The 56,127-nt window shown below is 74.4% G+C and carries 56 protein-coding genes (1 of these 56 running past the window's edge); 13 read left to right on the top strand and 43 right to left on the bottom strand.

Annotated features, from left to right (window positions below):
• Positions 1-50 precede the first annotated feature (50 nt).
• Positions 51-440, bottom strand: coding sequence for a MerR family transcriptional regulator (locus VKK44_RS06780; RefSeq protein WP_343445984.1), 390 nt, complete (start codon positions 438-440; stop codon positions 51-53).
• Positions 441-547: 107 nt separating this feature from the next.
• On the opposite strand from VKK44_RS06780, the gene VKK44_RS06775 reads away from it, so the two are divergent.
• Genes VKK44_RS06775 through VKK44_RS06765 form a run of 3 tightly spaced genes read left to right on the top strand, consistent with a single transcriptional unit; the run spans position 548 to position 2,642 of the window.
• Positions 548-1,273 carry an ABC transporter ATP-binding protein gene (locus VKK44_RS06775; protein ID WP_343445983.1) on the top strand — a complete coding sequence of 242 codons (726 nt, stop codon included), beginning with the start codon at positions 548-550 and terminating at the stop codon, positions 1,271-1,273.
• Positions 1,270-2,025: an ABC transporter permease gene (locus VKK44_RS06770; protein ID WP_343445982.1), complete on the top strand. Its 756-nt coding sequence runs from the start codon at positions 1,270-1,272 to the stop codon at positions 2,023-2,025. Before VKK44_RS06775 ends, VKK44_RS06770 begins: the two co-directional genes overlap by 4 nt.
• Positions 2,022-2,642 (top strand): TetR/AcrR family transcriptional regulator, encoded by a 621-nt coding sequence (locus VKK44_RS06765; RefSeq protein WP_343445981.1) that lies wholly within the window; start codon positions 2,022-2,024, stop codon positions 2,640-2,642. Before VKK44_RS06770 ends, VKK44_RS06765 begins: the two co-directional genes overlap by 4 nt.
• Here the strand turns inward: VKK44_RS06765 and VKK44_RS06760 are convergent.
• Both VKK44_RS06760 and VKK44_RS06755 read right to left on the bottom strand, forming a co-directional pair.
• On the bottom strand, positions 2,639-4,414 hold the full coding sequence (locus VKK44_RS06760) for an ABC transporter ATP-binding protein (protein ID WP_343445980.1): 1,776 nt from the start codon (positions 4,412-4,414) through the stop codon (positions 2,639-2,641). The genes VKK44_RS06765 and VKK44_RS06760 overlap by 4 nt on opposite strands.
• Positions 4,411-6,285: an ABC transporter ATP-binding protein gene (locus VKK44_RS06755; protein ID WP_343445979.1), complete on the bottom strand. Its 1,875-nt coding sequence runs from the start codon at positions 6,283-6,285 to the stop codon at positions 4,411-4,413. Before VKK44_RS06755 ends, VKK44_RS06760 begins: the two co-directional genes overlap by 4 nt.
• A gap of 195 nt (positions 6,286-6,480) precedes the next feature.
• On the opposite strand from VKK44_RS06755, the gene VKK44_RS06750 reads away from it, so the two are divergent.
• From VKK44_RS06750 to VKK44_RS06740, 3 genes are all read left to right on the top strand, one after another.
• Positions 6,481-7,110 (top strand): TIGR03085 family metal-binding protein, encoded by a 630-nt coding sequence (locus tag VKK44_RS06750; RefSeq protein WP_343445978.1) that lies wholly within the window; start codon positions 6,481-6,483, stop codon positions 7,108-7,110.
• 126 nt (positions 7,111-7,236) lie between these two features.
• The gene (locus VKK44_RS06745) at positions 7,237-8,184 is read left to right on the top strand and encodes a terpene synthase family protein (RefSeq protein ID WP_343445977.1); all 948 of its coding nucleotides are present in this window, start codon (positions 7,237-7,239) and stop codon (positions 8,182-8,184) included.
• Between the two features lie 117 nt (positions 8,185-8,301).
• The gene (locus tag VKK44_RS06740; protein ID WP_343445976.1) at positions 8,302-10,128 is read left to right on the top strand and encodes an AMP-dependent synthetase/ligase; all 1,827 of its coding nucleotides are present in this window, start codon (positions 8,302-8,304) and stop codon (positions 10,126-10,128) included.
• Between the two features lie 82 nt (positions 10,129-10,210).
• Here the strand turns inward: VKK44_RS06740 and VKK44_RS06735 are convergent, their stop codons facing one another.
• Positions 10,211-11,518: a low temperature requirement protein A gene (locus VKK44_RS06735; RefSeq protein WP_343445975.1), complete on the bottom strand. Its 1,308-nt coding sequence runs from the start codon at positions 11,516-11,518 to the stop codon at positions 10,211-10,213.
• 73 nt (positions 11,519-11,591) lie between these two features.
• Entirely contained in the window at positions 11,592-13,043 is a 1,452-nt protein-coding gene (gene yczR, locus VKK44_RS06730; RefSeq protein ID WP_343445974.1) for a MocR-like transcription factor YczR, read from the bottom strand.
• Between the two features lie 59 nt (positions 13,044-13,102).
• On the opposite strand from yczR, the gene yczE reads away from it, so the two are divergent.
• Both yczE and VKK44_RS06720 read left to right on the top strand, forming a co-directional pair.
• On the top strand, positions 13,103-13,735 hold the full coding sequence (yczE, locus tag VKK44_RS06725; RefSeq protein WP_343445973.1) for a membrane protein YczE: 633 nt from the start codon (positions 13,103-13,105) through the stop codon (positions 13,733-13,735).
• 116 nt (positions 13,736-13,851) lie between these two features.
• The gene (locus VKK44_RS06720; RefSeq protein WP_343445972.1) at positions 13,852-14,313 is read left to right on the top strand and encodes a hypothetical protein; all 462 of its coding nucleotides are present in this window, start codon (positions 13,852-13,854) and stop codon (positions 14,311-14,313) included.
• Positions 14,314-14,346: 33 nt separating this feature from the next.
• Here VKK44_RS06720 and hisF read toward each other — a convergent pair whose 3' ends face one another.
• From hisF to hisD, 12 genes are all read right to left on the bottom strand, one after another.
• Positions 14,347-15,114 (bottom strand): imidazole glycerol phosphate synthase subunit HisF, encoded by a 768-nt coding sequence (gene hisF, locus VKK44_RS06715; RefSeq protein WP_343445971.1) that lies wholly within the window; start codon positions 15,112-15,114, stop codon positions 14,347-14,349.
• A 74-nt stretch (positions 15,115-15,188) separates the two neighbouring features.
• Positions 15,189-16,190 (bottom strand): NADP-dependent oxidoreductase, encoded by a 1,002-nt coding sequence (locus VKK44_RS06710; protein ID WP_343445970.1) that lies wholly within the window; start codon positions 16,188-16,190, stop codon positions 15,189-15,191.
• On the bottom strand, positions 16,187-16,612 hold the full coding sequence (locus VKK44_RS06705) for an organic hydroperoxide resistance protein (RefSeq protein ID WP_343445969.1): 426 nt from the start codon (positions 16,610-16,612) through the stop codon (positions 16,187-16,189). Before VKK44_RS06705 ends, VKK44_RS06710 begins: the two co-directional genes overlap by 4 nt.
• Position 16,613: 1 nt before the next feature.
• A complete protein-coding gene (locus VKK44_RS06700; protein WP_343445968.1) occupies positions 16,614-17,060 on the bottom strand; it encodes a MarR family winged helix-turn-helix transcriptional regulator in 447 nt (148 codons plus the stop codon).
• A gap of 154 nt (positions 17,061-17,214) precedes the next feature.
• Positions 17,215-17,664: a RidA family protein gene (locus tag VKK44_RS06695; protein ID WP_343445967.1), complete on the bottom strand. Its 450-nt coding sequence runs from the start codon at positions 17,662-17,664 to the stop codon at positions 17,215-17,217.
• Positions 17,661-18,389: a bifunctional 1-(5-phosphoribosyl)-5-((5-phosphoribosylamino)methylideneamino)imidazole-4-carboxamide isomerase/phosphoribosylanthranilate isomerase PriA gene (gene priA, locus VKK44_RS06690; protein ID WP_343445966.1), complete on the bottom strand. Its 729-nt coding sequence runs from the start codon at positions 18,387-18,389 to the stop codon at positions 17,661-17,663. The genes VKK44_RS06695 and priA overlap by 4 nt, the downstream gene beginning before the upstream one ends.
• A gap of 19 nt (positions 18,390-18,408) precedes the next feature.
• On the bottom strand, positions 18,409-18,717 hold the full coding sequence (locus VKK44_RS06685) for a hypothetical protein (RefSeq protein WP_343445965.1): 309 nt from the start codon (positions 18,715-18,717) through the stop codon (positions 18,409-18,411).
• The gene (gene hisH / locus VKK44_RS06680; protein WP_343445964.1) at positions 18,710-19,336 is read right to left on the bottom strand and encodes an imidazole glycerol phosphate synthase subunit HisH; all 627 of its coding nucleotides are present in this window, start codon (positions 19,334-19,336) and stop codon (positions 18,710-18,712) included. The genes VKK44_RS06685 and hisH overlap by 8 nt, the downstream gene beginning before the upstream one ends.
• Positions 19,336-19,503 carry a hypothetical protein gene (locus VKK44_RS06675; RefSeq protein ID WP_343445963.1) on the bottom strand — a complete coding sequence of 56 codons (168 nt, stop codon included), beginning with the start codon at positions 19,501-19,503 and terminating at the stop codon, positions 19,336-19,338. Before VKK44_RS06675 ends, hisH begins: the two co-directional genes overlap by 1 nt.
• Positions 19,500-20,114 (bottom strand): imidazoleglycerol-phosphate dehydratase HisB, encoded by a 615-nt coding sequence (hisB, locus tag VKK44_RS06670; protein ID WP_343445962.1) that lies wholly within the window; start codon positions 20,112-20,114, stop codon positions 19,500-19,502. Before hisB ends, VKK44_RS06675 begins: the two co-directional genes overlap by 4 nt.
• Entirely contained in the window at positions 20,111-21,184 is a 1,074-nt protein-coding gene (locus VKK44_RS06665) for a histidinol-phosphate transaminase (protein ID WP_343445961.1), read from the bottom strand. Before VKK44_RS06665 ends, hisB begins: the two co-directional genes overlap by 4 nt.
• Entirely contained in the window at positions 21,181-22,503 is a 1,323-nt protein-coding gene (gene hisD / locus VKK44_RS06660) for a histidinol dehydrogenase (protein ID WP_343445960.1), read from the bottom strand. Before hisD ends, VKK44_RS06665 begins: the two co-directional genes overlap by 4 nt.
• A 107-nt stretch (positions 22,504-22,610) precedes the next feature.
• Between hisD and VKK44_RS06655 the strand changes: the two genes are divergently transcribed.
• Complete coding sequence (locus VKK44_RS06655; RefSeq protein ID WP_343445959.1) at positions 22,611-23,315, top strand: LON peptidase substrate-binding domain-containing protein; 705 nt, start codon at positions 22,611-22,613, stop codon at positions 23,313-23,315.
• Here VKK44_RS06655 and VKK44_RS06650 read toward each other — a convergent pair.
• The 25 genes from VKK44_RS06650 to mraZ all read right to left on the bottom strand — a co-directional run bounded on the left by VKK44_RS06650 (position 23,281) and on the right by mraZ (position 49,921).
• Positions 23,281-24,303, bottom strand: a complete 1,023-nt coding sequence (locus VKK44_RS06650) for a DUF2567 domain-containing protein (RefSeq protein WP_458351611.1) — start codon at positions 24,301-24,303, stop codon at positions 23,281-23,283. The genes VKK44_RS06655 and VKK44_RS06650 overlap by 35 nt on opposite strands.
• A gap of 48 nt (positions 24,304-24,351) precedes the next feature.
• The gene (locus VKK44_RS06645) at positions 24,352-25,992 is read right to left on the bottom strand and encodes an ATPase (protein WP_343445958.1); all 1,641 of its coding nucleotides are present in this window, start codon (positions 25,990-25,992) and stop codon (positions 24,352-24,354) included.
• A 141-nt stretch (positions 25,993-26,133) separates the two neighbouring features.
• Positions 26,134-26,991 (bottom strand): hypothetical protein, encoded by an 858-nt coding sequence (locus tag VKK44_RS06640; RefSeq protein ID WP_343445957.1) that lies wholly within the window; start codon positions 26,989-26,991, stop codon positions 26,134-26,136.
• A gap of 2 nt (positions 26,992-26,993) precedes the next feature.
• Positions 26,994-27,938 carry an RluA family pseudouridine synthase gene (locus tag VKK44_RS06635; RefSeq protein WP_343445956.1) on the bottom strand — a complete coding sequence of 315 codons (945 nt, stop codon included), beginning with the start codon at positions 27,936-27,938 and terminating at the stop codon, positions 26,994-26,996.
• Positions 27,935-28,546, bottom strand: coding sequence for a signal peptidase II (gene lspA / locus VKK44_RS06630; protein ID WP_343445955.1), 612 nt, complete (start codon positions 28,544-28,546; stop codon positions 27,935-27,937). The genes VKK44_RS06635 and lspA overlap by 4 nt, the downstream gene beginning before the upstream one ends.
• A 67-nt stretch (positions 28,547-28,613) precedes the next feature.
• Positions 28,614-29,033, bottom strand: a complete 420-nt coding sequence (locus VKK44_RS06625) for a TraR/DksA family transcriptional regulator (protein ID WP_107157596.1) — start codon at positions 29,031-29,033, stop codon at positions 28,614-28,616.
• A 221-nt stretch (positions 29,034-29,254) separates the two neighbouring features.
• On the bottom strand, positions 29,255-30,760 hold the full coding sequence (locus tag VKK44_RS06620) for a potassium/proton antiporter (protein ID WP_343445954.1): 1,506 nt from the start codon (positions 30,758-30,760) through the stop codon (positions 29,255-29,257).
• A 22-nt stretch (positions 30,761-30,782) separates the two neighbouring features.
• Positions 30,783-31,091, bottom strand: coding sequence for a DUF167 domain-containing protein (locus VKK44_RS06615; RefSeq protein WP_343445953.1), 309 nt, complete (start codon positions 31,089-31,091; stop codon positions 30,783-30,785).
• Positions 31,092-31,093: 2 nt separating this feature from the next.
• Positions 31,094-31,927 carry a hypothetical protein gene (locus VKK44_RS06610; RefSeq protein ID WP_343445952.1) on the bottom strand — a complete coding sequence of 278 codons (834 nt, stop codon included), beginning with the start codon at positions 31,925-31,927 and terminating at the stop codon, positions 31,094-31,096.
• A 73-nt stretch (positions 31,928-32,000) separates the two neighbouring features.
• Positions 32,001-32,807 (bottom strand): DivIVA domain-containing protein, encoded by an 807-nt coding sequence (locus VKK44_RS06605; protein WP_343445951.1) that lies wholly within the window; start codon positions 32,805-32,807, stop codon positions 32,001-32,003.
• 41 nt (positions 32,808-32,848) lie between these two features.
• Positions 32,849-33,154 carry a YggT family protein gene (locus VKK44_RS06600; protein ID WP_091059628.1) on the bottom strand — a complete coding sequence of 102 codons (306 nt, stop codon included), beginning with the start codon at positions 33,152-33,154 and terminating at the stop codon, positions 32,849-32,851.
• Positions 33,155-33,182: 28 nt separating this feature from the next.
• On the bottom strand, positions 33,183-33,890 hold the full coding sequence (locus VKK44_RS06595) for a cell division protein SepF (RefSeq protein ID WP_343445950.1): 708 nt from the start codon (positions 33,888-33,890) through the stop codon (positions 33,183-33,185).
• A gap of 194 nt (positions 33,891-34,084) precedes the next feature.
• Positions 34,085-34,831: a YggS family pyridoxal phosphate-dependent enzyme gene (locus tag VKK44_RS06590; protein WP_343445949.1), complete on the bottom strand. Its 747-nt coding sequence runs from the start codon at positions 34,829-34,831 to the stop codon at positions 34,085-34,087.
• Between the two features lie 9 nt (positions 34,832-34,840).
• Positions 34,841-35,956 carry a cell division protein FtsZ gene (gene ftsZ, locus VKK44_RS06585; RefSeq protein WP_343445948.1) on the bottom strand — a complete coding sequence of 372 codons (1,116 nt, stop codon included), beginning with the start codon at positions 35,954-35,956 and terminating at the stop codon, positions 34,841-34,843.
• 248 nt (positions 35,957-36,204) lie between these two features.
• On the bottom strand, positions 36,205-37,023 hold the full coding sequence (locus VKK44_RS06580; RefSeq protein ID WP_343445947.1) for a cell division protein FtsQ/DivIB: 819 nt from the start codon (positions 37,021-37,023) through the stop codon (positions 36,205-36,207).
• Entirely contained in the window at positions 37,020-38,501 is a 1,482-nt protein-coding gene (murC, locus tag VKK44_RS06575) for a UDP-N-acetylmuramate--L-alanine ligase (RefSeq protein WP_343445946.1), read from the bottom strand. Before murC ends, VKK44_RS06580 begins: the two co-directional genes overlap by 4 nt.
• A gap of 31 nt (positions 38,502-38,532) precedes the next feature.
• The gene (gene murG / locus VKK44_RS06570; protein ID WP_343445944.1) at positions 38,533-39,639 is read right to left on the bottom strand and encodes an undecaprenyldiphospho-muramoylpentapeptide beta-N-acetylglucosaminyltransferase; all 1,107 of its coding nucleotides are present in this window, start codon (positions 39,637-39,639) and stop codon (positions 38,533-38,535) included.
• On the bottom strand, positions 39,639-41,168 hold the full coding sequence (locus tag VKK44_RS06565; protein ID WP_458351610.1) for an FtsW/RodA/SpoVE family cell cycle protein: 1,530 nt from the start codon (positions 41,166-41,168) through the stop codon (positions 39,639-39,641). Before VKK44_RS06565 ends, murG begins: the two co-directional genes overlap by 1 nt.
• 121 nt (positions 41,169-41,289) lie before the next feature.
• Positions 41,290-42,417, bottom strand: coding sequence for a phospho-N-acetylmuramoyl-pentapeptide-transferase (gene mraY, locus VKK44_RS06560; RefSeq protein WP_343445943.1), 1,128 nt, complete (start codon positions 42,415-42,417; stop codon positions 41,290-41,292).
• The gene (locus VKK44_RS06555) at positions 42,414-43,823 is read right to left on the bottom strand and encodes a UDP-N-acetylmuramoyl-tripeptide--D-alanyl-D-alanine ligase (RefSeq protein ID WP_343445942.1); all 1,410 of its coding nucleotides are present in this window, start codon (positions 43,821-43,823) and stop codon (positions 42,414-42,416) included. The genes mraY and VKK44_RS06555 overlap by 4 nt, the downstream gene beginning before the upstream one ends.
• Positions 43,820-45,382, bottom strand: a complete 1,563-nt coding sequence (locus VKK44_RS06550; protein ID WP_343445941.1) for a UDP-N-acetylmuramoyl-L-alanyl-D-glutamate--2,6-diaminopimelate ligase — start codon at positions 45,380-45,382, stop codon at positions 43,820-43,822. The genes VKK44_RS06555 and VKK44_RS06550 overlap by 4 nt, the downstream gene beginning before the upstream one ends.
• A gap of 52 nt (positions 45,383-45,434) precedes the next feature.
• The gene (locus VKK44_RS06545; RefSeq protein WP_343445940.1) at positions 45,435-47,642 is read right to left on the bottom strand and encodes a peptidoglycan D,D-transpeptidase FtsI family protein; all 2,208 of its coding nucleotides are present in this window, start codon (positions 47,640-47,642) and stop codon (positions 45,435-45,437) included.
• A 4-nt stretch (positions 47,643-47,646) separates the two neighbouring features.
• A complete protein-coding gene (locus VKK44_RS06540; protein ID WP_343445939.1) occupies positions 47,647-48,231 on the bottom strand; it encodes a hypothetical protein in 585 nt (194 codons plus the stop codon).
• Positions 48,228-49,286: a 16S rRNA (cytosine(1402)-N(4))-methyltransferase RsmH gene (gene rsmH / locus VKK44_RS06535; RefSeq protein WP_343445938.1), complete on the bottom strand. Its 1,059-nt coding sequence runs from the start codon at positions 49,284-49,286 to the stop codon at positions 48,228-48,230. Before rsmH ends, VKK44_RS06540 begins: the two co-directional genes overlap by 4 nt.
• A gap of 203 nt (positions 49,287-49,489) precedes the next feature.
• Positions 49,490-49,921, bottom strand: coding sequence for a division/cell wall cluster transcriptional repressor MraZ (gene mraZ / locus VKK44_RS06530; protein ID WP_091060154.1), 432 nt, complete (start codon positions 49,919-49,921; stop codon positions 49,490-49,492).
• Positions 49,922-50,277: 356 nt separating this feature from the next.
• Between mraZ and VKK44_RS06525 the strand changes: the two genes are divergently transcribed.
• From VKK44_RS06525 to VKK44_RS06510, 4 genes are read left to right on the top strand one after another with little or no spacing between them, the layout of a single operon-like run.
• Complete coding sequence (locus tag VKK44_RS06525) at positions 50,278-51,525, top strand: MurT ligase domain-containing protein (protein WP_343447696.1); 1,248 nt, start codon at positions 50,278-50,280, stop codon at positions 51,523-51,525.
• Entirely contained in the window at positions 51,515-52,237 is a 723-nt protein-coding gene (locus tag VKK44_RS06520; protein ID WP_107162608.1) for a type 1 glutamine amidotransferase, read from the top strand. The genes VKK44_RS06525 and VKK44_RS06520 overlap by 11 nt, the downstream gene beginning before the upstream one ends.
• A complete protein-coding gene (locus VKK44_RS06515) occupies positions 52,234-52,950 on the top strand; it encodes a TVP38/TMEM64 family protein (protein ID WP_343445937.1) in 717 nt (238 codons plus the stop codon). Before VKK44_RS06520 ends, VKK44_RS06515 begins: the two co-directional genes overlap by 4 nt.
• Position 52,951: 1 nt before the next feature.
• Positions 52,952-53,713, top strand: a complete 762-nt coding sequence (locus tag VKK44_RS06510; RefSeq protein ID WP_343445935.1) for a phosphotransferase — start codon at positions 52,952-52,954, stop codon at positions 53,711-53,713.
• Positions 53,714-53,946: 233 nt separating this feature from the next.
• Here VKK44_RS06510 and leuS read toward each other — a convergent pair whose 3' ends face one another.
• Positions 53,947-56,127, bottom strand: the 3' portion of a protein-coding gene (gene leuS / locus VKK44_RS06505) for a leucine--tRNA ligase (protein ID WP_343445934.1). Its footprint extends 660 nt past the window's final position; the window shows 2,181 of its 2,841 coding nt (coding positions 661-2,841); its start codon lies beyond the right edge, outside the window — the gene reads right to left on this strand; it ends in the stop codon at positions 53,947-53,949.

Here is a 56,127-nt window from a genome sequence, read left to right as displayed (position 1 = left end):
ATCTTCGGCGCAATGACCGATGGCGGACCGCGTGTCCGCTGCGGGTGGGCTTAGCCCAGTTCCTCTTCGGCCTGCCGGTACAGGTCGATCTTGCGGTCGAGGGCCTTGAGATCCTCGGTCAGCTCGGCCATCCGGGCCAGCACCCGGGCCCGGTGCGCCTCGAACAGCGCCCGCCGCGCGCCGAGCGTACGGTCGCCCTGCCGGGCCAGCTCGGCGTAGCGGCGCATGTCGCGCACCGGCATCCCGGTCCGCCGCAGCCGCAGGAGCAGGAACAGCCAGTTGACGTCCGCCTCGGTGTAGCGCCGGCGACCGGCGGAGTCCCGCCCGACCGGCGCGACCAGCCCCTCCTGTTCGTACCAGCGCAGCGTGTAGGTGGTCAGGCCGACCCGCTGCGCCGCCTCGCCGACGCTGAGGCTCTTCTCCCGGATGCCGATGTCCACCGATCCAGGCTTCCAGTTCGAGCCCACTCGAAGTCAACAGGCATTGCCCGACCGACGGAATTCATCTACCGTTGATTTCAACGGTAGATGAATTGTCGGAGGCGGACATGGACGACGCGGTGACGGTCCGTGACCTGGTGGTCGACCGGGGCGGGCGGCGGGTGCTGCACGGCATCAGCTGTGCCGTGCCCCGCGGCACGGTCACCGGGCTGCTCGGGCCCAGCGGCAGCGGCAAGACCACACTGATGCGCGCGGTGGTCGGCGTGCAGACGGTCGACGCCGGCACGGTCGACGTGCTCGGCCGGCCCGCCGGCACGGCCGAGCTGCGCCACCGGGTGGGCTACCTGACGCAGGCGCCGAGCGTCTACGCCGACCTCACGGTCCGGGAGAACGCCCGCTACTTCGCCGTACTCCAGGGCCGGGGTCGCGCCGAGGCCGACCGCGCGGTGACCGACGTCGGTCTGGCCGCGGCGGCCGACCAGCTGGTCGGCACGCTCTCCGGCGGCCAACGCAGCCGCGCCTCGCTCGCCTGCGCCCTGGTCGGCGAACCGGAGCTGGTCGTCCTCGACGAGCCCACGGTCGGCCAGGACCCGGTGCTGCGGGCCGACCTGTGGGCCCGGTTCCACGCCATGGCCGCCGCCGGCACCACGCTGCTGGTCTCCAGCCACGTGATGGACGAGGCGGCCCGGTGCGACCGGCTGTTGCTGATCCGCGAGGGCCGGCTGGTCGCCGACGACACCCCGGCCGCGGTCCGCGCCGCCACCGGCGTGGACGACCTGGAGGAGGCGTTCCTCCGCCTGATCCGCGACGGCGAGTCGGAGGCCACCTCATGAACGGGCGCATCCTGGCCGCCACGACCGGGCGGATCCTGCGGCAGCTCCGGCACGACAGACGCACCGTCGCGCTGCTCGTCGTGGTGCCGGCGGTGCTGCTCACGCTGGTCTACTTCATGTACGTCGACCAGCCCACCCCGCCCGGCGCGCCGGGCACCTTCGACCGGGTCGCGCTGATCATGCTGGGCTTCTTCCCGTTCATCATCATGTTCCTGGTGACCAGCATCGCGATGCTCCGTGAACGCACCACCGGCACGCTGGAGCGGCTGCTCACCACGCCGCTGGGCAAACTGGACCTGCTCTTCGGCTACGGCATCGCGTTCGGGCTGGCCGGGGTGCTCCAGTCCACCGTCGCCTCGCTGGTGGCCTACCAGGTGTTCGGGCTGGACACCGCCGGCAGCCCGTGGCTGGTCGTGCTGATCGCCGGCGTGAACGCGGTGCTGGCCGTGGCGCTCGGCCTGTTCTGCTCCGCGTTCGCCCGCACCGAGTTCCAGGCGGTGCAGTTCATGCCGGTCGTGGTCGCCCCGCAACTGCTGCTCTGCGGGCTGTTCGTGCCCCGCGGCCAGATGGCCGGCTGGCTCCAGGCCGTCAGCGACGTGCTGCCGCTGTCGTACGCGGTCGAGGCGCTCCAGGAGGTCGGCGCGCACGCCGAGCCGACCGGCACCATGTGGCGCGACGTGGCGATCGTGGCCGGCGCGGCGGTGGTCGCGCTGGTGCTGGCCGCCGCGACGCTGCGCCGGCGCAGCGGATGAGCCCGCGTCGCACCGGGCGACGGCCCGGCAACCCGGACACCCGGGAGGCGATCCTCGCCGCGGCCCGGGACGCGTTCGCCGAGCGCGGCTTCGACGCCACCGGAATCCGGGCCGTCGCCGCCACCGCCGGCGTGGACCCGGCGCTGGTGCACCACTACTTCGGCACCAAGGAGGAGCTGTTCCGCGCCGCCATGGCCATCCCGGTCGACCCGGCCGAGCTGGTGCCCCGGGTGCTGGCCGGTGGCCGGGACGAGGTCGGCGAACGGCTGGTCCGCACGTTCCTCGGCGTGTGGGACTCGCCGGCGGGCGCCGCCGCGGTGGCGCTGCTCCGCTCCGCGGTGAGCAACCAGTGGACCGCCCGCCTGTTACGCGAGTTCCTCACCACGCAGGTCCTGCGCCGGGTCGTCGACCAGCTCGACCTCGACCCGGCCGAGGTGCCGCTGCGGGGCGCGCTGGTCGCCACCCAGGTCGCCGGCCTGGCCATGATGCGCTACGTGATCCGCCTGGAACCGGTCGCCTCCGCGTCCCCGGAGACGCTGGCCGCCACCATCGGCCCGACCGTGCAGCGCTACCTCACCGGCCCGCTGGCCGTGGGCACGCCGACGGACCCCCGCTAGCGGGTCTGCTCCAGCCACGAGGCGTAGAGCAGGGCGTAGACCGAGTCGGCGTCCCGGACCAGTTCCTCGTGCGAGCCGCGCTGCACGATCCGCCCCCGGTCCACCACGATCACCTCGTCCGCCGCCTGCGCGGTGGAGAGCCGGTGCGCGATGGCCAGCGTGGTGCGCCCCCGGGTCACCGCGTCCAGCGTGCGTTGCAGGCGCACCTCGGTGGCCGGGTCGACCGCGCTTGTCGCCTCGTCGAGCACCAGCAGGTCCGGGTCGGCCACGTACGCGCGGGCCAGCGCCACGAGCTGCCGCTCGCCGACGCTGAGCGCCTCGCCGCGCTCGCCCACCGGGGTGTCCAGCCCGGACGGCAGCCCGTCCAGCCAGTCGGCCAGGCCCAGCTCGGTGAAGGCGGCGGTGAGCCGTGCGTCGGACAGGTCCGGGCGGGCGAAGCGGACGTTCTCCCCGACCGTGGCGTCGAACAGGAAGCCGTCCTGCGGCACCATCACCACCCGGGCGCGCAGCGAGTCGAAGCGGACCTGACGCAGGTCGACGCCGGAGAGCAGCACCTCGCCCTCGGTCGGGTCCATCAGCCGGGTGAGCAGCTTGGCGAACGTGGTCTTGCCGCTGCCGGTCTCGCCGACCACCGCCACCCGGCTCTTCGCCGCGATGTCCAGCGTCACGTCGTGCAGCACCGGCGGCCCGCCCGGATAGGCGAACGTCACCCCGGCGAAGCGGACGTCGAGCGGACCGGCCGGCAGCTCCCGGCCCCGCTCGCCCGGGTCGGCCACGTCCGGGGCGACGTCCAGCACGTCGAGCACCCGACGCCAGCCGGCGATCGCGTTCTGCGCCTCGTTGAGCACCTCGGTGGCGATCTGCACCGGCTGGATGAAGAGCGTGACCAGGAACAGGAACGCGGTGAGCTGGCCGACCGACAGCGTCCGGTCGACGCCGAGGCTCACCCCGACCACGACCACCCCGGCCAGCGCCAGGCCGGCGGCCAGCTCACCGACCGAGCTGCCGAGGATGCTGATCCGGATCGCCCGCTGCTGGGCCACCCGCTGCCCGTCGATCGCCGTGTCCAGCCGGCGGGCGGTGCGCCCGGCGATGCCGTACGCCCGGATCACCGGCGCGCCCACCACGCTCTCGCCGATCGCGCCGAGCAGCGTGCCGGTCCGCTGCCGGACCAGCCCGTACGCACCGGCGAGCCGGCGCTGCAACAGCCGGATGATCAGCACCGCGGGCGCGAACGCGACGAGCACCACGAGCGTCAACTGCCAGGAGTACGCGAGCATCACGGCGGTGGTCACCAGAAGCTGCCCCAGGTTGACGATGAGGATCACGCCGCCCCACTGGAGGAACTGGGTGATCTGGTCGACGTCGCTGGTGACCCGGGAGACCAGCGACCCGCGCCGCTCGGACTGCTGGTGCAGCATGGACAGGTCGTGCACGTGCCGGAACGCGCGGGTACGCACGCTGGCCAACGCGGTCTCGCTGACCGTGAAAAGCCGGCGCATCATCAGGTAGCCGCAGGTGGTGGTGACCACCAGCACGCCGACGGTGATCGCCACGGTCAGCGAGATGACGTTCAGGTCGAGCCCGCCGACGATGCCGTGGTCGATACCGCGCTGCACCGCCACCGGCACGGCCACCCGGCCGACCATGTAGACCAGCGCCAACGCCAGGGTGCCGGCGAGCCCGGTCTTCAGCTCCGGGGAGAGCGCCAGCCCCCGTCGCAGCGTCCCCCAGGTCGATTCGGCCCGTTCGGCCGTGGTCGTGCTCGTCACCGGTCCACCTCCATCTCCAGGCCGGAGGGCACCGGCGTGACCTCGTCGTACGTGCGGTTCTGCTCGCGTTCCTGCTCGGCCTGCTCGTAGGCGGTGACCAGGTCGGCGTACCCGGGCACGGTGGCCAGCAGCTCGGGGTGCGTGCCACGGGCGACCACCCGGCCCTGCTCCACGTAGATAACCTCGTCGGCGAGCGCGATGGTGGCCCGCCGGTAGGCCACCACCAGGATCGACGCGGACGCCCCGCCGTCAGCCGGCGCGCGCAGGCCGGCCAGGATGGCGGACTCGACCCGCGGGTCGACGGCGCTGGTGGCGTCGTCGAGCACCAGCAGCCGGGGGCGGCCGGCGAGCGCCCGGGCCAGCGTGAGCCGCTGCCGCTGGCCGCCGGAGAGCGAGGTGCCCCGCTCACCGACCATGGTGTCCAACCCGTCGGGCAGGGCGGCGACGAAGCCGTCCGCCTCGGCCAGCCGCAACGCGGCCCACACCTCGTCGTCGCCGATGCCGGCCCGGTCGAGCGTGATGTTGGCCCGGACCGTGTCGTCGAAGACGAACGGCACCTGGGCGACCAGCGCCACCGTGGCGGCGAGCGAGGCGGCGGTCAGCTCGCGCACGTCGACGCCGTCCAGCGTGACCCGGCCGGTCCGCGGGTCGACCAGGCGCACGGCCAGCGACGCGATGGTGGACTTGCCGGCTCCGGTCGGCCCGACCAGGGCGACCGTCTTCCCGGCCGGCACCGTGAACGTCACCTCGCCGAGCACCTCCGTGCCGGGCAGGTGCGCCTCGGCCGGCTCGTACCCGAAGTGGACGTCGGAGAAGCCGAGCGTGGCCGGCTCCCGGCGGGCCGGGTCGAGCGTCACGTCGCCGTACGGCATCTCGCCGGTGGCGTCCAGGACGCGGCTGACCCGCTCCCAGCCGGCGACGCTGCGCGGCAGCTCGGCCAGCACCCAGCCGATCGCCCGCACCGGGAAGGCCAGCACGGTGAACAGGAACGCGACGCTGACCAGCTCGGTCACCGTGATCGCGCCCTGTCGGAGCCGGATCGCGCCGACCACCAGCACGGCGAGCGTGCCGAGACTGGGCAGCGTCTCCAGCATCGGGTCGAAGACGCCGCGCAGCCGGCCGACGGAGATCAACGCGTCGCGCAGGTCACCGGCGCGGGCCGCGAAGCGGGCCGTCTCCTGGGACTCCCGGCCCATGGTCTTGACCACCAACGCGCCGTCGAAGCTCTCGTGCGCGATGCCGCTGACCTCGGCGCGCAGGCGCTGGGCGCGGGCCTGGCGGGGCGCCATCCGGCGGGAGTAGACCACGTTGAGCGCGAACAGCGCGGGGAAGACGGCGAGGCCGACCAGGGCGAGCGCCCAGTCGGTGACGAACAGCGAGGCCACGGCGCCGACCAGCATCACCAGCGTGCCGACGGCGAACGGCAGCGGCGCGATCGGGTACCAGGCGGCCTCCACGTCGGAGTTGGCGTTGGACAGCAGCGTGCCGGTGGAGTTGCGGTGGTGCCAGGCCAGCGGCAGGTCCAGGTAGCGGCGGGTGACCCGGCGACGGTAGGCGGCCTGGAGCCGGTACTGCATGTAGCCGGCGCCCAGCCTCCGGCCGAAGATGCCGACCACCCGCAGCACGCTGATCCCGAACAGCGTCGACGCGGCGAGCGCGAGGGCGCCGCCGGCCACCGCGCCGCGTTCGACCGCCGGCACCACCACGTCGCCGACCACCGCGCCGATCACGTACGCGCTGGCGATGACGAGGAGACCGAAGAGCACGCTGCCGCTGACCGCCACCGCGAAGATCCGCGGTTGCTCCCGGATCGCCCGGCCGAGCACCCTGAGCCCCTTGCCGAGCACGTCCCGACTTGTCCCGCTCGCCACACTTGCCCCCGCCGTAAGCCACAGTTTTCTCCCCCATCCTTACCGCTCGTCGCCGCGTCCGCCGACCCGGCCGGCATATGTCCGCCGTCACCTTTCCCGGTCCGCGGGACCGCACGGCGGTGGCGACCGGCCGGTCCGGGGACTCCGCGCCGGTCACGGCGCGCCGATCGGGCCCGGCGGGCCTACGATCGGGCCATGCCGCGGTACGCCCGAGCGGAGCGCGAGGCGCTCGCCGACCTGATGCTGGAGCTGGGACCGGATGCGCCGACGGTCAACGAGGGGTGGACCACCCGCGACCTGGCGGCGCATCTGCTGGTGCGGGAGCGCCGGCCGGACGCGGCCGGTGGGATCCTGCTGCCGCCGTTGCGGGCGCACGGCGAGGCGGTGCGCCGTCGGGTCGCCGCCGGCCCCTACGCCGACCTGATCGCCCGGGTCCGCCGGCCACCGGTGTGGAGCCCGGTGAGCAACCCGCTCACCGACGAGCTGGTCAACGGCCTGGAGTTCTTCATCCACCACGAGGACGTGCGCCGCGCCCGGCCCGGCTGGCACCCGCGCGACCTGCCGGTTGGGCAGCAGGCGGCGCTCTGGAAGCGGGTCGCCCTGCTGGCCCGGGCGGCGCTGCGGCGTTTTCCGGCCGAGGTGCTGGTGCAGGCGCCGGGGCACGGCGAGCTGCGGGCCGGTCGGGGCGGCGAGCGGCTGCGGCTGGTGGGCGCGCCGGGCGAGCTGGTGCTGTTCCTCACCGGCCGGCAGCGGGTGGCCCGGGTCCAGGTGGAGGGCCCGGCGGGGCAGGCGGACCGGTTGCGCGCCGCCGAGCTGGGGTTCTGACCGAGCGTAGGCATCCCGTGACCGACTTATGGTGAAAAATGCACATCCCAGTGATGAATGCCGATCCATTCTGCCGTACGCTCCTGCCCGCCGCCCGGCCTCTCGGGCGGCGGACAGGGGGCACGGATGCGTGGCTTCGCGCTCTCGGCGCTGCACGAGCCGCCCTTCCCGGCGCGACGGCACCCCGCCGTCGAGCGGGTCGCCGCGGAGAGCGCCGACTGGGCACGCGAACTCGGCCTGGTCCGTGACCCGGCCGCGCGGCGCCGACTGGCCGGCGCGCACGCCGCGGAGCTGGCCGGACGGGCCGGCCCGGAGGCGTCCCCGGCGGGCCTGCGCCTGCTCACCGACCTGATCAACTGGCTGTTCGTGGTGGACGACGCCTGCGACGACGACGGCCTGGGCGCGGAGCCCACCCGACTGGCCCCCACCGTGGCGGCGCTGCTGAGCGTGCTGGACCGGCACGGCGACCCGGCCGCGCCCACCCCGACCGGCGGTCCGCTCGCGGTGGCGTTGGACGACCTGTGCCGGCGGGCCCGCGACGTGCGGCGGCCCGCGCTGCTGCTGCGCCTGGTCAGCCAGTTGCGCGAGTACCTGCTGGCGCTGCTCTGGGAGGCGGCCAACCGGGAGCACCGGCGGGTCCCCGGGGTGGCCGAGTACGTGCAGATGCGCCGGCACACCGGCGGCGTACGGCCCGGCTTCACGGTGACCGACCTGACCCGCCCGGCCCGCCCCGGCCCCACCCGGCGGGCCGATCCGACGCTGGCCGCCCTGGACGCCCTCGCCACCGACCTGGTCTGCTGGTGCAACGACGTGTTCTCCTACGGCAAGGAGCGCGGCGTCGCCCCACCGGCGCACAACCTGGTCACCACCATCGCCGGCGAAACCGGACAGGACGAGGCGGCGGCGCTGCGCGCGGCGGCGGCCCGGTTCAACGCGGCGCTGGCGGCGTACGCGGAACGGGACGCGGCGCTGGCCGTCGCCGCCGACGACGGGGTACGCGCGTTCCTCGCCACCCGCCGGGACTGGATCCGGGCCACCTACGACTGGTCCCGCGCCGCCACCCGGTACACCTGAGCCCGAACCCCGGCCGATCCGCACTAGCCGATGCCCCGGTGCAGGCAATACTCTTCGGTAACCGCAGACCGGCGTGACCCCCGTCACGTCCCTCCACCCCTGAAGGCGGCTTCCACGATGGCTCTCGATGTACCGTACCGTTCCGTACCGGACATGTTCCTCAAGCGCGTGGCGGACTCCCCCGACCGGCACGCCTTCGCCCACCCCGCACCCGACGACTCGGGCCCGGTCTGGTTGACGTGGGAGCAGGTCGGGCAGCGCGCCAAGGCGATCGCGGCCGGGCTGCACGGGCTGGGTGTGGGCCTCGAGGACCCGGTGGCGATCCTGGCCAACACGCGGCTGGAGTGGGTGCTCGCCGACTTCGGCGTGATGTGCGCCGGCGGGGCCACCACCACCGTCTACCCCACCACCGAGCCCGAGGAGGCGGCGTACATTCTCGCCGACTCGGGGTCGCGGGTGCTGTTCGCGGAGAACCCGGCCCAGGCCGCGAAGGTCGCCGGCGCGGAGCTGCCGGCGCTGACCCACGTGGTGCTCCTCGACGGCGCGGCCGACCCGGCGGCCGGCGTTCCCCAGCTCACGCTCGCCGAGCTGGAGGAACGCGGCGCCGCCGCGCTGGCCGCCACGCCCGGCCTGATCGACGAGCTGGTCGCCGGCATCGGCCCGGACCACCTGGCCACCCTGATCTACACGTCGGGCACCACCGGCCGGCCCAAGGGCGTGGAGCTGCTGCACGGCGGGTGGTGCTGGGAGGGTGTCGCACAGGCCGAGCTGGGCCTGCTGCGCGTCGACGACCTGCAATATCTGTGGTTGCCGCTGTCGCACTCGTTCGGCAAGACGCTGCTCTGCGGCGCCACCCACGTCGGGCTGCCCACCTACGTCGACGGCCGGGTGGACAAGCTGGTCGACCTGCTCGGCGTGGTCCGGCCGACGCTGATGTGCGGCGCGCCCCGGGTCTTCGAGAAGGTGTACAACAAGGCGGTCACCACCGCGCAGGGCGCGGGCGGCGCGAAGGCGAAGATCTTCGGCTGGGGCGTCGCGGTCGGCAAGGAGAAGGTCGCGCTGGAGCAGGCCGGCAAGCCCGTCCCGGCCGGGCTGCGGATGAAGTACGCGCTCGCCGAGAAGCTGGTCTTCAGCAAGCTCCAGGCCCGGCTCGGCGGCCGGATGCGGGTCCTGGTCTCCGGCGCGGCGCCGCTGAGCAAGGAGATCGCCACCTTCTTCGCCGCCGCCAACCTGCCCATCTCGGAGGGGTACGGCCTCACCGAGACCAGCGCCGGCGCGTTCGTCAACCCGCCGGACGGTCTCCGGATCGGCAGCGTGGGCCGGGCCATGGGCGACCTGGAGTGCCGGATCGACACCGACGGCGAGATCCTGGTCCGGGGCCGGCCGGTGATGCGTGGCTACCACAACCTGCCCGGGGAGACCGCCGAGGCGTTCACCGACGACGGCTTCTTCCGCACCGGCGACATCGGCACGCTCGACGACGACGGCTACCTGCGCATCACCGACCGCAAGAAGGACCTGGTCAAGACGTCCGGCGGCAAGTACGTCGCGCCGTCGCACATCGAGGGCATGTTCAAGGCCATCTGCCCGTACACCTCGCAGGCGGTGGTGATCGGGCAGGCCCGCAACTACTGCACCATGCTGGTCACGCTGGACCCGGACGCGATCAAGGGCTGGGCCGCCGGCACGCCGCTGGAGGGGGGCGACTACACCACGATCGTCACCTCGCCCGAGGCGCGGACGATGGTCGAGGGGTACGTGGACGAGCTGAACGCCAAGCTCAACCGCTGGGAGACGATCAAGAAGGTGACGATCCTCCCCCGCGACCTGACCATCGCCGACGGCGAGGTCACCCCGTCGTTGAAGATCAAGCGCCGCAGCGTGGAGACCAACTTCGCCGGCGAGATCGACAAGATGTACGAGGGCACGCTCGCCGAGCTGTGACGTGCCCCCGGCGCCGCGCCGGCCGTGCCCCACCGTCCCGGGGCACGGCCCGCGCGGGACCGGCTCCGGCGGCCCGCGCCGGTCACAGGTGTTCCCGACGCCACCGGCTCTGCTCGGCCTCGGCGGCCACCTGCTCCTCCAGCGCGAGCTGACGCACCCGGCGGCGGCGGCCGTTCTCGCTGCGCGTCTCCCAGGTGACGCCGGCGCCGGTGAGCACCGCCAGCACGCCCAGCGCGGCCACCTCCGGGATCCGGAACGCGAACGGGCCGACCGCGGCCAGCGCCACCACCGTGACCAGCAGCGGACGGTGCAGCTCGCGCACCGCCAGCCACCAGCAGCCGGCGATGCTGAGCAGGTAGAGGGCCACCCCGCCGAAGAGGACGCCGCCCCAGAAGTCCCCCAACTGCCACCCCCAGGACGGGGAGGCCGGGTCGGCGACCTCGGCGAGCAGGTCCTTGAGGCCGAGCGCGTAGAGGATCGTCCCGGTGACCACCGGCAGGTGCAGGAACGTGTAGACCGAGCGGCTCAGCCGCAGCCGGGCGTCCTGGTCCCGGGCGTGGTGCAGCGCCTGCTCCAGCGCGAACGCCAGCGTGTCGAAGTACGCCCACCACAGCGCCGCCACGATCGTGATGCCGAGCAGCGCGGCCACCGCCACCGGGCCGGTCAGCGGCAGGCCGGTCTTCGGGCCGAGCCCCAGCGCGATGATCGACTCGCCGAGCGCGACGAGCACCATCAGCGCGTGCCGTTCCGCCCAGTGCCCGGCCGAGACCACGACCCACCAGTGCCAGGCCACGGTGGTGCCGACCACGTACTCGATCAGCACCGCCAGCGTCCAGAGTGCCAGTTGCAGCGCGACCGCGAACCGGCCCTCGGGCAGCCGGGCCGGGACGGTGCCGGCCACCACGAGCAGCACGGTGGCCACGACCGGCACCAGGACGCGCAGCAGGAACCGCCGGCCTCGCGCCGGATCGGCCCGGTCCACCCGGGCGAAGACGGTGAGCTGGGCCAGCCGGATGGCGGCGTAGCAGCCGGCGAAGACCAGCGGGCCGGGCAGGCCGCCCGGGCTGTCCCGGAACGCGCTGGGCGCGCTGAGCACGAGCAGGAACGTGGCGGCCACGGTCACGAAGCCGACCAGCGGCAGCATGCCCTGGTCGGCGCGGCAGGCGTTGCCCACCCGCGCGAAGCCGGTCCACGACCACCAGAGCAGCGCCAGCACCAGCAGGAAGCGGTAGAGGTTGACCGGGGTCAGCACGGTGGCGGTCAGCGTGGTGACGCTGAGGAACGCGAAGACGAAGACCAGGTCGTAGAAGAGTTCCAACCGGGTGGTGCGGGAGCCGGGCGCGGCGGCGCGTAGCGCCCACGCCCAGCGGGCGTCGCTCCGGTTCCCCACCCGGGCAGTCTGCGGGCACGCCGCCGGCCGGGGACCCGGTTCCGCCGGCAACCACCGGAACGGGAACGGTCGCTCAGGCGATGACGCTCGGTTCCCGCCACTGCGGCCGGCCGGCCCGGTCCAGGTCGTAGCGGACCGCGGCGAGCCGCCCGACCGCCTCCGCCAGCTCCGCGGCGGGCAGCGTGAACGGCAGCCGGAGGAACCGCTCCAGCGTGCCGTCCAGGCCGAACCGGGGACCGGGCGCCAGCCGTACGCCGACCTCCTCGGCCGCCCGGGACAACGCGCTGGAGACCGGGCCGTCCAGCTCGGCCCAGAGCGTGACGCCCCCGCGCGGCACCCGGAACCGCCAGTCGGGCAGCCGGTCGGCGAGCGCGGCGACCAGCGCGTCCCGCTGGCCGACGAGCTGGGCCCGGCGGGCCGCCACGATGGCCGGCGCCTGGGCCAGCAGGTGCACCGCGACGAGCTGGTCGAGAACCGGACTGGCCATGTCCACGCCGACCCGGGCCGCGGCCAGCCGCTGCACCTGCGGCGCGGAGGCGCGTACCCAGCCGATCCGCAACCCACCCCAGTAGGGCTTGCTCATCCCGCCGATGCTGATCACTCGGGAGTGCCTGTCGAAGACCGCCACCGGCGGCGGCAGCGGGGTGCCGTCCAGCGGCAGGTCGACGAAGGACTCGTCCACCACCAGGTCGGTGCCGGAGGCGTGGGCCGCGCCGACCAGCCGCTCGCGCAGGTCGGCCGCCATCAGGTGGCCGGTCGGGTTGTGGAACTCCGGAATCACGTACGCCAGCTTGGGCCGGGTCTGCCGGAGGCTGCCGAGCAGCAGGTCGGCGTCCCAGCCGTCGTCGGAGAGCCCGTGCGTGGCGATCCGGGCCCGCCGGGCGGCGAGCGCGGCGAGCGCGTTGGGGTAGGTGGGCGACTCCACCAGCACGCCGCCACCGGGTGACAGCGCCAGCCGGAGCACCAGGTCCAGCGCGTGCTGGGTGCCGCTGGTGACCATGATCTGCTCGGGGCTGGTGGGGAGACCGCGCTCGGTGTAACCGCGGGCCACCGCCTCCCGCAGCTCGATGATCCCGGTGGGGTGGTAGCCGGCGCCGCCGAGGTAGCGGGGCAGGTCCTCGGCCGCCGCGCGGGCGGCGGGGACGAGCTGCGGCGGGGCGGAGAGCGCGGCGACCCCGAGGTCGATCATGTCCCGGTCGTCGAGCGGCGTCCAGAGGCCGGTGCTGGCCACCCGGTGGGTGCCGGGCAGCATGGTCCAGCTCCCGGCCCCGCGTCGGCTCGCCAGGTGGCCGCTCTCCCGCAGTTCCCGGTACGCCGCGGTGACGGTGGTCCGGCTGATCCGCAGCGCCTCGGCCAGTTCCCGCTCGGCCGGCAGGCGTACCCCCAGGGGTAGCCGGCCGTCGGCGAGCAGGCCGCGCACGGCGGCGGCGAGCGCGACGTAGTCCGGGCTGCGCCGGCGGCCGGGCAGCGCGTGCCACTGGCCGAGCAGCCGCGCCAATTGGACACCGCGCACCTGGCTGGTCATAGCCACTCCTCCCCGATTGGCCTCTCCGGCTTCGTCAATTGGACCCTAGGGTGGCATGCATGGCACAGCTTGGCAATCTCCGGGACCGGCCGGTGCGGCGGCCCACCCAGCTCTACGCCGGCCTGGTCCTCTACGGGCTCAGCATGGCGCTGATGATCCGGTCCGGGCTCGGCCTGGACCCCTGGGACGTGTTCCACCAGGGGCTGGCCCGGCAGACCGGGCTCTCCTTCGGCACGGTCACCATCGCCGTCGGCGCCGTGGTGCTGCTGCTCTGGATCCCGCTGCGGCAGCGACCCGGGCTCGGCACGATCAGCAACGTGGTGATGATCGGGCTGGTCGTCGACGGCACCCTGACCGTGCTGCCACCGGGCGAGGGCCTGCCGGTCCGCGCCGCGCTGCTGGTGGTCGGCATCGTCGCCAACGGCGCCGCCACCGGCCTCTACCTGGGTGCCGGGCTCGGACCCGGGCCGCGCGACGGTCTGATGACCGGCTTCGTCGCCCGCCATCCGCGCCTGTCGCTCCGGCTGGTCCGGACCGTCATCGAGGTGACAGTGCTCGCCCTCGGCTGGCTGCTCGGCGGCACCGTCGGTCTCGGCACGGTGGCCTACGCGCTCGCCATCGGGCCGCTCGCCCAGCTGTTCATTCCGATCTTCGCCATCCCGGCCCGACCGGTCAGCGCCTACGCTTCGTGAGCACAGCCGGGCCGACCGCCACCGCGCGAGCCGGCCCGGACGGCGCTGAGCTGCGACGACGCGCGGCGGCAAAACCGGGTGTTTTCTCCGCCGTCGTGGACGGGCATCATTCGTGCATGGGGGACAACGGATGGCGTTGGAGCGACGCCTGGATCTTCGTGGCGTTGGTCATCGCGAGCGGTGCCGGCCGGCACCGTCGGGCCGCCGCCACACGCCGCCCCGAAGGGGTACGCCTCGCCGACGTCCTCTCCACCGCCGACCACCTCAACCAGGCCATTCCCGAGCGACACGAGGTCGAGGGGGCGGTCCGGCGGCTCGTCGGCGCCGGCCTGGTCAGCGTCTCCGACGGGTGGTTCCGGGTCACCCCGGACGGTGAACGGCTCTGGCGCACCCGACCCAGCGCCGGGCTGGGCACCACCGTCGACACCGTGCAGGGCGTGCTGACCCGCCGGCACCCGCCGGGCGAGTCCGAGTGGCAGCTCGCCGAGGACGACCACGCCGCCGCCGTCCAGGAGTACGTGGTCCGGTCCATCCCGATGCCCCGCCGGTCCCCCGAGGGGCGTTCCGGCCGGCCATGAGCGCCGTCCGGGCCGGCACACCGGGCCGCCGGCTCAGCGCACCGGGTGCCCGGCGTCGCGCAGGGCATCCTTGACCTCGCCGACGGTCAGCTCACCGAAGTGGAAGACACTGGCCGCGAGCACCGCGTCGGCGCCCGCGCCGACCGCCGGCGGGAAGTGCGCCACCGCGCCCGCGCCACCGCTGGCGATCACCGGCACCTCGACCACGTCGCGGACCGCCTGGATCAGCGGCAGGTCGAACCCGGCCTTGGTGCCGTCGGCGTCCATCGAGTTGAGCAGGATCTCGCCCGCGCCCAGCTCGGCGGCGCGTGCGGCCCACTCCACCGCGTCCAAGCCGGTGCCGCGCCGCCCGCCGTGCGTGGTGACCTCGAAGCCGCTGGGCGTCGCCCCGGCCGGGGCGCGCCGCACGTCCAGCGAGAGCACCAGCACCTGGCGGCCGAACCGGTCGGCGATCTCGGCGATCAGCTCCGGCCGGGCGATGGCCGCGGTGTTCACGCCGACCTTGTCCGCCCCGGCCCGCAGCAGCGTGTCGACGTCGGCGACCTGCCGGACGCCGCCGCCCACGGTCAGCGGGATGAAGACCGACTCGGCGGTGCGCCGGACCACGTCGAGCATCGTGCCGCGGTCGCTGGACGAGGCGGTGACGTCGAGGAACGTCAGCTCGTCCGCGCCGGCCCGGTCGTACGCCGCCGCCAGCTCCACCGGGTCGCCGGCATCGCGCAGGTCGACGAAGTTGACGCCCTTGACCACCCGTCCGGCGTCCACGTCCAGACAGGGAATGACCCGCACCGCCACCGTCATGCCGGAAAGCCTAGCCAACGCGAGAGCGGCGGCGGCCGGCCGGTGAGGCCGGTCACCGCCGCTCGTGGCGGGCGTCAGAGGCGGACGAGCATCTTGCCGAGGTTCTCGCCGCGCAGCAGGCCGAGGAACGCGTCCGGGGCCTGCTCGATGCCGTCGATCACCGTCTCGTCGTACGACAGGCGACCCTCGCGCAGCCAGCCGGCCACCTCCTGCACGAACTGCTCACGCAGGTGACCGTGGTCACCGACGAGGAAGCCGCGCAGCGTCAGCCGCTTGCCGATCACCAGCGCCAGGTTGCGCGGGGCGGCCGGCGGCTCGGCGGAGTTGTACTGGGCGATCATGCCGCAGATCGCGGCCCGGCCGTGCAGGTTCATCGCCCCGATCGCGGCCTCCAGGTGCTCCCCGCCGACGTTGTCGAAGTACACGTCGACGCCGTCCGGCGCGGCGGCCTTGAGCTGCTCGTACACCGGCCCGTCGTGGTAGTCGAAGGCGGCGTCGAAGCCGAGCGCGGCGAGCCGCTCGACCTTCGCCCGGGAGCCGGCGCTGCCGATCACCCGGCCAGCGCCGCGCAGCTTCGCGATCTGCCCGACCATCGAACCCACCGCGCCGGCCGCGCCGGAGACGAAGACGGTCTCCCCGGGCTTCATGGCGGCCACGTCGAGCAGCCCGGCGTACGCGGTCAGCCCGGTCATGCCGAGCACGCTCAGGTAGACGCTGACCGGCGCGAGGCCGGCGTCGACCTTGCGCACGGCCTTGGCGTCGACCAGCGCGTACTCGCGCCAGCCCAGGCCGTGCAGCACGACGTCGCCGGGCTTGACGCCCTCGGCCGCACCGGCCACCACCTCACCGATCGCGCCGCCGTCGAGCGGGGCGTCGAGCGCGAACGGCGGCACGTACGACTTGACGTCGTTCATCCGCCCCCGCATGTACGGGTCGACGGACATGAACTGGTTGCGCACCACGACCTGACCCGGACCCGGGGCCGGCATCTCGGTGGTGACCAGCCGGAAGTTGTCGGCGGTGGGCCAGCCCTCGGGGCGGGAGGCCAGGTGGATCTCCCGGTTCACGCTGCTCACAGGGCCTCCCGGACGGTCAGCGCGACCTCGACGTTGCCGCGGGTCGCGTTCGAGTAGGGGCAGACCTGGTGGGCCGCCTCGACCAGCTTTTCGGCGGCCGACCGCTCGACGGCGGGCAGGTCCACCACCAGTGTCACGGTCAGGCCGTAGCCGCCGCTGCCGTTCGGGCCGATGCCCACCTCGGCCTCGACGACCGAGCCGGCGACGTTCGCCTTGGCCTGCCGGGCGACGATGCGCAGCGCGGAGTGGAAGCAGGCCGCGTAGCCGGCCGCGAAGAGCTGCTCGGGGTTGGCCGCGCCGCCGGCGCCGCCCATCTCCTTCGGCACCGCGAGGTCCAGCTCGACGGTGCCGTCGGAGGTGCGGACGTGGCCGTCGCGGCCGTCGCCGGTGGCCTTGGCGGACGCGGTGTAGAGGACCTGCATGTCACTGCTCCTTCGGTCGGTGGATCGTCTCGGTGACCCGGGTGAGCGTGTCGCGGAGGTTGACCAGTTCGGCCTCCGTGAGGCCGGTGGCCACGGCCACCCGCATCGGCACGTCCGCCATCCGCTCCCGCAGGCTCCGGCCTCGCCCGGTGAGGCCCACCTCGACCCGGCGCTCATCGACCGCCGAGCGGGTACGCACCACCAGGCCGGCCGCCTCCAGCCGCTTGAGCAGCGGGGAGAGCGTGCCGGAGTCGAGCCGGAGCCGTGCGCCGAGCTCGGAGACCGTGGGGGCGTCGTCGTCGCGCTCCCAGAGCACCAGCAGCACCAGGTACTGCGGGTAGGTCAGGCCGTGCTCGTCGAGGATGGGCCGGTAGACGTCGGTCAGGGCGCGCGACGCCGCGTAGAGCGCGAAGCACACCTGCCGGCGCAGCACCAGATCATCGGTCACCCGTCGAACTGTAGCGCGCAATCAAGTTGCGCACAACTTGATTGCGCGCAGGTACGCGCACGCTCACACCGATAGCCGCGCTTTCCCGGAAAGCGGGCCTATTCCGGCCCGGATACCCACTCTTTCCGTGAAAGAGGGCGCACCGCCTCTGGGGTCAGGGGTGCGGGAGCCACGCCTCCAGCTCGACCTCGACCAGGTGCTCCGGGTCGACCAGGCCGGCCACGACCACCATGGTCGCCACCGGACGCACCGGGCCGAACACCGCGTTGTGCGCCCGGCCCACCTCGTCGACGTAGAGCCGGTCGGTGACGTACATCCGGGTCCGCACCACGTCGGCCGGCCCGGCCCCCACCTCGGCCAGCGCGTCCAGGCCGATCCGGATCGCCTGGGCGGTCTGCGCCGCCGCGTCCCCCACGTGCGCCACCCCGCCGTCGACAGTGGAGGTGCAGCCGGCGGTGATCGCCAGCGCGCCGGCCCGGACCACGCGGGAGTAGCCGTAGACCGACTCCCACGGGCCGCCCGAACCGAGCCGGGTGACCACCGTGCCGTCGCGCGGCGGCTCCCCCACACCGCCGACCGGCAGCGCGCCCGGGGCGGTGGTCACGCGCCGGACCGCAGCGTGGCGAGCGCCTCGGCGACGGTGAACGCGCCGGCGTAGAGCGCCTTGCCGGCGATCACACCCTCCACGCCGATCGGCTCCAGCGTGGCCAGCGCCCGCAGGTCCTCCAGCGTGGACACCCCGCCGGAGGCGATCACCGGCGCGTCGGTGCGGGCACACACCTCGCGCAGCAGGTCCAGGTTCGGCCCGCGCATGGTGCCGTCCTTGGTGATGTCGGTGACCACGTACCGCGCCGCGCCGGCGGCGTCCAGCCGGGCCAGCACGTCGTAGAGGTCACCACCGTCGCGGGTCCAGCCCCGCGCCGAGAGGGTACGGCCGCGCACGTCCAGCCCGATCGCCACCCGGTCCCCGAACTCGCCGCAGATCCGGTCGCACCACTCGGGATCCTCCAACGCGGCGGTGCCGATGTTGACCCGGGCCGCCCCGGTGCCCAGCGCCGCCCGCAACGACTCGTCGTCACGGATCCCGCCGGACAGCTCCACCTTGACGTCCAGTTTGCCGACCACCTCGGCGAGCAGCACGGCGTTGGAGCCCCGGCCGAACGCGGCGTCCAGGTCGACCAGGTGGATCCACTCCGCGCCGTCGGACTGCCAGGCGAGGGCCGCCTCCAGCGGGTCGCCGTACGCGGTCTCGCTGCCGGCGGCGCCCTGCACGAGCCGGACGGCCTGGCCGTCGGCGACGTCCACGGCGGGCAACAGGTCAAGGCTCAACGGTTGTCTCCTCGCATCCTCAACGACGGTCCAACGCGATCACCACGATCGCCGGCAGGACCAGCAGCAACAACACGACCAACGCCAGCCGCAGCGCGAGGTCGTCGACGAAACTCCAGATGCCGACCACCGCGACGGCGGTGAGCAGCACGACGGCCGCCCGCTCACGCCGGCTGTGCCGACGCAGCCGACCGGTGCGACCCCGCCGCAGCCGGGGCGTCAGCCGGCGTACCCGGGCCCGGCGCCGCTCCCGGCGGGCCCGGACGGCGCGCTCCCGCTCCTGCTCGGCCTCGCGGGCCGCCCGCCGGCGGGCCCGCTCCTTACTCAAGCGTGCCGAGCCAGTTGCGCAGGAGCGCCGCGCCCGTGTCGGCCGACTTCTCCGGGTGGAACTGGGCGGCCGACAGCGCGCCGCGCTCCACCGCCGCGACGAAGTCGCCGCCGTGGTGCGCGGTGGTCACGACGGCGCCGGCGGCGGCGAGCGCCGCCGGGTCGGTGACCCCGTAGGAGTGCACGAAGTAGAACCGGGCGTCGGCCGGCAGGCCGGCGAAGAGCACCGAGCCCTCCGACGCCCGCACCGTGTTCCAGCCCATGTGCGGCAGTCGCGGCGCGGGCAGCCGGGTCACGCCGCCGGGCAGCAGCCCCAGCCCCTTGGTGACCAGGCCGTGCTCCTCGCCGTGCCCGAAGAGCACCTGCATGCCGACGCAGATGCCGAGCACCGGGCGCCCGGCGGCGACCCGGTCGGCGATCACCGGACCGGCGCCCAACTCCTCGATCCCCGCCATGCACGCGGCGAACGCGCCGACCCCCGGCACCACCAGGCCGTCGGCCTCGGCGGCGGCGGTCAGGTCGTCGGTGACCGTCACGTCCGCGCCGGCCCGCTCCAACGCGCGCTCGGCCGAGCGCAGGTTGCCCGAGCCGTAGTCGAGAACCACCACCCGCCGGGCCATTAGCCCTCCCCGGGCAGCAGCCAGAGCAGCCCCGCGGCGGTGGCCAGCACGGCCAGCAGGCCGGTGACCACCACGGCGGCACGGGCCGCGCCCTGCTTGTGGAGCGACCAGGTCCCGCCGACCAGCACCCCGGCCAGGATCAGCAGCAGCGTCGGCCACACCCTCACGACAGGGCGCCCTTCGTGCTGGGCACCACGCCGGCGCTGCGCGGATCGATCGCGGTCGCTTCGCGCAGCGCCCGGGAAACCGCCTTGAACTGGGCCTCCACCACGTGGTGCGCGTCCGGGTGGCCGCCGGGGCGGGCCGCCCGCAGCACGTCCACGTGCAGCGTGACCCGGGCCGCCTGACCGAACGACTCCCAGATGTGCCGCGTCATGCTGGTCGGGTAGACCGGCCCGATGTACGGCGACAGCGCCGGCTCGTCGTGCACCACGTACGGCCGGCCGGAGAGGTCGACCGCGGCCCGGACCAGCACCTCGTCCATCGGGACGGTGGCCGAGCCGTACCGCCGGATGCCGGCCTTGTCGCCGAGCGCCCGGTTGAACGCGGCGCCCAGCGCGAGCGCGGTGTCCTCCATGGTGTGGTGCGCGTCGATCTCCAGGTCACCGACCGTGTGCACGGTCAGGTCGAAGCCGCCGTGCCGGGCGATCTGGTGCAGCATGTGGTCGTAGAAGCCGACGCCGGTGGAGATGTCGGCCTGGCCGGTGCCGTCGAGATCGATCTCGACGAGCACCTTGGTCTCGTTGGTGACCCGCTCGATCCGGGCGGTGCGGTTCATGACAACTTCTCCATCGCGGACAGAAAGGCGTCGGTCTCGGCCGGGGTCCCGGCGGTGACCCGCAGCCAGCCGGGCAGGCCGACGTCGCGGACCAGCACGCCGGCGTCGAGCAGGGTACGCCAGGCGGCACCCTGGTCGCCGCCGACGTCGAACAGTACGAAGTTGGCGTCGCTGTCGGCCACCCGGCGCCCCCGCGCCCGCAGCTCGGCGACGATCCGGTCGCGCTGCGCCATGATCGCGGAGACGGAGCCGAGCAGCGCGTCCCGGTGCGCCAGCGCCGCGCGGGCGGCGGCCTGGGTGAGCGCGGAGAGGTGGTACGGCAGCCGGACCAGCTGCACCGCGGCCACCACCGCCGGATCGGCGGCCAGGTAGCCCAACCGGCCGCCGGCGAACCCGAACGCCTTGCTCATGGTGCGGGTGACCACCAGCCGCGGGTGGCCGGGCAGCACGGCCAGCGCGCTGACCGTGCCGGGCCGGGCGAACTCCGCGTACGCCTCGTCCACCACCACCATGCCGGGCGCCTCGGCCAGCACGGCGGCGACCACCGCCGGGTCGAGCGCGGTGCCGGTCGGGTTGTTCGGCGAGCAGAGGAACACCACGTCCGGACGGTGCTCGCGCACCTGGGCGACCGCGTCGGCGGCGGTGAGCCCGAAGTCGGCGTCCCGGGTGCCGGGGAGCCACCGGGTGCCGGTGCCGAGCGCCAGCAGCGGATGCATCGAGTACGCCGGGGTGAAGCCGAGCGCGGTGCGCCCGGGACCGCCGAACGCCTGGAGCAACTGCTGCTGGATCTCGTTGGAGCCGTTCGCCGCCCACACGTGCCCGGCGGTGAGGCCGTGGCCCAGGTATGCGGCCAGATCGGCGCGGAGCGCCACCGCGTCCCGGTCCGGGTAGCGGTTCAGGTCGCGCAGTTCGGCCGCGACCGCCTTGGCGATCGCCTCGACCACCGGCTCGGGCACCGGGTAGGAGTTCTCGTTGGTGTTCAGCCGCACCGGCACGTCGAGCTGCGGCGCGCCGTACGGGGAACGGCCGCGCAGGTCGTCGCGGATCGGCAGGTCGTCGAGGGTGGTCACGAGTCGCCTCCGGGGAAGCGGACGCGGACCGCCTGGCCGTGCGCCGGAAGGTCCTCCACGCCGGACAGCGTGACCACGTGCGGGGCCACCTCGCGCAGCGCCTGCTCGGTGTATTCGACCAGGTGCACGCCGCGCAGGAAGGACTGCACGGACAGCCCGGACGAGTGCCGGGCGCAGCCACCGGTGGGCAGCACGTGGTTGGACCCGGCGCAGTAGTCGCCGAGCGACACCGGCGACCAGGCGCCCACGAAGATCGCGCCGGCGTTGCGCACCCGCAGCGCCCACTCGCGGGCGTTCTCGGTCTGGATCTCCAGGTGCTCGGCCGCGTACGCGTCGACCACCCGCAGCCCGGCCGCCAGGTCGTCGACGAGGACCACGCCGCTCTGCTCGCCGCGCAGCGCGGTGTCGATCCGCTCGGCGTGCTTGGCGGCCGGCACCTGCCGGGCCAGCTCGGCGTCGACCGCGTCGGCCAGCTCGGTCGACGGCGTGACCAGCACGCTGGCCGCCAGGGGGTCGTGCTCGGCCTGGCTGATCAGGTCGGCGGCGACGTGCGCCGGGTCGGCGGTGTGGTCGGCCAGGACGGCGATCTCGGTCGGGCCGGCCTCGGCGTCGATGCCGACCACGCCGCGCAGCAGCCGCTTCGCGGCGGTGACCCAGATGTTGCCCGGTCCGGTGATCATGTCGACCGGGTCGCAGCGCTCGTCCCCGGCCGGGTCGACAGTCGCGCCGTACGCGAGCATGGCCACCGCCTGGGCGCCGCCGACCGCGTACACCTCGTCCACGCCGAGCAGCGCGCAGGCGGCGAGGACCCGCCGGTCGGGCAGGCCGTCGTTGTCCTTCTGCGGCGGGCTCGCCACCACCAGCGAGCGCACCCCGGCCGCCTGGGCGGGAACCACGTTCATCACCACTGTCGACGGGTACATGGCCAGACCGCCGGGGACGTAGAGGCCCACCCGGTCGACCGGCACCCACCGCTCGGTCACCGTGCCGCCGGGCACCACGGTCGTGGTGTGGTCGGTCCGGCGCTGGTCGGCGTGGACCTTGCGGGCCCGGGTGATCGACTCCAGCAGCGCGGCGCGGACCTGCGGGTCCAGCTCGCCCTCGGCGGCGCGGATCACCTCGACCGGCACCCGCAGATGCTCCGGCGCGACGCCGTCGAACCGCTCGCTGGCCTCCCGGATCGCCGGGTATCCATGCTCGCGGACCGCCTCGACGAGGGGGCGGATCCGCTCGACCGCGACGGAGACGTCGAGCTGGGCACGGGGCAGCAGGCGGCGCGGGTCGGGCACCCCGCCGCGCAGGTCGATCCGATTCAGCACACCTGCGAGTCTAGGCCGCCGCCGGTCGGACCGACCGGGGCCGCCCGCACGCCGGGACGGTGAGCCGGGACACGCAGGCCGGCCGCGGGGGAGCTACGCTCGACCACGTGAGCGCACGGCTGCCGGTGTTCCCGCTCGGGACCGTCCTCTTCCCCGGGCTGGTCCTTCCGCTGCACATCTTCGAGGAGCGCTACCGGGCACTGGTGCGCCACCTGGTCGGGCTGCCCGAGGGCGCGCCGCGCGAGTTCGGCGTGGTGGCGATCCAGGCCGGCTGGGAGGTCGCGCCAGCCGGGCCGCCGGGCCGCTCCGGGCTGGCCGGTGGCGACATCACCCTGCACGAGGTGGGCTGCACGGCCGAGCTGCGGCAGGTCACCGAGCTGGCCGACGGCGGGTTCGACATCGTCACGGTGGGCCGGCGCCGGTTCCGTGTCGCCGAGATCGACGACGCCACCGAGCCGTACCTCACCGCCGAGGTCGAGTGGCTGCCCGAGCCGGCCGGCCCGGACGAGGTGGCCGACGTGCTGGCGGCCCGGGTGATCTCGGTGTTCCGGCAGTACCTCGCGCTGATCCGGCCGGAGCAGGAGGAGATCTCCGAGCAGCTCCCGGAGGACCCGACCGTGCTGTCGCACCTGGTCGCGGCCACCGCCGCGCTGACCGTCGCCGACCGGCAGCGACTGCTCGCCATCGACGACACCGCCGGCCGGCTCCGCGCCGAGCTGCGCCTGCTCAACCGCGAGTCGGCGCTGCTGCGCCAGATCCGGGCGGTGCCGGTGCCGCTCAGCGAGCTGGCGGGTCTTCCGGCGCCGAACTGACCCCCGGCGGGGCCGGCCACCCGCCGCCACCCGCGCCCGGCCGGGCCGGTCCGTCGCCGCCGGCCTCCGCCGCGGGCGGCCACACCCCGCCCGTACCCGGTAGGGCCGGTCCGTCGACGCCGGCCTCCGCCGCGGGCGGCCAAACTTCGCCCGCGCCCGGTAGGGCCGGCCACTCGCCGGGCTCCGGCTCCGGGCGCAGCGACGGCCACCGCGACCAGCCGGCCAGCAGCGTGTACGTGACGGCCGCGCCGAACGCCGCGAGCAGCAGACTGCCGTGCGGCAGGGGCAGCGGACCGAACCAGTCGACCCCGCCGGCGCGCAGGTCGGCCGGCTTGGTGAAGTCGGTGCCCGGTGGTGCGGTGTCCAGCAGCCGCTGGAAGGTGCCCAGCCCGATCCGGCGGCCCACCTGCCAGGCCACCACCGCCGCGCCGAGGCCGCCCAGCGTCGCCGCGAGCAGACCCGCCGGGCCGCGCCGGCGGCGCAGCAGCACCCACAGCGCGATGGCGGAGAGGACCCCGAAGCCGAGCGCGAGGAGGCTGAACCAGCCGTCGGCCGCGATCGGTTGCTCGGGCTGCGGGACCGCGTACACCGCGCCCTCCGGCGTCTGCCGCACCGGCGTGCCCGGCGCCGCCCACGCCCACAGCAGACCCAGCGGCACGCCGAGCGCGGTGAGCAGCGCCGTCACGCCGAGGACCGTCGCCACCGGCCGGCCGCCGTCGCGCCGGGTGTCGGACACCGCGCCGGGCATCTCCCGGACGACGTCCGGATGGCCGGCGAGCGGGTCCGCACCGGGCGCGGTGACCGGGGTGCCGGCGGGCACCGGGAGGCCACCGGGCCAGTCGGGCGGGTCCGCGACGGCCGGCGGTGGCTCCGCGCGCGTGCCGTCGGCCGGCCCGCCGGCGCCTCGGGTCGGCTCCCCGGCGGACGGGCGGTCGGCGGCGCCGGAACGGTCGGCGGTCCGCTCGGGCTCAGGGGTGTCCGGGCTCACCCGGTGATCCTCTCAGGCCCGGGCCCGGCGTGGGGCGGTGGTCGGCGCTCAGCGCGCGAACGGCTCCACCATCACCGCGGCCGCCTTGAGCCAGGCGTGGCGGGTCTCGGCCTGGAGCTGGTGGTACTCGATCGAGGAGCCGGTCTCCAGCGCCGGGTCGTAGGGCACCACGGTGACCGCCCGGGTACGGGTGGCGAAGTGCCGTTCCAGGTCGTCCTGGAGCGAGGTGCGTCCCGGCGTCGGGCAGGAGATCAGCGTGACCGCGTTGTCGGCCAGCTCGCCCATGCCCACCTCGTGCAGCAGGTCGAGCATCCAGTCCGCGCTGAAGGCGGCGTCCTCACGCGGCACGGTGGTCACCACGAGCTGGTCGGCGGCCTGCATGACGGTGCGCCAGTTCGGGCTCTCCACGTTGTTGCCGGTGTCCACGCAGACCACCTCGTGGGTGCGGCGCAGCAGCTCCAGCACCCGCTTGACGGTGAACTGGTCGAGGCGCTGGGCGAAGCGCGGGCTCTCCTCGCCGGCCAGCACGTCGTACGAGCCGTCGGCGGCGTGCCGCAGGTAGTCGTCGAGGTGCGCCAGCAGGGTGTCGCCCTCGAGGATCTCGATCTGCGCCAGGTCGTGGACCAGGTGGCGGATGGTGCGGGCGTGCCGGGCGCTGCCGGCGCGCAGGCCAAGCGTGCCCCGGAGCTCGTTGTCGTCCCAGGCGAGCACGCCGCGCCCGCGTACGCTGCCCACGGTCGCGGCAGCGAGCACGGTGGCGGTGGTCTTGTGCACCCCGCCCTTGGGGTTGGCGAACGCGAGCACCCGGGGGGTGCCCAGTTCGCGGCGGAGCACGCCGGTGGCCCGTTCCAGCTCGGCGTCCGGCGAGGGCGCGCGCCACCGCGCCGGGGCCGCCTCGATCCGGCCCGGCCGCGCCTCGACCGACCGGCGCGGGGTGGGCACCACAGGTGGTTCCGGCGCCGGTGGGAGCCCGGGCCGGTACCGGCCGCGGTCCAGCAACGCGTAGCGGGACTCCGCGGGCGGCGGTGCGGGCCGGTAGCCGCCGTCGAGCAGGGAGTATCGCGACTCTACCGGCGCCTCGGCCCGCCCGCGCGGCTCCGGCTCGGCCCGCCAGGACGCCTCGGCCGGCGGCTCCGCGGGGTAGGTCGGGTCGGCCCGCCAGGACGGCTCGCGTGGCTCGACCGGCGGCTCCGCGGCGTAGGACGGGTCGGCCCGCCAGGACGGCTCGCGCGGCTCGACCGGCGGCTCCGCGGCGTAGGACGGGTCGGCCCGCCAGGACGGCTCGCGCGGTTCCGGGGCGTAGGACGGCTCGGCCCGCCAGGACGGCTCGGCCAGCGGCTCCGGGTCGGCGCGGTACGCCGGTTCCGCCCGGTACGCCGGCTCGCCGTCGTAGCGCGGGTCGGCGCGGAAGGCCGGGTCCACCCGGAACGTGGCCTCGGCCCGGTAGCCGGGTTCGGCGCCGTACGACCCGTCGGCGGCGCGGCCGACGGGGGCGGCGCGGCCGGTCCAGCCGGTGCCCGCGCCACGGCGGGGCAGCGCTTCGGGGGGCGGCGGGACGGATTCCTCGGCGTGCCGGTCGGCGTCGGCGTGCTCCGCGCCGCGACCGCCGAGCCGGGCCCGGTCGAGCAGCGCCCGCCACCGCGGTGCCGGCTCACCCTGCCGACCCCAGCCGGTCTCGCTGCCGTCCAAGGATTCGCCCTCCCCCAGCCCATCGATCTGACGCCTGACAGGCTACGAACGAAACCCTATTCGGACCACTCCCCGCGCCGCACATCGCCCGGTGGCTCTCCTCACCGTGGCATCCGGTGGACGGGCGCGCACCCGGGCGTCTCAGGAGGTGGGAGTGGGATTGGGTGGGCCGGGGCCGGTGACCGGTGGACGGCCGGCCGGTGAAGGTCCGCTCACTGTCGGTGCGGATTCCGACGAATCGACCATTTCGCCGCCCGACGCCGGCCCGGTGTCGGCCGGTGGCCGGGCCACGTCGCGCTGCTCGGGCAGCGGCGGGGTGAACACGGTCCGGTCCAGCCGGGTCACCTCCGGCGCCGGGTCCACCACCCGTACGCCGGGGCGGTCGGCGAGCGCGCGCAGCGCGTCCGGGGCGGCCCGGACCACGGCGGCGTAGACACAGGCGCACCCGGCCCGGTAGCCGGCCGCCTCCCGGGCCGCGACCGCGGCGCCGGTGTCGTACTCCCGACGGAGCCCGGGATCGGCGGCGGCGGCCGGGGCGGCGGCGCGGGCCCGGTAGTCGGCGGCCTCCCGGTCCTTGCGCGCGGCGACCCCGGCCATCCCGCCGACCACGTCGTCGGGCAGCCGCAGCGCGGCGATCCGGACGATCTCGGTCTGCCGGCCGGGCAGCGGCACGCGCGCGATCACCGCCGAGACCGACGTCCCGGCCAGCGCGGTCGCCACCCGGGCCGGCGTCAGGTAGGCGGCGAACGTGACGAGCGCCCAGCCGTCCGGCGCGTCGAGCCGGGCCAGCTCCGCGCCGGCGGCACGCTGGTACGCCGGGACGGACCCGCCGGCGGCCACCCCGACGCGGGTCACCTCGCCGACCGTGCGGTCACCGACCGGCCGGTCCCGCCGCTGCGCGACGGCCACCACCAGCACCAGCAGCGCGCAGCCGAGCGCGAGCCAGGTGAGCGCCGCGGCACGCGAGCGACGCGGCGGCGTGGTCCCGTCGTCGTCCACGGTCAGTCGCGCAGGATCTCCAGCGCCCGGGCCAGGTCGTCCGGGTAGTCGCTGACGAACGTGACCTCGTCGCCGGTGCGCGGGTGCCGGAAACTCAACGAGCGGGCGTGCAGCCACTGCCGGGACAGCTTGAGCCGGGCCGACAGGGTCGGGTCCGCGCCGTAGGTCAGGTCGCCCACGCAGGGGTGCCGCAGGGTGGAGAAGTGCACCCGGATCTGGTGCGTACGCCCGGTCTCCAGCCGCACGTCGAGCAGGCTGGCCGAGGGGAACGCCTCCAGCGTGTCGTAGTGCGTGATGCTCGGCTTGCCACCGGAGACCACCGCCCACCGGTAGTCGTGGTGCGGGTGCCTGTCGATCGGCGCGTCGATGGTGCCGCGCAGCGGGTCCGGGTGGCCCTGCACCACGGCGTGGTAGCGCTTCTCCACCTCGCGTTCCTTGAAGGCGCGCTTCAACGCGGTGTAGGCCAGCTCGCTCTTGGCCACCGCCATGATCCCGGTGGTGCCCACGTCGAGCCGGTGCACCACGCCCTGCCGCTCGGCGGCGCCGCTGGTGGAGATGCGGTGGCCGATACCGGCCAGCCCGCCGATCACGGTCGGGCCGGTCCAGCCGGGGCTCGGGTGCGCGGCCACCCCGACCGGCTTGTCGACCACCACGATGTCGTCGTCGGCGTAGACCACTGTCAGGCCGGGCACGGCCTGCGGCACCACGGTCGGCGGGGCGGCCGGGGCGGGCAGCGTGACCTCCAGCCAGGCGCCGGCCTTCACCTTGTGCGAGTTGGCCCGGACCACGCCGTCGACGAGCGCGTCCCCGGCGTCCACCAGCGCCGCCGCGGCGGTGCGGGACAGCCCGAACAGCCGGGACACGGCCTGGTCCAGCCGCATGCCGTCGAGCCCGTCCGGGACCGGCAGGGAGCGGTGGTCGCCGCCGGTGGCGTACGCGGTGGTCACGCGCGCTCCTTCTCGTCGGCCCCGTCGGCGGGGGCGTCGGCGCCGGCCGGTTCCGCGCCGGCCCGGGAGCCGTCGCGCTGCCGGCCGGTCAGCTCCAGGAAGACAGCCAGCACCACGCCGCAGACCAGCGAGCTGTCGGCCAGGTTGAACACCGGCCAGACCTGGCCGTACGGGTCGAACAGGCTGATCATGTCGACCACGTGGCCGACGAAGTGCCCCGGCGCCCGGAAGATCCGGTCGGTGAGGTTGCCCAGCGCCCCGCCCAGCACCAGGCCCAGCGACACCGCCCACGGCAGCGAGCGCAGCCGCAACGCCATCCAGGCGATCCAGCCGATCACGCCGATCGTGATCAACGGAAAGACCCAGGTGTGGTCCGAGCCGATGCTCCAGGCGGCGCCGCTGTTGCGGGTGAGGGTGAGGTAGACGGCGCCGCCGAGCAGCGACACCGGCTCCCGTCCGGTCAGCTCGGCGAGCGCGAGCTGCTTCGTGCCCAGGTCCGCCAGGAGCGAGACCAGGGAGACGCCGAGCAGCAGGCCGACCGCCTTGCGGCGGGGCGCGCCGGCACCCGAGAAGGTGGTGCCGGACCCGGCGGGCGGTGCTGCGGTCATCTGCTCCCCATCGACGTTCGCGACGGTGGCGGTCACCGTCTGCGGTTCGGCCGCCGGGGAACGGGCGTCAGCGCCGCTCCGCCAGCTGCTTGCAGCTCACGCAGAGGGTGGCCGACGGGAACGCGGCGAGCCGCTCCACCGGGATCGGGTTGCCGCACCGCTCGCACCAGCCGTAGCCACCCTCGTCGAGACGCTCCAGTGCGCGCTCGACCTGCGTGATCCGCTCCTTGATGCTGTTGGCGAGAGAGATCTCCTGCTCACGCTCGAACGTCTTGGTGCCGGTGTCGGCCTGGTCGTCCCCGGCCGAGTCGGTCAGCCGGTCGCGTTGCAGCTCGGTGATCTCGCTCAGCGTCTGATCGTACTCGGCGTTCAGCTCGTCCCGCCGCGCCGCCAGCGCGGCCCGGATCTTCTCGGTCTCCGCCGCGCTGCGGGTGGCCTTCGCCACCGGCTTGCGACCGGCGGTCCTGGTGTCGGCTGGCTTCGCCATCGTCAGCTCCCTCAGCCGCATGGCGCGGCGGTCAGCGGTACGTGGGCAGGGGGCACCGGCGCGTCCCCCCGCGTACGGAACGGGGCACACGGCGACCCCGCCGTGCACTCCGGAGGTTGGCAAGAATACGGAACGTACAGGCGTCCGACAACGTGCCGCACCGTCGCCCCGATTTTCCGCCCCGAACTGCCAACTATCGGGGCAAAAGGAACGCTAGCAGATCAGCCGGTCCGGTCCTCGCCGTACTCCCCAAACCACCGGGCCAGGCGACCGCGGCGACTGACCGCCCGCAACCGCCGCTCCGCGGCGTCCCGCACCCCGGCGGTGGCCACGATGAGCAGGCTGTCGCCCACCTTGAGCCGGGTGTCCGGGCCGGGCACGAAACCGACCCCGTCGCGCAGCACCAGCGTGACCGCGGCGCCCACCGGCAGCCGCAGCTCGTCCACGTGCACCCCGCCCAGCCGGGAGCCCGGCGGCACCTCCACCTGGAGCAGGTCGGCCCGCATCCGCTCCAGCGGGGCGGTCTCCAGCAGGATCTCGCTCGCCTCCGCCGGCGCGGTCACGCCCAACCGGCGCGCGGCCGGCGCGAGCGTGCCGGCCTGGAGCAGCGTGAAGATCACCACCAGCACGAAGACCGCGTCGAAGAGCCGGTCCGCGCCCGGCACCCGCAGCGACAGCGGGATGGTGGCCAGCACGATCGGCACCGCGCCGCGCAGTCCGGCCCAGGAGAGGAAGAGCTGCTCACGCCGGGAGACCCGGAACGGCAGCGCGGAGACCGCCACCGACAGCGGCCGGGCGAACAGCAGCAGAGCCAGCCCGGTGATCACGGCCGGCAGCACCGCGGCGTCCAGCCGGCTCGGTGAGACCAGCAGGCCGAGCAGCACGAACAGGCCGATCTGGGCCAGCCAGGCCAACCCGTCGGCGAACCCGAGGATGGCCTGCCGGTGCGGCAGGTTCGAATTGCCGAGCAGCACCCCGGCCACGTAGACGGCGAGGAAGCCCGAGGCGTGCAGCACCGAGCCGGCCGCGTACGCCAGCACGGTGAAACCCACCACCGCGATCGGGTAGAGGCCGGCCGAGGGCAGCGCGGCACGACGCAGGACGTACCGCCCGGCCAGGCCCGCGCCCACGCCGACCGCCACGCCGACGCCCAGCTCGTACCCGAGCAGCAGCGCCTCGTACCACCAGGGGTGCGCCGCCTCCGCCCCGGCCCGGGACAGCAGCAGCACCAGCAGGACCACCGGGGCGTCGTTCATCCCGGACTCGGCCTCCAGCGTGGCCACCAACCGGGGCGGCAGGCGCAGCCGGCGCAGCGTGGCGAAGACCGCCGCGGCGTCGGTGGAGGAGAGCACCGCCCCGTAGAGCAGGGCCAGCCGCCAGTCCAGGCCGAGCAGCAGGTGCACCACCATGCCGACGACCACGATGCTGACCACGACGCCGACCGTGGAGAGCACGGCCGCCAGGCCGAGCACCGGCCGCAGCGTGCTCCACCGCGCGCTCAGGCCGCCCTCGGCGATGATCACGATGAGCGCGCAGAAGCCGAGCACCCGGGTCAGCTCGACGTCGTCGAAGTGGATGCCCAGGCCCGCCTCGCCGATGAGCACGCCGAGCGCCAGGTAGACCAGGAGGCTGGGCACGCCGAGCCGGGTGGAGAAGCGCACCGCGCCCACCGCGACCAGCAGCACGGCGGCACCCACCAGCAGCGCGAGGTTCAGCCCCGGCGTCATCGCGTACCGGCCCGCCGGATCCTCACCCGGCGCTGCCGTCGCGCAGCCGACGCAGCACCTCGGGCAGCCCCTCGGCCGGGCACTCGACCAGGAAGAGCTTGTCCCGGCTGGCCGCGCCGGAGCGCAGCGACACCACCGCCGGCCGGACGCCGAGCGCGTCGGCCAGCGCCCGCCGGGCCGCCTCGGTGGCCCGGCCGTCCACCGCCGGCGCGTGCACGGCGACGACCAGGGCCGGGCCGTACGGCCCGTCGAACCGGCCACCGACCCGGGCCCGGGCCGCGCCGGGCTTCACGCGCACCGCGACGGTGAGCGGGGTGTCCGGGGCGATCATGGTCAGCGTGGCCGGTCGTCGGTGAGCAGCGTGGTGGCGGCGGCGCAGTACGCGCACGGCGTGAAGCCCAGCCCGACCGCCTCGGCGACCGGCACCGGCTCGTCCGGCCGGCCCACCAGGTGGGGGCAGTCGGCCAGGTGGAACCGGGGGTGGCCGTCGACCACCCGGACCTCGTCGGGCAGTCGCACCAGCCGGGCGACCTCCCCCGCGGAGAGGAACTCGGCCGGCGGGTCGCCGTCGAGCGGCCCGCCCGGGCCGGGCGAGGTGGGCGCCGGCTCGGCCGCCGGCGGCGCGACCTCCGGCTCGACCGGCGGGTAGGCCGCGGACGGCGTGGCGTCCGGCCCCACCGGCGGCGAGTAGGCGCCGGCCGACGGGGCGTCCGGTTCGGCCGACGGCGGATACCCGAGGGTGCCCGGTTCGGCCGACGGCGGGTAGACCCCGGTGGACGGCTCGGCCGACGGCGGGTAGACCCCGGTGGCCGGGGCGTCCGGCGGCGAGTAGGCGCGGGCGGGTGGAACGTACGGCTCGGCCACCGGCGGCCCGGGCGGTTGCCGCCACCCGGGTCCACCGGCACCGACCGTGGACGTGTGGTGCGGGACCGGGCTCACCGGCTCGTCCGGGGACGGGCCGGTGGGTGCGGTCCGGGAACGCGGCCCGGCCTCCCGGCCCGCCGTGGCCCGGGTCGCGGCCGCCTGGCGGGCGAACACGACGAAGGCGACGGCGGACAGCAGGCTGGCCGCGATCGAGACGATCAGCAGCGGGCTGGACCCACCGGCCAACCCGACCACCAGCAGCACGACCGCGACGAGGATGAGCAGGACGCTGGCGGCTATCACGGCTCACCCCCGGCCCCGTCGTGTCGGACTGGTGCCGTCGGTGGCCGCCACGAGGACGGCCACCGACGCGAGATCAGCGGCCGGACTCCAGCGAGCCGGCGCCGCGGCCACCGCCGAAGGATCCGGCGAGGCCGGCGGTGGCGAGGCCGTTGCTGCCGCCGACGGCACGGGTGCCCTCGCGGTTCATCTCGACCTCGATGCCCTGGCCACGACCGTCGAGGTCCCGCAGCTGGCTCTCCAGGTACGCCTTGAGGCGCGTGCGGTACTCGCGCTCGAACTGCTTGAGCTCCTCGATGTGCTTCGACAGCGCGGTGCGCTTGGCGTCCAGGCCGCCCATGGCCTCCTGGTGCCGCTGGCGGGCGTCCCGCTCCAGGGCGTCGGCCTTGGCCCGCGCCTCGCGGGTGACCTCCTCGGCCTTGGACCGCGCCTCGGAGAGCAGGCTGTCGGCCTCGCGCCGGGCGTCGGAGACGTGGTCGTCGGCGGTGCGCTGGGCCATCATGAGCACCCGCAGCGCCTGCTGCTCGCCGTCCCCGGTCACGCCCACCGGGCCACCCTGGGTGCGGACCTGCTCCAGCTCGGCCTGCATCGCGCGGGCCGCCTGCTCGGCCGCCGCCTTGTCGCGCTGCACGCGGTCGAGCTGGGCCTTGACGTCGTTGAGCTCCGCCGCGAGCCGGGCGTCGCCGCCGGGGCCGGCGGGTGCGCCACCCCGACCGCCGCGCTCCACCTGGGCGCGCAGCTCGTTGTTCTCCTCGATCAGACGGGCCAGCTCACGCTCGACCTCGTCCAGGAAGGCGTCGACCTCCTCCTCGTCGTACCCCCGCTTGCCGATCGGCGGCTTTTTGAAGGCGACGTTGTGGACGTCGGCCGGGGTCAGCGGCATCGAAACTCCTCGGGTCAGTTGCGGCCGCGAAAGCGCTCTGGTCAGGCGAACGCCACGATCAGGCGCTGTAACACGAACTCCATCAGCACGAACAGGATAACCAGGAGCACAAGGGAGGCCAGGTCGATGCTCACGGTACCAATTCGCAGTGGTGGGATCACACGCCTCAACGCTCGCAGGGGCGGATCAGTGACGCTCCACACGACTTCCAGTCCCGCCGATGCCCCCCGCCCCGGTTGCCAACGGCGACCGTAGGCCAGCACGGCCCCGAGAACAAATCGAGCCAACAGGACAAGCAGGAAGAAATACAGCAGCAGGTAGAGCACCTGGAACAGGATCGACAACACGGTAGGCGACGTCCCTCGGTCGTGCGGGCTAGCTCAGGCTGAAAAAGCCGCCCTCAGCGATCTTGGCCTTGTCCTCCGCGGTGACCTGGACATTGGCCGGTGAGAGCAGGAACACCCGGTTGGTCACGCGCTCGATCGTACCGCGCAGGCCGAACGCGAGCCCGGCGGCGAAGTCGACCAGTCGGCGGGCGTCCGCCTCGTCCATCTCGGTGAGATTGATGATCACGGGAACGCCGTCCCGGAAGTGCTCGCCGATGGTCCGCGCCTCGCGGTACGTGGTCGGGTGCAGCGTGGTGATCTGGTAGCGCTGCTCGTCCTCCGGGACCACCGCCCGCTCGCGCGGCGGGGCCTGCGGCGCCAGGGCGAGGTTGTCTCGGGTGTGGTACGACAACGCGCCGGAACTCTCGCCGGTGGAGGACCGGGTGATGGACCGGACACTGGCCCGCTCGGCCCGCTCGGACCGCTCCGGGCGCTCGACCTCGGAGCGGTCGGTGTCGACCGCGCGGCCCGTGGCACGCTCGGTCAGCCGGCCCCGGTCACCGGCCCGGGTCCGGGGCGCCGGCGGCTCCTCCGACTCCTCGTCGTCCTCGTCGGCGAACTCCTCGGCGTACCGGCTCGACCGGTAGCGCGACGAGTCCCGGTAGCCACCCTTGTCGTAGCCACCGTCCTCGTACGCCCGCTCGTCGTCCTCCTCGACGAGACCGAGCCAGACCCCCGCCTTGCGCAGTGCACCCATCCCCGCGCCCTTCCGTCCGCCGTGCGGCACGCGCCCCCGTGCCGTGTCGCTTGATCACGAGTGGACGATCATGCCCACCGGACCGGACCGGCAATCCCCTGACGTGCGGTTCGCGGCCCGCCCGCCACGGCCCCCGGCTACGGGAGACGCCGTCCTGAACAACACTGATGTAATTTGCTTCCGTCCGGGCCAGGCTACCCCAGCGTGGGGCGCATTCCGAGCAACGCGCTGCCGACGCGGACATGTGTCGCGCCGTGGCGGATCGCGCTCTCCAGGTCGCCGCTCATCCCCGCCGACAGCACCGACGCGCCCGGATGGTCGGCGCGCAGCCGCGCCGCCACCTCGGCCAACCGGGCGAACGCCCGGTCCGGTTCCCAGCCGAGTGGGGCCACCGCCATCAGGCCGGCCAGCCGCAGCCCGCCGGCCCCGGCCACCGCGGCGGCCACCCGGTCGAGGCCCCGCTCCGGATCGGCCACACCCGGCAGCGCGCCACCCCGGGCCGGGTCGCCGTCCACGCTCACCTGCACCAGCACGTCCAGCGGGCGGTCCCGGGCACCGGTCGCGGCGGTGTCCAGGGCCGCCGCCAGCCGCACGCTGTCCACCGACTGGACCACGTCGGCGTACCGGACCACCGAGCGGGCCTTGTTGCGCTGCAACTGCCCGATGAAGTGCCAGCGCGGCACCGTCCCGACGCCGGCCACCGCCGCCGCCTTTCCGGCCGCCTCCTGGTCCCGGTTCTCCCCCACGTCGGTCACGCCGAGCCCGGCCAACGCGACCACGTCGGCGGCCGGGTACGTCTTGGTCACCGCGACCAGGGTGACCTCGTCGGCGGGGCGGCCGGCCGCCGCGCAGGCGTCGGCGATCCGGGCCCGGACCCGGGTCAGGCCGGCCGCGAGCTCGACGCGACGCTCGGGTCGCACCGCGATGGAGAAGTCCGTCATCGGCGCGGCTCAGGACCCGTTCTTGAGGAAGTCGGGCACGTCGACGTCGTCGAAGAGCACCCGGCGCGACGGCTGCTGCGGCGCCGGCATGGTGGCCGGCGGGTTCGTCGGCGCGTTCGGCTGGGTGGGCGGGTTCTGGTTGCTCTTACGCGGCGGGTCGACCGCCTTGTAGGCCGGGGTGCCGCCGTCGAAGCCGGCCGCGATCACCGTCACGCGCACCTCGTCGCCGAGCGCGTCGTCGATGACCGCGCCGAAGATGATGTTGGCGTCCGGGTGGGCCGCGTCGGTGACCAGCTGCGCCGCGTCGTTGATCTCGAACAGGCCGAGATCCGAGCCGCCGGCGATGGAGAGCAGCACGCCGCGCGCGCCGTCCATGCTCTGCTCCAGCAGCGGGCTGGAGATGGCCGCCTCGGCCGCCTCGACGGCGCGGTTCTCGCCCCGGGCGCTGCCGATGCCCATGAGCGCGCTGCCCGCGCCGCTCATCACGCTCTTGACGTCGGCGAAGTCCAGGTTGATCAGGCCGGGCGTGGTGATCAGGTCGGTGATGCCCTGGACACCGGAGAGGAGCACCTGGTCCGCGGTGCGGAACGCGTCCATCATGGAGATGTTGCGGTCGCCGAGCGCGAGCAGCCGGTCGTTCGGGATCACGATGAGCGTGTCGCACTGGTTGCGCAGCTCCTCGATGCCCGCCTCGGCCTGCACCTGGCGGCGCTTACCCTCGAACGAGAACGGCCGGGTGACCACGCCGATGGTGAGCGCGCCGAGCTTGCGGGCGATGTTCGCCACCACCGGCGCGCCGCCGGTGCCGGTGCCGCCGCCCTCCCCACAGGTGACGAAGACCATGTCGGCGCCCTTGAGCACCTCCTCGATCTCGTCGCGGTGGTCCTCGGCGGCGTTCTTGCCGACGTCCGGGTTCGCGCCGGCGCCCAGCCCCCGGGTCAGTTCCCGGCCGACGTCGAGCTTGACGTCGGCGTCGCTCATCAGCAGCGCCTGCGCGTCGGTGTTGATCGCGATGAACTCGACGCCCTTGAGCCCAACCTCGATCATCCGGTTGACGGCGTTCACGCCGCCGCCCCCGATGCCGACGACCTTGATGACCGCCAGGTAGTTGTGCGGAGGTGTCATCTCCGGTCCTTTCCCTTCGAGATTGGCATGGGCCGACCCCACACGGCTTGGCCGGACCAGCGGCGGAGCATCTCCGACGAACTATCCGACGAGGAGAACCCTCACCCTCTACTAGAGGCTTAGAGTTATGTCAACCACTGATCTCTTCGGGGCAACGTATGCGCCGCCGCGCCAGGAGCCAAGGACCCTTTCCGGCGTGTCGCCGACCGAGCGACCGGTCACACAGCGCCCGTTCACTGAGCGACGGGTCACTGGAAGGTGACCACGTCCGGCGCGCTGACGTCGATCCGGGCCGTCCGGCGCGGCAGCAACGCGGTCGCCACCGCGGACTTGTCCGCGCTGCGTGCGGCGTCGCCCCAGAAGATCTGCCGGTCGTCGCGCAGCAGCAACGTGATCCGGGCCAGCCCGGCCACGTCCACCGTGACCACCTGGGCGCGCAGCTTCTCCCCGAGCGCGGCGAGCACCGCCAGCCCGGCCCGGGTGCCCGGGTCGTCCGGACCGGGCCGGGCCACCCGGACCAGCGGCAACCCGTCCGGGGCCCGGTCCAGGCGTTGGAAGACCACCCCGGCGGCGTCCACGACCGCGAAGCGCCCGCCCTGCGGCACCGCGGCCACCGGCACCCGCTCCTCGACCCGGATCACCAGCGCCGCCGGCCAGTCCCGCTCCACCGTGGCCCGCGCCACCGGCGGCAGCGTGCCCACCCGACGGGCGGTCGCGGTCAGGTCCACCCGCGCCAACGGGGTGTCGTCCGGAATCGCCGCGGCGTCCCGGATCTCCACCGGCGTGACCAGCCGCGCCCCGACCACCCGCACGTCGCGGACCCCGAACAGCCCGGTGCCGAGCACCGTCCAGGCGACCAGCGCGGCCACCGCGGCCACCGCCGCCGTCACCGCCCACGGCAGCGCGGCACGCATCCGCCGCTGCCGGGCCCGCGCCATGAAGCGACGGGTGGACGGTGGCACGGCGTCCGCCCCGGCCCGGACCAGCTGCCAGCGCCGGACCGGGCTGCGCCGCCCCGCGCCGCCGTCCTGGCCGGGGGTGCGGCCCCGGGCCGGGCCGGAACTCATCCGGCGGTGGCCGCCGCGCCGTCCGGACCGACGCCGGCGCGGGGCGCCGTGGCGCCGTCGGTGCGGGCCAGCAGGGCGTCCAGCAGTTGGTCACCCATCAGCGAGATCGGCGGCGCGCCCATGGTCACCACCACGTCGCCGGTGCGGGCCCGGCGGGCCACCTCGGCCGGCACGTCGTCCCACGCCTCGACGAAGACCTTCCGGTCCGCCGGCAGCGGCACCGCCTCGATCAACGCGACCGACCCCTCACCGGGCTCGCGCGGCTCGCCGGGGCCGAAGACCTCCAGCAGCACCAGCTCGTCGGCGATGCCGAGCGCGGCGGCGATCTCCGCCTGGAGGTCACGGGTGCGGTAGAGCCGGTAGGGCTGGAAGACCACGATCAGCCGGCCGTCGCCGGCCACCTCCCGCAGCGTCTGCAACGCCAGCGTCATCGAGGTGGGGTGGTAGGCGTACTCGTCGTAGACCAGCACGCCGTCCGCCACGCCCTTGCGCTCGAACCGCCGCCGCACGCCGGGGAACGCGCCGAGCGCGGCCTCCGCCGCCGCCACCGGCAACTCCAGCAGGTACGCGGCGAGCACCGCGGCGGCGCTGTTGAGCGCCATGTGCCGGCCCGGCATGGACAGCCGGATCTCGCCCAGCGACCGGCCCTCGACCTCGGCCAGGTAGCGCACGCCCTGCGCCGAGGAGACCACGTCGCTCATCCGCAGGTCGGCGTCGGCGGACTCGCCGTACGTCCACACCCGACGGCCCTCGGCCCGGAGCGTCTCGGCCAGCCGCCGGCCACCGGCGTCGTCGGCACAGGTCACGATGAAGCCGTCCGGGTCGGTGAGCCGGGCGAACTCGGCGAACGCCGCCTCCAGGGTGGCCAGGTCGCCGTACGTGTTGAGGTGGTCCGCCTCGACGTTCGTGATGATCGACAGGTACGGGCGGTAGATGAGGAAGGAGCGGTCGCTCTCGTCCGCCTCGACCACGAAGTGCTCGCCGGTGCCGTGGTGCGCGCCGGAGCCGACCTCGGAGATCTCCCCGCCGATGACGAAGGACGGATCGACGCCGGCCTGCTGGAGCACCATGGTCACCATCGACGTGGTGGACGTCTTGCCGTGCGTGCCGGCCACCGCCACCGTGCGACGACCGGTCATCGCCGCCGCGAGCGCCTCGGAACGGTGCAGCACGCGCAGCCCGCGACGACGCGCCTCGGCCAGCTCCAGGTGGTCCTGGGGGATGGCCGAGGAGTAGACGACGGTGTCCACCCCGTCCAGGTTGGTCACCTCGTGCGTGGAGTGGATCGTCCCACCCAGCGCGCGCAGGCCGGCCAGCGACGGCCACTCCCGCAGCTCGCTGCCGGAGACCGGCAGGCCACGGGTGAGGAAGAGCCGGGCCAGCCCGGCCATCCCGACCCCGCCCACCCCGATCAGGTGGATGCGGCCCAGGTCCTCCGCGGTCATCGTGCCGGCGGGCGTGAACTGCGCGGTGTTCATGAGGGGTACCTTCCCGTCGCGGCGGCCCGCATCAGCGGGAGACCGCCTCGTAGACGAAGTTCAGCAGCGCCACGTCGCCGTCACGGCGACCGTAGCCGGCCGCGGCGTGACTCATCGCGTGGAGCCGCTGCGGGTCCCGGATCAGCGGGATCACCGTGCGCTCCACCCAGGCCGGGGTCACCTCGGCGTCGTCGACGAGCAGCCCGCCGCCGGCCTCCACCACGGGCAGCGCGTTGCGCTTCTGCTCCTGGTTGCTGTGCGGGTAGGGCACGTAGACCGTGGGCAGGCCGATCGCGGCCACCTCGGCGCAGGTCATCGCGCCGCCCCGACCCAGCATCAGGTCGGCCGCCGCGTAGCCCAGCTCCATCTCGGACAGGTAGGGCAGCGTCACGTACGGCACCGGCAGGTCGGTGGGGACGGAGACCGGCTCGTTGCGGGCACCGATCACGTGCAGCACCTGCACGCCGTGGCGGGCCAGCTCCTTCGCCGCGCCGGAGACCGCCAGGTTGATCGAGCGGGCGCCCTGCGAGCCGCCGGCCACGAAGAGCACCGGCAGGTCGGGCCGGAGCCCGAAGTGCGCGCGGGCGGCGTTTCGCAGCGCCGCCCGGTCCAGCCCGGCGATGCCGCGGCGCAGCGGCACCCCGACCACCCGCGCGTCGCGCAGCGCCTCGGACTGGGCCGGCTGGTGCGGGAAGCCCACCGCCACGTGCTTGGTGAACTTCATGCCCATCCGGTTCGCCACGCCCGGCGGCACGTTCACCTCGTGGATGACGATCGGCAGGTCGCGGCGCCACGCGGCCAGGTAGCCGGGGACCGAGACGTACCCCCCGAAGCCGACCACCGCGTCGGCCCGCACCTCGTCGATCACCTTGCCCGCCGCGCGGGCCGCCTTCCACATCCGGTCCGGGGTGCGCACCAGGCTCATGTTGACCGAGCGGGGCAGCTGGTAGGCCGGGATCTGCCGCAGGTCGTAGCCGGCCGGCGGGATCAGCTCGTTCTCCAGCCCCTTCGGGGTGCCCAGACAGGTGATCCGGACGCTCGGGTCGTGTCGGCGCAGGCAGTCGGCGAAGGCGAGCAGCGGGTAGATGTGCCCACCCGTACCCCCTCCGCAGAGCACCACCGAACGCAGCGGACCCATCAGCGTCTCCTCTCGTTCGCCGTGCCGGCGCGCGCCCGGTCGGACCGGGCGCCGCGGGTCGCGGCCTGATCGTCCTGCCGACGCTGACGGGACCGGGGCACGGGCCCTCGGTCCGCCGGGGGCGGCGCCGGCCGGCGCCGCCGGCCGGGAAGCGGCGGCAACGGGGCCCACACTAGTCGGACCCATCGGGCCGGCGGACGGGCGTTCAGGGCCCGGGCCGCGTCCGGCTCGGCGCGGGCGAAGGAGGCGAGCATGCCGATCGCGGCCAGCGTCACCACCAGCGCGCTGCCGCCGTCGGAGATGAACGGCAGCGGCACGCCGGTCAGCGGCAGCAGACCGGTGACGCCGCCGATGTTGATGACGGCCTGGCCGACCAGCCAGGCGGTCACGCCGGCCGCGGCGAGCCGGCGGAACGGGTCCTCCACCCGGCGGGCGATCCGCATGCCGGTGTACGCCAGCACGGCGAAGAGCACCAGGACCACGGTGCAGCCCACCACGCCCAGTTCCTCGGCGATGATGGCGAAGATGAAGTCGTTGTGCGCCTCGGGCAGCCAGTCCCACTTGAAGACGCTCTGGCCCAGGCCGACGCCGAACCAGCCGCCGTTGCCGATCGCGTACCGGGCCATGATGGGCTGGTAGCAGTTCTCCAGCTTCAGCTCGATGCAGGTCTGCGGATCGGGCGGGTCGAGCCACATGGTGAGCCGGCCCAGCCGGTAGTTGTCGGCGTCACGGGAACCGGAGCCGGCGCCGAGCGAGGCGGCGGCGACCAGCAGGCCGATGCCGGCCAGGCCGATCGCGGAGAGCGCGGCGAAGACCCGGGTCCGGACGCCGGCCGCCCAGAGCAGGCCGACCACGAGCGCCACCAGGCACAGCATGCTGCCCAGGTCGTTGTAGCCGACCAGCACGAAGAGCAGGCCGACCACCGGGAACAGCGGCGTGGCCAGCTCCCGCCACCAGCCCAGCGCGACCCCCTTGCGGGCCAGCACGTGCGCCGCCCACAGCACCAGCGCGAACTTGGCCACCTCCGCCGGCTGGAGCGAGATCGGGCCGAGGGAGAGCGAGAGGAGCTCGCCTTTCAACGGCCCGATGGACGCCACCCCGAACAGCGACTCCAGCGCGACCAGCAGGTTGAGCAACAGCAGCAGCGCCACCGCCACGCCGAGCGCGGGGCGGCTCACCGCCCGGAACGTCCGCGCGGGCAGCCGCTGGCAGGCCCAGAACGCGCCGACGCCGATCACCGCGAAGACGGTCTGCTTGGTCAGCGAGGCGGCGGCGTCACCGCCCTCGGCGTAGTCCCGCACGCTGGTCGCCGAGAAGACCATGGTGAGGCCGATGAGCAGCAGCAGGCCGGCGCTGGAGAGCAGCAGGTAGTAGGAGGCCAGCGGCCGGGCCAGCAGGCCGCGCAGCGCGGCCAGGCCGCCGGCCGGGTCCCAGCGCACGCCGGCCGGTGGATCGCCCGGCGGCGTGGCCGCGGGCGCGCGGCGGGTCGGCGGCTCGGTGTTGACCTGGATGTCTCGTCCCTCCCCCACCCGCTCATCATGGCGGCTCGACCCGCCCGCCCGTGGCGCAACCCCATGGTCGGCGTGTCGGATCGTAAGGAGGGGCCCCCTTTTAACAGACGTCTGTTAAAAGGGGGCCCCTCCTTACGATCTAGCTCACCGCGGCGAGGAACTCGCTGTAGAACAGGCCCAGCGCGATGGCCACGCCGATACCGGCGATGATCCAGAACCGGACCACGATGTTGACCTCGCTCCAGCCGGCCAGCTCGAAATGGTGCTGGAGCGGCGACATCCGGAACACCCGCTTGCCGGTGGTGCGGAACGAGATGATCTGGATGACCACGGACATCGTGATGATCACGAACAGGCCGCCCAGGATCGGCAGCAGCAGGATCGTCCGGGTGGACATCGCCATGCCGGCGATCAGGCCGCCCAGCCCGAGCGCGCCGGTGTCCCCCATGAAGATCCGGGCCGGCGAGGTGTTCCACCAGAGGAAGCCGACGCAGGCCCCGGCCGCCGCGCCGGCGATCAGCGCGATCTCCAGCGGGTCACGCACCGTGTAGCAGTACGCCTCGGTGTAGTTCGGGTCCGCGCACCAGTGCCGGTACTGCCAGAACGCGATCAACGCGTACGCGGCGAGCACCATCACCGAGGCGCCGGTGGCCAGACCGTCCAGGCCGTCGGTCAGGTTGACGCCGTTGGTCGCCGCCATCACCACCATGATGATGACGATCACCGCGCCGATCTTGCCGATCTCCAGCGCCGGGATGTCCCGGATGAAGCTCAGCGTGGTGCTGCCCACCGTCGCGGTGTTCGTCGCGTTGCCGCTGACGTCGGTCATGCTCGACGGGAAGTAGAGCGCCACCACGCCGAAGACCGCGCCGACCAGGATCTGCCCGGCCAGCTTGCCGCGCTTGTTGAGGCCGCCGCTGTGCCGCTTGCGGACCTTGAGGAAGTCGTCGATGAAGCCGACCGCGCCGGAGAACACCATCAGCCCCAGCAGCACCAGCGCCGTGATGGTCGGCTCGACCTGGGCGATCTGCGCGTCCGGCAGCGTGGTCAGAGCCAGGTGCCCGGCGACGTACGCGATCACCGTGGCCAGGATGAAGACCACGCCGCCCATCGTCGGCGTGCCCTTCTTACCCTCATTGCTGGCCAGCCCGAGGTTCGATCGGATCGGCTGGCCGGCCTTCAGCCGGGCGAACACCTTGATCGCGATCGGGGTGCAGAACAGCGAGATCAGGAACGCGACCCCGATGGCGACGATGACCGCCCTCATGCGGCGCCGCCCTCCGTCGCCGCCTCCCGGGCGTCCGCGCGCAGCGCGTCGGCCACGTCCCAGGTCCGGTACCGGGAGCCCTTCACCAGCACCACGTCTGACGGACGCAGCTCGCTCCGCAGCACCTCGACGGCCGCCGCCTGATCGGTGAGCAGCACCGACTCTCCTCCCCAGTTGCCTACCGCTGTCGCGCCCTCGTGGATCGGCGCCGCCGGCTCGCCCACCACGAGCAGCCGGTCGATTCCCAGCTCGGCCGCGAGCCGGCCGACCTGCTGATGTCCCTCCCGTTCGAAGTCGCCCAGCTCGGCCATGTAGCCGAGCACCGCGACCGTACGCCCCTCGCCGCGCATGCTGGCCAACGCGCGCAGCGCCACGCCGGTGGAGGCCGGGTTGGCGTTGTACGAGTCGTCGATCACGACCACGCCGTCGGGGCGTTCGAACACGTCCATCCGTCGCGTGGAGACCAGGCCCAGCTCGCCCAGCACCGCCGCCAGCTCGGTCAGCGGCAGGCCCAGCTCACGGGCGACCGCCGCGGCGGCGAGCGAGTTGGACACCTGGTGCCGGCCGGTCAGCCCGAGCCGCACCGGGGCGCTTCCCTCCGGCGTCACCAGCGTGTACGATGGCCGGCCGCGACCGTCCACCGTCACGTCCACCGCGCGCACGTCGGCTTGCGCCGACTCGCCGTACCGGACCACCCGGGCCCCGGTGCGGGCCGCCATCGCGTCGACCCGCGGGTCGTCGGCGTTCAGCACCGCCAGCCCGTCGGCGGGCAGCGCCTCGACCAGCTCCCCCTTGGCCAGCGCGATGGCCTCGACCGAGCCGAACTCGCCCAGGTGCGCCACCCCGACGTTGAGCACCACCGAGATCCGCGGCGGCACCACCTCGCACAGGTAGCGGACGTGCCCCACGCCGCGGGCGCCCTTCTCCATCACCAGGTAGCGGGTCTCCGGCCCGGCCTGCAACGCCGTGTACGGGTGCCCCAGCTCGTTGTTGAACGAGCCGGGCGGCGCCACGGTCGGGCCGAGCCGGACCACGAGCTGGGCGATCAGGTCCTTGGTGGTGGTCTTGCCGGACGAGCCGGTCAACCCGATCACGGTCAGCCCGGGCAGCCGGTCGACCACCGCGCGCGCCAGCCGGCCCATCGCGTCGAGCGCGTCGTCGACCAGCACCATCGGCACGCCCGGCAACTCGCGGGTGCCGAGCACGGCGACCGCGCCGGCGTCCACCGCGCCGGCCGCGTAGTCGTGGCCGTCCACCCGCTCGCCGGGGAACGCCACGAAGAGCCCACCGGAGGACACCTTGCGGGAGTCGAACTCCACAGTGCCGGTGACCCGGGCGTCCGGGTCGGCCCCGGCCAGCCGGCCACCGACCGCGGTGGCCACCTCGGCCAGCGTCAGCGGGATCATCGGCCACCCACCAGGTCCCCGAAGCGGGCCCGCAGCGCCGCCGCCAGCTCCACCCGGTCGTCGAACGGCAGCACCTCGCCACCGATCTCCTGGCCGCGCTCCTGCCCCTTGCCCAGCACCGCCACCACGTCACCCGGTTCGGCCACCCGGACCGCCTCCTCGATCGCCGCCCGCCGGCCGGGCACCTCGATGATGCGGGCCGGGGCAGCCGCCGCGTACGCGCCGGCCAGCACCTCGGCCCGGATGGTGGCCGGGTCCTCGGTCCGCGGGTTGTCGTCGGTCACCAGCAACACGTCGGCGCCCCGGGCGGCCACCTCGCCCATCACCGGACGCTTGCCCCGGTCCCGGTCGCCGCCGGCGCCCACCACGCACACCAGCCGGCCACCGGTCAGGTCGCGCAGCGCGGTCAGCACCGCCTCGATCGCGTTCGCCTTGTGCGCGTAGTCGACCACGCCACGCACCGGGGCGTCGCCACTGACCAGCTCCAGCCGGCCGGGCACGCCGCCGCAGGCGGCCACGCCGCCCGCCGCGGTGGCCGGGTCGACGCCGGCCGCGACCAGCGTGGCGACGGCCAGCAGCGCGTTGGCCACGTTGTGCCGGCCCGGCAGCGCCACGCCGGTGGGCAGCGCCACCGCGTCCGGGCCGTGCAGCGTGAAGCGCTGCGCGTACCCCTCGCCGGAGATCCGGTCGGCCCACCAGGTCGCGTCGCGGTCGCCGGCCGCGGAGTAGGTCACCGTGTCCGGCTTGTACAGCGGGCGCAGCGCCGGGTCGTCGTGGTTGAGCACCTCGACCCGGCAGCGCCCGTCGAAGAGCCGGGCCTTGGCCGCGAAGTAGTCCGCCTCGTCGGCGTGGAAGTCGAGGTGGTCGGAGCCGAAGTTGGTGTAGCCGCCGACGTCGAACCGCACGCCGCCGACCCGGCCCATCACGAGCGCGTGGCTGGACACCTCCATCACCACCGCGTCCACGCCGCGCTCGCGCGCCACCGCGAGCATGGCGTGCAGGTCGGTGGCCTCCGGGGTGGTCCGGACGCTGTCCACCACGAGGTCGCCGAGGCGGGTCTCCACGGTGCCGATCAGGCCGGTGACGTGCCCGGCGGCGCGCAGCCCGGACTCGATCAGGTAGCTGGTGGAGGTCTTGCCGGCGGTGCCGGTCACGCCGATCACGGTCAGCCCGGCGGTCGGGTCGCCGTAGATCGTGGCGGCGACCGTGCCGAGCACCCCGCGGGCGTCGTCGACGACCAGCACGGGCAGGCCCGCGTCGGCGGCCAGCGGCACCCCGGCCGGGTCGGTCAGCACGGCCACCGCGCCGGCCCCGGCCGCGGCGGCGGTGAACTCCGCGCCGTGCCGACGGGAGCCGGGCAGGGCGGCGTACAGGTCGCCGGGGCGGACCTCGTGGCTGGCGTGGGTGACCCCGGTGACGGCCAGCTCGGCGGCCCCCGGAGGCGGCGGCAAGGCCAGTCGGTCGGCGAGGTCGCCGAGCCGGACGGGGAGCACGGTGGCGGGACGTGGATTGCCGGGCACGGCGTCAGACCCTACCCGGTCGTCCGGTTCCGACCACACAGCCGCCCCGGTGGTTCGTCGCCACCCACCGATGATGTCGCGCCGTGCCCGCTCAGCGCGGAAAGACCTCGAACTTCGGCGACTTGTCGGTCAGCGACGGCGGCACCCGGTAGTGCCGGAGCGTGAAGCCCATCATCTCGCGGAACGCCGGCGCGGCGACCGCGCCGCCCCCGCCGCCGGGGCTCCAGACGAAGACGGCCACCACGTAACGCGGCTTCTCCGCCGGGGCCATCCCGATGAACGAGCCGACCTCGCCGGGCTGCTGCTTGCCGTTGTCGTAGCGCAGGCCGGTGCCGGTCTTGCCGGCCACCCGGTAGCCCGGCACGGCGGCGGCCAGGCCGGTGGCCCGCCCGTCCGGGCCGTCGACCGTGGTGACCGCCTCCAGCATCCGGCGCAGCGCCGCCGCGTTGGCCGGGCTGAGCACCGAGCGGGTGGCCGGGGCGGCGCCCGGCGTCCGCGTGCCGTCCGGCCCGATGGTCTCCTTGATGAGGTGCGGCTGCACGTACGTGCCGTTGTTGGCGACCGCGTTGTACGCGGCGGCCATCTGCAACGGCGTGGCGTCCACGCTGTGCCCGATCGGCACCGACCCGTACGCAGATCCGCTCCACTGGTCGGCCGGGAGGATCCGGCCGGGCGCCTCGCCGGGCAGGCCCTCACCGGTCGGCTGGCCCAGCCCGAACCGCTTCTGGTAGTCGATCAGCCGTTCCTTGCCCAGCTTGCCGGCGATCGCGATGGTGCCGATGTTGGAGGAGAACGCGAGCATCCCCGGAATGCTCATGACCCGGCCGTCCGCGTGGTGGGTGTCGGAGAACTCGACCCCGCCCAGGACCGTGGTGTTGGCCACCGGGAACGTGGTGTTCGGCGTGATGACGCCCTCCTGGAGCGCGGCGCCGTAGGTGATCGCCTTGTGGATCGAGCCCGGGTCCACCACGAAGCTGGTGGCCGCGTCGTCCCGGTCGGCGGGCGAGTTGACCTTCGTCGGGTCGGCCGCGTCGTACGTGGGCTGGCTGGCCTGGGCCAGCACCTCGCCGGTCGGGACGTCCATGATCACGGCCGCGGCGACGCTGCCCTTCACCTGGGCCACCTGCTTCGCCAGGATCCGCTGCGTCATGAACTGGAGGTCCCGGTCGACGGTGAGCTGCAACGAGCTGCCCGGCCTCGGCTGGGTGGTGCTGCTGTAGCCGCCCGGGATGGGCGCGGCCAGGTCGCCCTGGCCCACCTCGTACGTCCGCTTGCCGGCCTGGCCGCGCAGCAGGTCGTCGTACTTGGCCTCCAGGCCCTCCAGGCCGTTCATGTCCTGGCTGACGAAGCCGAGCAGGTTCGCGGCCAGGTCACCGCCGGGCACCTCGCGCCGCTCGTCGCGGTGCACGTCGATGCCGGCCAGGTCGAGTGCCATGATCTGCTTGGCCGTGCCGATCTCGACGCCCCGGGCCAGGTAGACGAACTGGAGGTCGGTGTCGGTGCCGGGCAGCTTGCTCGGCTTCATCTTGTCGGCCAGCTCGGAGGCCGGCACGCCGAGCAGCGGGGACAGCGCCCGCGCGGTGGCGAACCGGTCCTTGACCCGGGTCGGGTCGGCGAAGACGTACCGGGCCTCCACGCTGTGTGCCAGCGGCTCGCCGGTGCGGTCGAGGATGGCGCCGCGCGGGGCCGGCAGCTCGACCACGGCGAGCCGCTTGGGCAGACCGCCGTCGGCGTACGCCGGGGTGTCCACGGTCTGGAGGTAGACCAGCCGGACGCCGATGCTGGCGAACAGCGTCAGCGCCAGCACGGTGGCGAGCCGCAGCCGTCGGCGCGGGTCGCCCAGCCGGGGCGGGCGGCGCGGCTTGCGGACCGGCCGGCGGGCCGCCGGTCGACGCGGGCCGGGCCGGCGGCGCGGCGGCGCGTCCTCCTCGTCGTCGAACGGCTCCCGGACCGGGCGGGCCGAGACGGTCCGCACGACGCCGGCGCGGCCACCGGCCGCCGTCGCGCGGCGGCCGGCCCGGACGCCGTCGCCGGACGCGGCCGGGTCCCGGCGGCCGGCGCGTCCGGCCCGGCCGCCGTCGAGCACCTGCAACGCCGGCCGGAACGGATCGCCGGACCGGTTGCTGCGGGGGGTACGCCGCTGTTCCGCGCCACCCTCGCGGATGGTCCGGCCGCGCGGGGTGTACGCCCGCGCGTCGGAGATCCCGCCGACGCCCGGCTCACGCGGCTCGGCCCCACGCGACGAGCCGCGCCGGGAGCCCGTGGCGTCCCGGCGCGGTTCATCCGATCTCGGCGGCACTTTCTCAGCCTCCGTTGCCCTGCTGGCCGGCGCCGGCCGGCGCACCCTCGGCGGGGTGCGGGACACCGATCGTCCGCCCGTCCGGCAGCCGGATGTAGGCCGGGTCCGCCGACTCGACCAGGCCCAGCTTGCGGGCGTTGGCGGTGAGGTTGCCCGGCGCCTTCTGCTCGGCGATCTCCTTCTTCAGCTCCTGCTCGTCCACGTCGAGCTTGGCCTGCTGCTGCTGGAGCTTCTCCAGTCGGAAGGCGTTCTCGTTGATCTTGGTGTTGACCGCCAGGATGCCGAGCACCCCGCCGACCACGAGCACCAGGATCAGTCCGACGAAGGGCGCCCGCGGCACCCGGATCGGCGGCGGCGGGGCGACCCGCAGCCGCGGCGCCGCCGGCGCGGTGGCCCGGGCGCGCTCCGCCGGCCGCAGCGCGGCGCTGCCCTCGGTCGGGTACTCGCGCGCCCCCCGGGCGCGGGTCCCCTCCCGACGGTCGGCCGTCGCCGTCGTGTTCCGCGTGGCGCGCTGCGCCGTGGTCCGGCCCCCCGACCGCGGTGCGCGCTGCCCGACGGCCCCCCGGCCGTCGCGCTTCTCGACGTTCATGTCCCCTCCCCCTCCTCGTCCGTCCCGTTCCCCGGTTGGTGCATCGCCTTCACCCGGCGGCGGTACCGTTCGCGGTCGGTACGCCCCTGCCGGGTCGCCTCCGGATCGAGCCGTTCCGCGGCCCGCAGCCGCACCGAGGCGGCCCGCGAGTTCGCGGCCACCTCGGCCTCCCCGGGCAGCTCCGCGCCCCGGCTCAGCAGCCGGAACGTCGGACCCGACCCGGGCAGTTCGACCGGGAGGTCGACCGGGCCCTTGCTGCGGACCCGGTCGGCGAGCGCCTGCTTGGTGAGCCGGTCCTCCAGCGAGTGGTAGGACAGGACCACCAAACGGCCGCCCACGGTGAGCTTGTCCAGAGCGGCCGGCAGCGCCGTCTCCAGCGCTGCCAGTTCTCTGTTTACCTCGATCCGCAAAGCCTGAAACGTTCTCTTTGCCGGGTGTCCGCCGGTTCGCCGGGCCGGCGCGGGAATCGCGTCCCGAACCAGCTCGGCCAACCGCGCCGACGACGTGATCCGGGACCGCTCCCGCTCCCGGATGATCGCCGAGGCGACCTTCCCGGCGAACTTCTCCTCGCCGTACACCCGCAGCAGCCGGGCCAGGTCCGGGTGGGAGTAGGTGTTGACCACCTCCTCGGCGGTCACCCCCCGGGTCTGGTCCATCCGCATGTCCAGCGGCGCGTCCTGCGCGTACGCGAACCCGCGGTCGGGCGCGTCGAGTTGCAGGGACGAGACGCCGAGATCGAACAGCGCGCTGTCGACCGCCGGGTAGCCGAGCCGGTCGAGCACCTCGGGCAGCTCGTCGTAGACGGCGTGCTCCAGGTGGATCCGGTCGGCGAACCGGGCCAGGCGGACCCGTGCGTGGGCCAGCGCCTCGGTGTCCCGGTCCAGGCCGATCAGGACCGTGTCCGGGTGCGCCGTGAGCACCGCCTCGGCGTGCCCGGCCAGGCCGAGCGTGGCGTCGACGTGGACGGTCCGGCCGGGACGGCCCAGCGCGGGGGCCAGCAGCTCGAGACACCGCTCGAGCAGCACCGGCACGTGCGTGCCGCGAAGCTCCCCCATGTCGACCCCCACCACTCGAAAACCGTCCGTGTGCACGTGTCCGTCGTCGCCACGACGCCTCGCCATACCGCCAGATCCCCATCCGCTCCCGCCCGCCGGAGGCCGCAGCCTCCGTCCCGGATCGTGCGCCTGGCACCGGGGAAGGGGTGCCAGGAACTCGAAAGCGGCTGGAGATCTCGCAGTACGTCGGGCGCCGTCACGCCCTACAGACCGCCGGGCAGCACCCCCTCCTCGATGTCGGCGAAGTCGTCTTCGCTCTCCGCGAGGTAGGCCTCCCAGGCCGCCCTGTCCCAGATCTCCACCCGGGTGCTCGCCCCGATCACCACCAGCTCCCGGTCGAGGGCCGCGTACGACCGCAGGTGCCCGGGAATCGTGACCCGCCCCTGCTTGTCCGGCACCTCGTCGTGCGCGCTGGCGAAGAAGACCCGGCTGTAGGCCCGGGCCGCCTTGCTGGTCATCGGCTGCGCGCGCAACTGGTCGGCGATCCGCTGGAACTCGGGCATCGGGAAGACGTAGAGGCAGCGCTCCTGCCCTTTGGTGATCACGACACCCCCCGCCAGCTCGTCCCGGAACTTGGCCGGCAGGATCAACCGGCCTTTGTCGTCCAGGCGCGGAGTGTGGGTGCCGAGGAACATCGGCCCAACCCCCTCGCCCTGAGCGGCGTTCGCGGCGCCGCTGACCCCCCGGGCCGGTGTGGCCCTCCCGGCCTCACCATCGCGCCCCACTCTACTCCACTTCCCTCCACCTGCAACCAGAATCGCCTGGTCGGCGCGGCGTTTCCGCGCGCAAAACCGCACGTCAACGCGGGTGGGGCGGAGTGGAGGGGGTGGCCGACCCCGGCAGCGGTCCGTTACCCGACATCGACCGCCCCCCGTCCGGCCGAACGGGCTCCGGCCGTCCGCCGTGCGGTCCCCGGCCGAACGGTTCGCCGTCGGCGGCGATCTGGCGGAGAGTGTGGTCCGGTAACCTCGCTCGGGTGACGGACGCGAAGATGCCCTTGCGGGCAAAGGTGGCCAGCTCCGTGTCGCGCACCGCCGCGGCGCTGTCGCGGGCCGCGGGCCGTGGCGACGGCTCGGTGATCGGTGGCTGGATCGGCCTCAAGATCGACCCGGACCTGCTCGCCCACCTCTCGGCCGGGCGGGCCATCGCCCTGGTGTCCGGCACCAACGGCAAGACCACCACCACCCGGCTCACCACCGCCGCGGTCGGCGTACTGGGCCGGGTCGCCTCCAACGCCTTCGGCGCCAACATGCCCACCGGGCACACCTCGGCGCTGGCCAAGGCCGGCAGCACGCCGTACGCCGTGCTGGAGGTGGACGAGCACTACCTGGCCCAGGTGCTGGAGGCGACCGAGCCGCACGTGGTGGCGCTGCTCAACCTCTCCCGCGACCAGCTCGACCGCGCCAAGGAGGTCGCCATGATGGCGCAGCTCTGGCGTGCCGCCCTGGTCCGGCACCCCGACGTGCGGGTGGTCGCCAACGCCGACGACCCGATGGTGGTCTGGGCCGCCACCCCGCCCGCCGACCCGGCCCAGGGTCACGTGCCGCCGCACGTCACCTGGTTCAGCGCCGGCCAGCGCTGGCACGACGACTCGTGGGTCTGCCCCGAGTGCGGCTCCACCATCCAGCGCTCCGGCGGGCAGTGGTGGTGCACCGGCTGCCCGCTGCGCCGCCCCGAGCCGCAGTGGACGGTGGAGGACGACGGCGTGCTCGACCCCACCGGCGCCTGGCACAAGATCCAGCTCCAGCTTCCCGGCAAGGTCAACCTCGGCAACGCGGCCACCGCGCTGGCGGTCGCCGCCGAGTTCGGCGTCCGCCCGGTGGACGCGGTCTCCCGGCTCGGCTCGGTCACCTCGGTGGCCGGCCGCTACGCCCAGGTCGACCGGGACGGGCGCAACATCCGGCTGCTGCTGGCCAAGAACCCGGCGAGCTGGCTGGAGGCGTTCGACATGGCCGACGTCGCGCCGACACTGCTCTCCATCAACGCCCGCGACCCCGACGGGCTGGACACGTCGTGGCTGTTCGACGTCGACTTCTCCCCGCTGGCCGGCCGGCAGGTGCTGATCACCGGCGACCGGGCGTACGACCTGGCGGTGCGGCTCGACGTCAACGGCGTGCCGTTCCGGCACGTGCGGACGTTCGACGAGGCGGTCCGCGCGGTGCCGCCGGGCCGGCTGGAGGTCATCGCCAACTACACCGCCTTCCAGGACATCCGAGCGGAGCTGGACCGTGTCAACTGAGAGCCTGCGCATCGTCTGGGTCTATCCCGACCTGCTGTCCACCTACGGCGACCGGGGCAACGCGCTGATCCTGGCCCGCCGGGCCCAGCTGCGCGGCATGCCGGTCGAGGTGCTGGAGGTCCGCTCCGACCAGCGGCTGCCCGCCACCGCCGACATCTACCTGATCGGCGGCGGCGAGGACGGTCCGCAGGCGTTGGGCGCCCAGCGCCTGCTCGCCGACGGCGGCCTGCACCGGGCGGTGGCCCAGGGCTCGGTGGTGTTCGGCGTCTGCGCCGGCTACCAACTGCTCGGCACCTCGTTCTTTGCCAAGGGCACCCGCTGCCAGGGGCTGGAGCTGCTCGACCTCTCCTCCGACCGGGGTCCGACCCGGGCGGTCGGCGAGTTGGCCGGCGAGGTCGACCCGCGGCTGGGCATCCCGCACCTGACCGGCTTCGAGAATCACGGTGGCCGCACCCATCTCGGTCCGGGCGTGTCACCGCTGGCCCGGGTCACCACCGGGGTCGGCAACGACGGCGCCACCGAGGGCGCGTGGCGGGGCAAGCTGCTCGGCACCTATTCGCACGGCCCGGCGCTGGCCCGCAACCCCGACCTGGCCGACCTGCTGCTGCGCTGGGCGACCGGCATCCACCAGCTCCCCCCGCTCGACGACACCTGGGCCGACCGGCTCCGGTCCGAGCGCCGCGCCGCGGTGGCCGCCGCCGCCCGGGCATGACCGGGGCCGCCCGGCCGGGGCGGCGACCGGCGGCCCGCCGCCTCGTCGGGCTGCTGGGGCAGCCGTCGGCGCGCCGGTTCGGGCTGCTGCTCCTGCTGCTCGCCGGGTTCGGCGTCACGCTGCTGCTGGTGCCCCGGCCGGACGCGGCCGACCTGCCCCGGCTCGCCGACTCGCTCGGCGGGTACGCCCCGGTCGCGGCCGTGGTCGGCGGCGCGCTGCTGCTGGTCGCGCTGGTGCCCCGGACGTTCGTCACGCTGGCCTCGGGTGCGATCTTCGGGCCGGTGCAGGGCGCCGCGTACGCGCTCGGCGCGGCGCTGCTCGCGGCGGCGCTCGGCTTCGCGGTCGGCCGGCTGCTGGGCCGGGAGTTCGTCGCCGAACGCGTCCGCGGCCGGCTGGCCCGCCTCGACGGCTGGTTCGCCCGGCAGAGCGTGTTCGGGGTGATCACCGTCCGGCTGCTGCCGATCGCCGGCTTCGGGCTGGTCAGCTACGGCTACGGCACCACCGCGGCCCGGGTGCTGCCGTTCCTGGCCGGCAGCGTCATCGCCTCCGCCCCGACCGCCATCGGCTACGCCGCGATCGGCGCGGCGGTGACCAGCCCCGGTTCGATCAACTGGTACGCCGCCGCGCCGGCCAGCCTCGGCCTGATCGCCAGCGTGCTGATCATCCATCGCTGGTGGCGGGCCGAGCGGCAGCGCCGGCTCGGCCCGAGCTGACATGACCGGCACCGGGGAGACGCTGCCCGGCGGGTTCATCGCCGAGGTGGTCCGGATCGGGGACACGGTCCGCCGGACCCGGCCCGCCAACGCCGACTTCGTCGCCGCGCTGCTGGATCACCTGGCGTCGACCGCGCCCGGGATCGCGCCCGGGTACCTCGGGGTGGACGAACAGGGCCGGCAGGTGCTCTCCCACATCGACGGCGTGGTCCCGTGGCGCGACCAGGAGGAGCCGGCCTTCTTCGCCGACGCGGCGCTGACCGGGCTGGCCGGGTTGATCCGGGCGCTGCACGACGCCTGCGCCGGCACCGGGCTGGCCGGCGGCGCGGAGACGGTCTGCCACCGGGACCTGTCCCCGAAGAACACGGTGTACCGGGCCGGACCGGCCGGACCGGTGCCGGTGGCGCTGCTGGACTGGGACCTCGCCGGTCCGGGTCGGCGCATCGACGACGTGGCGTTCGCCGGCTGGCACTGGGGCGCGCTCGGCGGCGACGCCGACCCGGCCGAGCTGGGCCGACGCTGCCGGCTGCTCTGCGACGCCTACGAGGGCCCGGCCGGTGGGCTGCTCCCCCGGCCCGAGCTGGTCGGCGTCATGCTCGACCAGCTCGACGGCACCTGGCGCGGCATCGACGCCGGCGCGGACCGGGACGCGCCCGGCATGCGCCGGTTGCGCGCCGCCGGGGCGGTCGAGACGGTACGCGGCTGGCACGACTGGCTGCGCCGGCACCGCCCGACGGTCGAGGCCGCGCTGCGCGCGAGGTGACCGCCGGTCCGCCCCGATCCCGCCGTCCGCCGCACCGCCCGGGTCCCGGGTCGCCCCTGCCCCGGGCTGCCCCCGGGGTTTCCTCGCGTCGCCTGCAAACTTGATGGCGTAGGTGAGTCATCCGGCTCGGCATCCTCCGCGCCGAAAGAGCGACTCATCCACGCCATCAAGTTTGTAGGCCGCGCGGCTACCGACCCGGCCGGCCGGCTCGTCCCCGCAAGCCTGACCCGGCCTCAGGCGACGACCGAGACCATCCGGCCCTTCACCACGATCACCTTGCGCGGTTCCTTGCCGGCCAGCACACCGGCGACCGCCTCCAGCGCGACTGCGCGGACCACGTCCTCGGGCGCGTCGGCGGGCACCTCGACCCGGCCCCGGACCTTGCCGTTGACCTGCACCGGGTAGGTCACCGACTCGGCCACCAGCAGGGCCGGATCGGCCACCGGGAAGTCCGCGTACGTCAGCGAGGTGTCGTGGCCCAGCCGGCGCCACAGCTCCTCGGCGACGTGCGGCGCGAACGGGGCGACCATCAGCACCAGCGGCTCGGCCACCTCGCGCGGCGTCTCCGCCAGCCTCGTCAGGCCGTTGGTCAGCTCGATCAGCTTGGCGATCGCGGTGTTGAACCGGATCCCGTCCATGTCGGCGCGGACCCCGTCGATCACCTTGTGCAGCAGCCGCCGGGTCGCCTCGTCGGCCGGCGCGTCGGTCACCCGCGACGCGCCGGTCCGCTCGTCGACCACCGTGCGCCAGACCCGTTGCAGGAACCGGTACGAGCCGACCACCGCCCGGGTCTCCCACGGGCGGGACACCTCCAGCGGACCCATCGACATCTCGTACACCCGGAACGTGTCGGCGCCGTACGCCGCGCACATCTCGTCCGGGGTGACCACGTTCCGCAGCGACTTGCCCATCTTGCCGTACTCGCGCCGGACCTCGGTCTCGCCGTGGAACCACCGGCCGTCGACCTCGACGACCTCCTCGGCCGGCACGTACGCGCCGCGCGGGTCGGTGAACGCGTACGCCTGGATGTAGCCCTGGTTGAACAGCCGTCGGTACGGCTCGAACGACGAGACGTGCCCCAGGTCGAACAGCACCTTGTGCCAGAAGCGGGCGTACAGCAGGTGCAGCACGGCGTGCTCGGCGCCGCCGACGTACAGGTCGGTGCCGCCGCAGTCGCCGGGCCGCCGCGGGCCCATCCAGTACGCCTCGTTCTCCGGCTCGGCGAAGCGGTCGGAGGCGGTCGGGTCCACGTAGCGCAGCTCGTACCAGCAGGAGCCGGCCCACTGCGGCATCACGTTGGTCTCCCGGGTGTACCGCTTCGGCCCGTCACCCAGGTCCAGCTCGACCTCGACCCAGTCGCGCCGCCGCGACAGCGGGGTCTCCGGGTTGCTGGCGGCGTCGTCCGGGTCGAACGTCTTCGGCGAGAAGTCGTCCACCTCGGGCAGCTCGACCGGCAGCATCGACTCCGGCAGCGCGATCGGCGCCCCCGTCTCGTCGTACACGATCGGGAACGGCTCACCCCAGTAGCGCTGCCGGGAGAACAGCCAGTCCCGCAGCCGCCAGGTGGTCGCGCCGACGCCGCGCCCCTCGGCCTCCAGCCACCCGATGGCCCGGGCCTTCGCGTCGGCCAGCCCCAGGCCGTTCAGGTCCAGGCCGGCCGCGGGCGCGGCGCTGTTGATCCGCGGCCCGTCCCCGGTGTACGCCCCGCCGGCGAACCCCTCCGGCGGCTGCACGGTACGCACCACCGGCAGCTCGAAGACCTCGGCGAAGGCGTGGTCCCGCTCGTCCTCGGCGGGCACCGCCATGATCGCGCCGGTGCCGTAGCCGGCCAGCACGTAGTCGGCGATGAAGATCGGAACCGGCGCGCCGGTGACCGGGTGGCCGGCGTAGGCGCCGATGAAGACGCCGGTCTTCTCCCGGGTGTCGGCCTGCCGTTCCATGTCGGTCTTGGCCGCGGCGGCCTTGCGGTACGCCTCGACCGCCTCGCGCGGGCTCGCGTGCCCACCGGTCCAGGCGTCCCGGGTCCCCGCCGGCCAGGCGGCCGGCACCAGCACGTCGACCAGCTCGTGCTCGGGCGCCAACACCAGGTAGGTGGCACCGAAGATCGTGTCCGGCCGGGTCGTGAACACCCGCACCGCGGCGGCGTCGGTCGGGAAGTCGATGTGCGCACCGGTGGACCGGCCGATCCAGTTGCGCTGCATCAGCTTGATCGGCTCGGGCCAGTCCAGCGTGTCCAGGTCGTCCAGCAGCCGGTCGCCGTACGCGGTGATGCGCATCATCCACTGCTTCAGGTTGCGCTTGAAGACCGGGAAGTTGCCCCGCTCCGAGCGACCGTCGGCGGTGACCTCCTCGTTGGCCAGCACGGTGCCCAGCCCGGGGCACCAGTTCACCGGCGCCTCCGAGACGTACGCCAG

The organism is Micromonospora sp. DSM 45708, assembly GCF_039566955.1.
In the GTDB taxonomy this organism is placed as follows: Bacteria; Actinomycetota; Actinomycetes; order Mycobacteriales; family Micromonosporaceae; genus Micromonospora.
The sequence above is the reverse complement of the archived record's forward strand: the minus strand, read 5'-3'. Positions and strand labels throughout refer to the sequence as shown.

Bases quoted from the DNA above. Each gene is read 5' to 3' on its own strand.
- VKK44_RS06720 (WP_343445972.1), top strand. From the start codon at position 13,852: ATGGGGGACAACGGATGGCGTTGGAGCGACGCCTGGATCTTCGTGGCG.
- VKK44_RS06590 (WP_343445949.1), bottom strand. From the start codon at position 34,831: ATGACGGACTTCTCCATCGCGGTGCGACCCGAGCGTCGCGTCGAGCTC.
- VKK44_RS06595 (WP_343445950.1), bottom strand. From the start codon at position 33,890: ATGGGTGCACTGCGCAAGGCGGGGGTCTGGCTCGGTCTCGTCGAGGAG.
- yczE (WP_343445973.1), top strand. From the start codon at position 13,103: ATGGCACAGCTTGGCAATCTCCGGGACCGGCCGGTGCGGCGGCCCACC.
- VKK44_RS06510 (WP_343445935.1), top strand. From the start codon at position 52,952: ATGACCGGCACCGGGGAGACGCTGCCCGGCGGGTTCATCGCCGAGGTG.
- hisH (WP_343445964.1), bottom strand. From the start codon at position 19,336: ATGGCCCGGCGGGTGGTGGTTCTCGACTACGGCTCGGGCAACCTGCGC.
- mraZ (WP_091060154.1), bottom strand. From the start codon at position 49,921: ATGTTCCTCGGCACCCACACTCCGCGCCTGGACGACAAAGGCCGGTTG.
- VKK44_RS06620 (WP_343445954.1), bottom strand. From the start codon at position 30,760: ATGACGCCGGGGCTGAACCTCGCGCTGCTGGTGGGTGCCGCCGTGCTG.
- VKK44_RS06705 (WP_343445969.1), bottom strand. From the start codon at position 16,612: ATGCAGGTCCTCTACACCGCGTCCGCCAAGGCCACCGGCGACGGCCGC.
- VKK44_RS06765 (WP_343445981.1), top strand. From the start codon at position 2,022: ATGAGCCCGCGTCGCACCGGGCGACGGCCCGGCAACCCGGACACCCGG.
- VKK44_RS06745 (WP_343445977.1), top strand. From the start codon at position 7,237: ATGCGTGGCTTCGCGCTCTCGGCGCTGCACGAGCCGCCCTTCCCGGCG.
- VKK44_RS06740 (WP_343445976.1), top strand. From the start codon at position 8,302: ATGGCTCTCGATGTACCGTACCGTTCCGTACCGGACATGTTCCTCAAG.
- murG (WP_343445944.1), bottom strand. From the start codon at position 39,639: ATGGGTCCGCTGCGTTCGGTGGTGCTCTGCGGAGGGGGTACGGGTGGG.
- ftsZ (WP_343445948.1), bottom strand. From the start codon at position 35,956: ATGACACCTCCGCACAACTACCTGGCGGTCATCAAGGTCGTCGGCATC.
- murC (WP_343445946.1), bottom strand. From the start codon at position 38,501: ATGAACACCGCGCAGTTCACGCCCGCCGGCACGATGACCGCGGAGGAC.
- VKK44_RS06515 (WP_343445937.1), top strand. From the start codon at position 52,234: ATGACCGGGGCCGCCCGGCCGGGGCGGCGACCGGCGGCCCGCCGCCTC.
- VKK44_RS06615 (WP_343445953.1), bottom strand. From the start codon at position 31,091: ATGATCGCCCCGGACACCCCGCTCACCGTCGCGGTGCGCGTGAAGCCC.
- VKK44_RS06625 (WP_107157596.1), bottom strand. From the start codon at position 29,033: ATGGCGAAGCCAGCCGACACCAGGACCGCCGGTCGCAAGCCGGTGGCG.
- rsmH (WP_343445938.1), bottom strand. From the start codon at position 49,286: ATGGGGGAGCTTCGCGGCACGCACGTGCCGGTGCTGCTCGAGCGGTGT.
- mraY (WP_343445943.1), bottom strand. From the start codon at position 42,417: ATGAGGGCGGTCATCGTCGCCATCGGGGTCGCGTTCCTGATCTCGCTG.
- VKK44_RS06770 (WP_343445982.1), top strand. From the start codon at position 1,270: ATGAACGGGCGCATCCTGGCCGCCACGACCGGGCGGATCCTGCGGCAG.
- VKK44_RS06580 (WP_343445947.1), bottom strand. From the start codon at position 37,023: ATGAGTTCCGGCCCGGCCCGGGGCCGCACCCCCGGCCAGGACGGCGGC.
- VKK44_RS06605 (WP_343445951.1), bottom strand. From the start codon at position 32,807: ATGCCGCTGACCCCGGCCGACGTCCACAACGTCGCCTTCAAAAAGCCG.
- lspA (WP_343445955.1), bottom strand. From the start codon at position 28,546: ATGACCGCAGCACCGCCCGCCGGGTCCGGCACCACCTTCTCGGGTGCC.
- VKK44_RS06750 (WP_343445978.1), top strand. From the start codon at position 6,481: ATGCCGCGGTACGCCCGAGCGGAGCGCGAGGCGCTCGCCGACCTGATG.
- VKK44_RS06555 (WP_343445942.1), bottom strand. From the start codon at position 43,823: ATGATCCCGCTGACGCTGGCCGAGGTGGCCACCGCGGTCGGTGGCCGG.
- hisB (WP_343445962.1), bottom strand. From the start codon at position 20,114: ATGAACCGCACCGCCCGGATCGAGCGGGTCACCAACGAGACCAAGGTG.
- VKK44_RS06775 (WP_343445983.1), top strand. From the start codon at position 548: ATGGACGACGCGGTGACGGTCCGTGACCTGGTGGTCGACCGGGGCGGG.
- VKK44_RS06540 (WP_343445939.1), bottom strand. From the start codon at position 48,231: ATGAACGTCGAGAAGCGCGACGGCCGGGGGGCCGTCGGGCAGCGCGCA.
- VKK44_RS06525 (WP_343447696.1), top strand. From the start codon at position 50,278: ATGCCCTTGCGGGCAAAGGTGGCCAGCTCCGTGTCGCGCACCGCCGCG.
- hisF (WP_343445971.1), bottom strand. From the start codon at position 15,114: ATGACGGTGGCGGTGCGGGTCATTCCCTGTCTGGACGTGGACGCCGGA.
- yczR (WP_343445974.1), bottom strand. From the start codon at position 13,043: ATGACCAGCCAGGTGCGCGGTGTCCAATTGGCGCGGCTGCTCGGCCAG.